General features: G+C 70.4%; 51 protein-coding genes, 1 tRNA gene, 1 pseudogene and 1 riboswitch (1 of these 54 cut by a window edge). Of the genes and pseudogenes, 27 read left to right on the top strand and 26 right to left on the bottom strand.

Annotated elements, in window-relative coordinates:
- Positions 1 to 298, top strand: partial view of a glutathione synthase gene (gene gshB / locus VGD44_RS03555; protein WP_331083927.1) — the 3' end only. It extends 650 nt beyond the left edge of the window; only the last 298 of its 948 coding nucleotides appear in the window; its start codon lies beyond the left edge, outside the window; it ends in the stop codon at positions 296 to 298.
- A gap of 135 nt (positions 299 to 433) precedes the next feature.
- Entirely contained in the window at positions 434 to 1,975 is a 1,542-nt protein-coding gene (locus VGD44_RS03550) for a YifB family Mg chelatase-like AAA ATPase (RefSeq protein WP_331083925.1), read from the top strand.
- Here the strand turns inward: VGD44_RS03550 and VGD44_RS03545 are convergent.
- The 4 genes and pseudogenes from VGD44_RS03545 to VGD44_RS26480 form a co-directional block, all read right to left on the bottom strand.
- Positions 1,921 to 2,334, bottom strand: coding sequence for a hypothetical protein (locus VGD44_RS03545; RefSeq protein WP_331083923.1), 414 nt, complete (start codon positions 2,332 to 2,334; stop codon positions 1,921 to 1,923). The two genes, VGD44_RS03550 and VGD44_RS03545, sit on opposite strands and share 55 nt — an antisense overlap.
- Before the next feature lie 111 nt (positions 2,335 to 2,445).
- Complete coding sequence (locus tag VGD44_RS03540; protein WP_331083921.1) at positions 2,446 to 2,808, bottom strand: hypothetical protein; 363 nt, start codon at positions 2,806 to 2,808, stop codon at positions 2,446 to 2,448.
- Positions 2,809 to 3,029: 221 nt separating this feature from the next.
- On the bottom strand, positions 3,030 to 3,368 hold the full coding sequence (locus tag VGD44_RS03535) for a hypothetical protein (protein ID WP_331083919.1): 339 nt from the start codon (positions 3,366 to 3,368) through the stop codon (positions 3,030 to 3,032).
- Positions 3,369 to 3,492: 124 nt separating this feature from the next.
- A pseudogene (locus tag VGD44_RS26480) lies at positions 3,493 to 3,672 on the bottom strand (LuxR C-terminal-related transcriptional regulator); the annotation flags it as partial.
- Positions 3,673 to 3,843: 171 nt separating this feature from the next.
- On the opposite strand from VGD44_RS26480, the gene VGD44_RS03530 reads away from it, so the two are divergent.
- The gene (locus VGD44_RS03530) at positions 3,844 to 5,376 is read left to right on the top strand and encodes a response regulator (RefSeq protein ID WP_331083917.1); all 1,533 of its coding nucleotides are present in this window, start codon (positions 3,844 to 3,846) and stop codon (positions 5,374 to 5,376) included.
- A 33-nt stretch (positions 5,377 to 5,409) separates the two neighbouring features.
- Positions 5,410 to 6,774 (top strand): AmpG family muropeptide MFS transporter, encoded by a 1,365-nt coding sequence (locus VGD44_RS03525; protein ID WP_331083915.1) that lies wholly within the window; start codon positions 5,410 to 5,412, stop codon positions 6,772 to 6,774.
- On the opposite strand, the gene VGD44_RS03520 is transcribed toward VGD44_RS03525, so the two are convergent.
- From VGD44_RS03520 to rlmN, 3 genes are all read right to left on the bottom strand, one after another.
- A complete protein-coding gene (locus VGD44_RS03520; RefSeq protein ID WP_331083914.1) occupies positions 6,775 to 7,602 on the bottom strand; it encodes a serine protease in 828 nt (275 codons plus the stop codon).
- Between the two features lie 112 nt (positions 7,603 to 7,714).
- Positions 7,715 to 8,134, bottom strand: coding sequence for a DUF350 domain-containing protein (locus VGD44_RS03515; protein ID WP_331083913.1), 420 nt, complete (start codon positions 8,132 to 8,134; stop codon positions 7,715 to 7,717).
- Positions 8,135 to 8,181: 47 nt separating this feature from the next.
- Positions 8,182 to 9,339 carry a 23S rRNA (adenine(2503)-C(2))-methyltransferase RlmN gene (gene rlmN, locus VGD44_RS03510; RefSeq protein WP_331083911.1) on the bottom strand — a complete coding sequence of 386 codons (1,158 nt, stop codon included), beginning with the start codon at positions 9,337 to 9,339 and terminating at the stop codon, positions 8,182 to 8,184.
- A gap of 142 nt (positions 9,340 to 9,481) precedes the next feature.
- On the opposite strand from rlmN, the gene VGD44_RS03505 reads away from it, so the two are divergent.
- A complete protein-coding gene (locus tag VGD44_RS03505) occupies positions 9,482 to 10,480 on the top strand; it encodes an NADPH:quinone oxidoreductase family protein (RefSeq protein ID WP_331083910.1) in 999 nt (332 codons plus the stop codon).
- A gap of 21 nt (positions 10,481 to 10,501) precedes the next feature.
- Here VGD44_RS03505 and VGD44_RS03500 read toward each other — a convergent pair whose 3' ends face one another.
- The gene (locus tag VGD44_RS03500; protein WP_331083908.1) at positions 10,502 to 12,652 is read right to left on the bottom strand and encodes a hybrid sensor histidine kinase/response regulator; all 2,151 of its coding nucleotides are present in this window, start codon (positions 12,650 to 12,652) and stop codon (positions 10,502 to 10,504) included.
- 130 nt (positions 12,653 to 12,782) lie between these two features.
- Between VGD44_RS03500 and VGD44_RS03495 the strand changes: the two genes are divergently transcribed.
- Entirely contained in the window at positions 12,783 to 13,643 is an 861-nt protein-coding gene (locus VGD44_RS03495) for an SDR family oxidoreductase (protein WP_331083906.1), read from the top strand.
- On the top strand, positions 13,640 to 14,560 hold the full coding sequence (locus VGD44_RS03490; RefSeq protein ID WP_331083904.1) for a DMT family transporter: 921 nt from the start codon (positions 13,640 to 13,642) through the stop codon (positions 14,558 to 14,560). Before VGD44_RS03495 ends, VGD44_RS03490 begins: the two co-directional genes overlap by 4 nt.
- 7 nt (positions 14,561 to 14,567) lie before the next feature.
- Here the strand turns inward: VGD44_RS03490 and VGD44_RS03485 are convergent, their stop codons facing one another.
- Positions 14,568 to 14,981: a YkvA family protein gene (locus VGD44_RS03485; protein ID WP_331083902.1), complete on the bottom strand. Its 414-nt coding sequence runs from the start codon at positions 14,979 to 14,981 to the stop codon at positions 14,568 to 14,570.
- 54 nt (positions 14,982 to 15,035) lie between these two features.
- Here VGD44_RS03485 and VGD44_RS03480 point away from each other — a divergent pair, with 54 nt between their 5' ends.
- Entirely contained in the window at positions 15,036 to 15,815 is a 780-nt protein-coding gene (locus VGD44_RS03480; RefSeq protein ID WP_331083901.1) for an SDR family NAD(P)-dependent oxidoreductase, read from the top strand.
- A 134-nt stretch (positions 15,816 to 15,949) separates the two neighbouring features.
- On the opposite strand, the gene VGD44_RS03475 is transcribed toward VGD44_RS03480, so the two are convergent.
- The gene (locus VGD44_RS03475) at positions 15,950 to 17,455 is read right to left on the bottom strand and encodes a helicase HerA-like domain-containing protein (protein WP_331083898.1); all 1,506 of its coding nucleotides are present in this window, start codon (positions 17,453 to 17,455) and stop codon (positions 15,950 to 15,952) included.
- A 310-nt stretch (positions 17,456 to 17,765) separates the two neighbouring features.
- Here VGD44_RS03475 and VGD44_RS03470 point away from each other — a divergent pair, with 310 nt between their 5' ends.
- Together VGD44_RS03470 and VGD44_RS03465 are read left to right on the top strand one after the other, a co-directional pair.
- Complete coding sequence (locus VGD44_RS03470) at positions 17,766 to 18,920, top strand: AI-2E family transporter (RefSeq protein WP_331083896.1); 1,155 nt, start codon at positions 17,766 to 17,768, stop codon at positions 18,918 to 18,920.
- Between the two features lie 196 nt (positions 18,921 to 19,116).
- A complete protein-coding gene (locus VGD44_RS03465; RefSeq protein WP_331083894.1) occupies positions 19,117 to 23,979 on the top strand; it encodes an NAD-glutamate dehydrogenase in 4,863 nt (1,620 codons plus the stop codon).
- Between the two features lie 184 nt (positions 23,980 to 24,163).
- Here the strand turns inward: VGD44_RS03465 and VGD44_RS03460 are convergent, their stop codons facing one another.
- Positions 24,164 to 25,576, bottom strand: coding sequence for a helix-turn-helix domain-containing protein (locus VGD44_RS03460; protein ID WP_331083892.1), 1,413 nt, complete (start codon positions 25,574 to 25,576; stop codon positions 24,164 to 24,166).
- A 198-nt stretch (positions 25,577 to 25,774) separates the two neighbouring features.
- Between VGD44_RS03460 and VGD44_RS03455 the strand changes: the two genes are divergently transcribed.
- Complete coding sequence (locus VGD44_RS03455) at positions 25,775 to 26,179, top strand: MerR family transcriptional regulator (RefSeq protein ID WP_331083890.1); 405 nt, start codon at positions 25,775 to 25,777, stop codon at positions 26,177 to 26,179.
- A gap of 119 nt (positions 26,180 to 26,298) precedes the next feature.
- Here VGD44_RS03455 and purH read toward each other — a convergent pair whose 3' ends face one another.
- The 5 genes from purH to VGD44_RS03430 form a co-directional block, all read right to left on the bottom strand.
- Positions 26,299 to 27,891, bottom strand: a complete 1,593-nt coding sequence (gene purH, locus VGD44_RS03450; protein WP_331083888.1) for a bifunctional phosphoribosylaminoimidazolecarboxamide formyltransferase/IMP cyclohydrolase — start codon at positions 27,889 to 27,891, stop codon at positions 26,299 to 26,301.
- Positions 27,892 to 27,913: 22 nt separating this feature from the next.
- A riboswitch (ZMP/ZTP riboswitch) is annotated at positions 27,914 to 27,998 on the bottom strand.
- Positions 27,999 to 28,004: 6 nt separating this feature from the next.
- Complete coding sequence (locus VGD44_RS03445) at positions 28,005 to 29,690, bottom strand: heparinase II/III family protein (protein ID WP_331083886.1); 1,686 nt, start codon at positions 29,688 to 29,690, stop codon at positions 28,005 to 28,007.
- 8 nt (positions 29,691 to 29,698) lie between these two features.
- Positions 29,699 to 30,358, bottom strand: a complete 660-nt coding sequence (rpe, locus tag VGD44_RS03440) for a ribulose-phosphate 3-epimerase (RefSeq protein WP_331083884.1) — start codon at positions 30,356 to 30,358, stop codon at positions 29,699 to 29,701.
- A gap of 23 nt (positions 30,359 to 30,381) precedes the next feature.
- A complete protein-coding gene (locus VGD44_RS03435) occupies positions 30,382 to 30,684 on the bottom strand; it encodes a hypothetical protein (RefSeq protein ID WP_331083882.1) in 303 nt (100 codons plus the stop codon).
- Positions 30,685 to 31,968, bottom strand: a complete 1,284-nt coding sequence (locus VGD44_RS03430) for an RsmB/NOP family class I SAM-dependent RNA methyltransferase (protein WP_331083880.1) — start codon at positions 31,966 to 31,968, stop codon at positions 30,685 to 30,687. It abuts the gene before it with no gap.
- A gap of 53 nt (positions 31,969 to 32,021) precedes the next feature.
- Here VGD44_RS03430 and VGD44_RS03425 point away from each other — a divergent pair, with 53 nt between their 5' ends.
- Entirely contained in the window at positions 32,022 to 32,216 is a 195-nt protein-coding gene (locus VGD44_RS03425) for a DUF1674 domain-containing protein (protein ID WP_331083878.1), read from the top strand.
- On the opposite strand, the gene VGD44_RS03420 is transcribed toward VGD44_RS03425, so the two are convergent.
- From VGD44_RS03420 to pyrF, 3 genes are all read right to left on the bottom strand, one after another.
- The gene (locus VGD44_RS03420; RefSeq protein ID WP_331083876.1) at positions 32,213 to 32,677 is read right to left on the bottom strand and encodes a hypothetical protein; all 465 of its coding nucleotides are present in this window, start codon (positions 32,675 to 32,677) and stop codon (positions 32,213 to 32,215) included. The genes VGD44_RS03425 and VGD44_RS03420 overlap by 4 nt on opposite strands.
- The gene (locus VGD44_RS03415) at positions 32,677 to 33,741 is read right to left on the bottom strand and encodes a DUF3500 domain-containing protein (protein ID WP_331083874.1); all 1,065 of its coding nucleotides are present in this window, start codon (positions 33,739 to 33,741) and stop codon (positions 32,677 to 32,679) included. Before VGD44_RS03415 ends, VGD44_RS03420 begins: the two co-directional genes overlap by 1 nt.
- Positions 33,742 to 33,803: 62 nt before the next feature.
- The gene (gene pyrF / locus VGD44_RS03410) at positions 33,804 to 34,493 is read right to left on the bottom strand and encodes an orotidine-5'-phosphate decarboxylase (protein ID WP_331083954.1); all 690 of its coding nucleotides are present in this window, start codon (positions 34,491 to 34,493) and stop codon (positions 33,804 to 33,806) included.
- Positions 34,494 to 34,598: 105 nt separating this feature from the next.
- Between pyrF and VGD44_RS03405 the strand changes: the two genes are divergently transcribed.
- The gene (locus VGD44_RS03405) at positions 34,599 to 35,288 is read left to right on the top strand and encodes a MarC family protein (RefSeq protein ID WP_331083872.1); all 690 of its coding nucleotides are present in this window, start codon (positions 34,599 to 34,601) and stop codon (positions 35,286 to 35,288) included.
- A gap of 43 nt (positions 35,289 to 35,331) precedes the next feature.
- Here the strand turns inward: VGD44_RS03405 and VGD44_RS03400 are convergent, their stop codons facing one another.
- Positions 35,332 to 36,132, bottom strand: coding sequence for an SDR family oxidoreductase (locus tag VGD44_RS03400; protein WP_331083870.1), 801 nt, complete (start codon positions 36,130 to 36,132; stop codon positions 35,332 to 35,334).
- A gap of 185 nt (positions 36,133 to 36,317) precedes the next feature.
- On the opposite strand from VGD44_RS03400, the gene VGD44_RS03395 reads away from it, so the two are divergent.
- Both VGD44_RS03395 and VGD44_RS03390 read left to right on the top strand, forming a co-directional pair.
- Positions 36,318 to 38,264 (top strand): potassium transporter Kup, encoded by a 1,947-nt coding sequence (locus VGD44_RS03395; protein ID WP_331083868.1) that lies wholly within the window; start codon positions 36,318 to 36,320, stop codon positions 38,262 to 38,264.
- A gap of 100 nt (positions 38,265 to 38,364) precedes the next feature.
- Positions 38,365 to 39,591, top strand: coding sequence for an argininosuccinate synthase (locus VGD44_RS03390; protein ID WP_331083866.1), 1,227 nt, complete (start codon positions 38,365 to 38,367; stop codon positions 39,589 to 39,591).
- Here VGD44_RS03390 and VGD44_RS03385 read toward each other — a convergent pair.
- Positions 39,588 to 39,794, bottom strand: a complete 207-nt coding sequence (locus VGD44_RS03385) for a KTSC domain-containing protein (RefSeq protein WP_331083864.1) — start codon at positions 39,792 to 39,794, stop codon at positions 39,588 to 39,590. The genes VGD44_RS03390 and VGD44_RS03385 overlap by 4 nt on opposite strands.
- Before the next feature lie 131 nt (positions 39,795 to 39,925).
- Here VGD44_RS03385 and VGD44_RS03380 point away from each other — a divergent pair, with 131 nt between their 5' ends.
- The gene (locus VGD44_RS03380) at positions 39,926 to 40,330 is read left to right on the top strand and encodes an MAPEG family protein (RefSeq protein WP_331083862.1); all 405 of its coding nucleotides are present in this window, start codon (positions 39,926 to 39,928) and stop codon (positions 40,328 to 40,330) included.
- An 87-nt stretch (positions 40,331 to 40,417) separates the two neighbouring features.
- Positions 40,418 to 41,002 (top strand): CC0125/CC1285 family lipoprotein, encoded by a 585-nt coding sequence (locus VGD44_RS03375; RefSeq protein WP_331083860.1) that lies wholly within the window; start codon positions 40,418 to 40,420, stop codon positions 41,000 to 41,002.
- Here VGD44_RS03375 and VGD44_RS03370 read toward each other — a convergent pair.
- A complete protein-coding gene (locus VGD44_RS03370; protein WP_331083858.1) occupies positions 40,999 to 41,769 on the bottom strand; it encodes an NIPSNAP family protein in 771 nt (256 codons plus the stop codon). The genes VGD44_RS03375 and VGD44_RS03370 overlap by 4 nt on opposite strands.
- Positions 41,770 to 41,855: 86 nt before the next feature.
- Here VGD44_RS03370 and VGD44_RS03365 point away from each other — a divergent pair, with 86 nt between their 5' ends.
- The 3 genes from VGD44_RS03365 to VGD44_RS03355 all read left to right on the top strand — a co-directional run bounded on the left by VGD44_RS03365 (position 41,856) and on the right by VGD44_RS03355 (position 46,558).
- Positions 41,856 to 42,857, top strand: coding sequence for a YafY family protein (locus VGD44_RS03365; RefSeq protein WP_331083856.1), 1,002 nt, complete (start codon positions 41,856 to 41,858; stop codon positions 42,855 to 42,857).
- A 167-nt stretch (positions 42,858 to 43,024) separates the two neighbouring features.
- Positions 43,025 to 45,082 carry a caspase family protein gene (locus tag VGD44_RS03360; RefSeq protein WP_331083854.1) on the top strand — a complete coding sequence of 686 codons (2,058 nt, stop codon included), beginning with the start codon at positions 43,025 to 43,027 and terminating at the stop codon, positions 45,080 to 45,082.
- A gap of 24 nt (positions 45,083 to 45,106) precedes the next feature.
- Entirely contained in the window at positions 45,107 to 46,558 is a 1,452-nt protein-coding gene (locus VGD44_RS03355; protein ID WP_331083852.1) for a hypothetical protein, read from the top strand.
- A gap of 293 nt (positions 46,559 to 46,851) precedes the next feature.
- Here VGD44_RS03355 and VGD44_RS03350 read toward each other — a convergent pair.
- Positions 46,852 to 46,926: transfer RNA gene (locus tag VGD44_RS03350), tRNA-Gly, on the bottom strand.
- A gap of 90 nt (positions 46,927 to 47,016) precedes the next feature.
- Positions 47,017 to 47,772 (bottom strand): DUF6065 family protein, encoded by a 756-nt coding sequence (locus VGD44_RS03345; protein WP_331083850.1) that lies wholly within the window; start codon positions 47,770 to 47,772, stop codon positions 47,017 to 47,019.
- 79 nt (positions 47,773 to 47,851) lie between these two features.
- Here VGD44_RS03345 and VGD44_RS03340 point away from each other — a divergent pair, with 79 nt between their 5' ends.
- The 4 genes from VGD44_RS03340 to VGD44_RS03325 all read left to right on the top strand — a co-directional run bounded on the left by VGD44_RS03340 (position 47,852) and on the right by VGD44_RS03325 (position 50,264).
- Positions 47,852 to 48,358 carry a prolyl-tRNA synthetase associated domain-containing protein gene (locus VGD44_RS03340; RefSeq protein WP_331083848.1) on the top strand — a complete coding sequence of 169 codons (507 nt, stop codon included), beginning with the start codon at positions 47,852 to 47,854 and terminating at the stop codon, positions 48,356 to 48,358.
- 85 nt (positions 48,359 to 48,443) lie between these two features.
- Entirely contained in the window at positions 48,444 to 49,361 is a 918-nt protein-coding gene (locus VGD44_RS03335; protein ID WP_331083845.1) for a co-chaperone YbbN, read from the top strand.
- An 18-nt stretch (positions 49,362 to 49,379) separates the two neighbouring features.
- Positions 49,380 to 50,036 carry an LON peptidase substrate-binding domain-containing protein gene (locus tag VGD44_RS03330; RefSeq protein ID WP_331083843.1) on the top strand — a complete coding sequence of 219 codons (657 nt, stop codon included), beginning with the start codon at positions 49,380 to 49,382 and terminating at the stop codon, positions 50,034 to 50,036.
- A gap of 9 nt (positions 50,037 to 50,045) precedes the next feature.
- Positions 50,046 to 50,264, top strand: a complete 219-nt coding sequence (locus tag VGD44_RS03325; RefSeq protein WP_331083841.1) for a Trm112 family protein — start codon at positions 50,046 to 50,048, stop codon at positions 50,262 to 50,264.
- A 140-nt stretch (positions 50,265 to 50,404) separates the two neighbouring features.
- Here the strand turns inward: VGD44_RS03325 and VGD44_RS03320 are convergent, their stop codons facing one another.
- Positions 50,405 to 51,664 (bottom strand): UbiH/UbiF/VisC/COQ6 family ubiquinone biosynthesis hydroxylase, encoded by a 1,260-nt coding sequence (locus VGD44_RS03320; RefSeq protein ID WP_331083952.1) that lies wholly within the window; start codon positions 51,662 to 51,664, stop codon positions 50,405 to 50,407.
- A 151-nt stretch (positions 51,665 to 51,815) separates the two neighbouring features.
- On the opposite strand from VGD44_RS03320, the gene VGD44_RS03315 reads away from it, so the two are divergent.
- From VGD44_RS03315 to VGD44_RS03305, 3 genes are read left to right on the top strand one after another with little or no spacing between them, the layout of a single operon-like run.
- Entirely contained in the window at positions 51,816 to 52,922 is a 1,107-nt protein-coding gene (locus tag VGD44_RS03315) for an HlyD family secretion protein (protein ID WP_331083839.1), read from the top strand.
- Between the two features lie 4 nt (positions 52,923 to 52,926).
- Complete coding sequence (locus VGD44_RS03310; RefSeq protein ID WP_331083837.1) at positions 52,927 to 54,552, top strand: DHA2 family efflux MFS transporter permease subunit; 1,626 nt, start codon at positions 52,927 to 52,929, stop codon at positions 54,550 to 54,552.
- Complete coding sequence (locus tag VGD44_RS03305; protein ID WP_331083835.1) at positions 54,553 to 55,161, top strand: TetR/AcrR family transcriptional regulator; 609 nt, start codon at positions 54,553 to 54,555, stop codon at positions 55,159 to 55,161. It begins immediately after the preceding gene.
- Here VGD44_RS03305 and VGD44_RS03300 read toward each other — a convergent pair.
- On the bottom strand, positions 55,158 to 55,693 hold a 536-nt coding region (locus VGD44_RS03300; RefSeq protein ID WP_331083833.1), incomplete at its 5' end, for an enoyl-ACP reductase FabI. The two genes, VGD44_RS03305 and VGD44_RS03300, sit on opposite strands and share 4 nt — an antisense overlap.

Below are 55,693 nucleotides of genomic sequence, written 5' to 3'. Positions count from 1 at the left end.
ACCGGTGGGCGCGATCAACCGTGTGCCGAAGAAGGGCCAGATCCGCTCGAACCTGGCGGTCGGCGGCAAGGCCGAGCCCATCGAGCTTTCGGCGCGCGACCGCGAGATCTGCGCGGCCATCGGGCCCGAGTTGAAGGCGCGTGGCCTGATCTTCGTCGGCATCGACGTGATCGGCGATTACCTGACCGAGATCAACGTCACCTCGCCGACGGGCGCCGTGGCGCTCAAGCGCTTCACCGGAATCGACGCCACGGACGTGATGTGGGGCCGGATTGAAGCGCTGCGCGCAAAGGCTTAGGTTGTTTCAGAAGAGACGTCCGGAAGTCACGGAAACGTCTCACCTTCTCCCTAAGTTCCGTTTTTGTTCTTGATCTGAACCTGGCCGTATGCTCGGTTGTGGATAACTTTCGGCTGACCACAAGGGGTTGAGGGAATGTCCGCACGGGTGGTGACTCTGGCCTTCAGCGGCGTGCATGCGGTGCGCGTCGACGTGCAGGTCCAGTTCACTCGTGGCGACTCGAAATTCTTCCTCGTCGGCATGGGCGACAAGGCGGTCTCGGAGAGCCGCGAGCGGGTGCGCGGCGCCTTCCAGGGCATGGGCCTGGCCCTGCCGTCGCGACGCATCATCGCCAACCTGGCGCCCGCCGACCTGCCAAAGGAAGGCAGCCACTACGACCTGCCGATCGCGCTCGCGATCATGGCCGGCATGGGGATCATCCCCGCCGATGCGCTGGAAGGCTGGGCGGCGGTGGGGGAGCTTGCGTTGGACGGACGGATCACGCCGGTGGCGGGCGCCTTGCCCGCGGCGGTGGCGGCGGGCGGGCTGGGCCTGGGGCTGATCTGTCCAGAGGCGTGCGGTCCCGAGGCGGCCTGGGCTGGCGGCACGCGGGTCCTGGCGGCGCCGTCGCTGATCGCGCTGGTCAACCACTTCCGCGGGACCCAGGTGCTGTCACCGCCCGGTCCCGGGGCGATGCTGGAAGCCGACCGGGTCCCCGACCTTCGCGACGTGAAGGGCCAGGAGAACGCCAAGCGGGCGCTGGAGATCGCCGCCGCCGGCGGTCACAACCTCTCCTTTATCGGGCCGCCGGGCTCCGGCAAGTCGATGATGGCCGCGCGGCTGCCGGGCCTCTTGCCGCCGCTGACGCCGGCCGAGCTCCTGGAAACCTCGATGGTGCACTCGATCGCGGGCCTGATCGCCAAGGGCCAGCTCAGCCGCGCCCGGCCGTTCCGCAGCCCGCACCACTCGGCCAGCATGGCGGCGCTGACGGGCGGCGGGCTGAAGGCCAAGCCCGGCGAAGTCAGCCTGGCGCACAATGGAGTGCTGTTCCTGGACGAGCTGCCGGAGTTCGGGGCCCAGGCGCTGGACAGCCTGCGCCAGCCGCTCGAGACCGGCGAGGTCGTGGTGGCCCGCGCCAACGCCCACGTGCGCTATCCGGCCCGCTTCCAGCTGGTGGCGGCGATGAATCCCTGCCGCTGCGGGCATGGCGGCCCGGGCCGTGGCGCCTGCGGGCGCGCGCCGAGATGTCAGACGGACTATCAGGGCCGCATCTCCGGCCCGCTGATGGATCGCATCGACCTGCAGGTGGAGGTGCCGCCGGTGACCGCCGCCGACCTCGCGCTGCCCGCGCCCGCCGAGGGCACGGCGGAGGCCGCCGCGCGGGTGGCCGCCGCCCGCGCGCTGATGGCCGACCGGGCCGAGGGCGTCGAGGGCGCGGCGCTGCTGAACGCCCAGGCCGAGGGTGATTACCTGGAGACGATCGCCGACCTCGACCCGCCGGCCCGCGCCCTGCTCGCCAAGGCGGCCGAGGCCGGCGGCCTGTCCGCGCGGGGCTGGACGCGCACGTTGCGGCTCGCCCGCACCATCGCCGACCTGGAGGGCCCAGGCCCCGTGCGCCGTGTCCACGTGGCCGAGGCGCTGATCTACCGCCGCGTGGCGCCCGGGATGTCGGCGGGGACCTCTTCGATCTCGGCATAGCGGCGCGGCGCCGTGATCGCGCCATAGCCGATGGTCAGAAGTGCAAGGTACTGGAACACGAGCGAGGCCGTGAGGTAGGCCCAGCCGGTGATGCGCGGATCCAGCGCCTTGGCCAGCGCCACCGCGACCGCCAACGCCTGCAGCGCCGCCACCATCAGGGGCCAGAACCGCGGGCTGCGGAGCGCGATCCAGATGAAGAGGCCGAGGAGGAGGACGTCGATCGCGAGGACGGCCCACTGGGTCTCCTCGCTGCGGGCCCTGAAGACGACGAGGGTCATCGCCCAGCCCGCCAGGAAACCGGCGGACGCGAGGCGCTCGTCGTCCCGCCCGCGCCAGACCGCCAGCGCGCAGACCGTCATCAGGACGGTGGGCCAAGCCCAGATGGGAAGCTGGTACGACGACAAAAGAAAACGACCCCCAGCGTTCTCCGAGGGTCGCAATCTTACAACTGTGGCGCTGCGTTGAAACCGCTACGAAGCGACGCGCAGCGACCGCATGCGAACGCGCGTGTGCTCGGCGCCCTGCGGCGGCGGCTTCTCCCCGCCGTCCCCGGTCATCGTCACCGCGCCCAGCCCGATCTGGCCCTGGACGACACTGAGCTCCTTGTGGGTCTCGACGATGGCGCGGCGGGCCTCGGCGAGGGCCATGATCGCCTCGCTGGCGCGCTCGACGGCGTCCTGGCCGATGAGGGCCGAGGCGCCCGCCATCTTGCGAAGGCTGGGCATCACGCCCGTGAGCAGGGCGGTCTTGGCGAGCGCCGCGTCGATGGCGGTCTCGGCTTCAAACAGTGCGCTGGCGACTTGCTCGGCCGCCAGGCGGCGTTCTTTGAGCATCAGTTCTCTCCATGCGCGGCGCTTGGTAACGCCGCGTTCACAGTTTCAGATAACAGGGTTACTTGGCCGTTTAGGCTTAGCGTTAATTCGCAGGCCGCTTCAGGCCTTCAGCAGCGTCGACGCCAGGTCGTTGAGAGCGTGGAGCCCCGCCAGCATGCCCCCGAAGGCGAGGGCGGTGGCGATGGCGATCACCACGATCGCACCGAGCCGGGCGACCGGGCTCAGCTCATTCCGGGCGTACCAAGCTCGGGTTCGCCCTTGAAGTTCTCGTCGAGCAGGACCCAGGTCAGGCAGAGGATCTCGCGCAGCACCATCTCGGACGGCTTGAAAGGCGCCAGCTTCCGGGTCGCGGAAACCAGGTGCCTCGCCATATCCGCCTGGGCCGGTGTCGCCGAGAGGTCCACGAGCTGACGCTCCAGCTGGGTCCAGGAAAAGCCCGGAAGGAGCTCTTCCCGCTTCGCCAGCGCCGGCCACCGGGCCTCGAAGTCGTCGATCTCCCGGCGAAGGCGAAGCGCCCTGCCGATAACCGCTCTGTTCTCGAAACTCGGCCACTCGCCCATGGGACCCTCCCTCAGTTGCCGGCGCATCCGGCCAGCTTTCGGGAGATGTGTCTGTCCTGATCGTGTCCTGTCCTGACGCGATCAGGACAGCGCCGATGTCGAGCTCGCGCAGGAGGCGAGCGGCCTGGAACCGGTCGTCGACGCCCAGCTTGCGCCGCGCGCGATCGCAGTAGGTGTCGACGGACGTCTTGGACATCCCCAGTTCGCGGGCGATCTGCTTGGAGCTGAGATGCTGGTCGACCAGCCGCAGGCAATCACGTTCCCGCGGTGTCAAAGCGTCGACAGCGTTCGTGATGTCAGCCAACGCCCACTCCAGTCCTTAAGGCGCAGTAAACGACGGCTTTCGCGCCGCGTCTACTTTGACGCGTGAATTTGCGGCGTACGCGTTGTTTTGTAGCACGAGACTGTGTCGCTTGACTGACCGTTAAGCCCTCATGCCTAAGCCTTGCGCGCCATGCGCAGACCGTCTCGCCCCTTGTCCGAACGTCGGCCGAGCCGCGCCCAGATCAGCGCGGAGCAGCTCGCGTCGCTGAGCCATGAGTTCCGCACCCCGCTGAACGGCGTGCTGGGCATGGCCCGCCTGCTCGAGGGCACCAAGCTCACCGCCGAGCAGAAGGCCTATGTGTCGGCGCTCCACGACAGCGGCCAGCACCTGCTCACCCTCGTCAACGACGTGCTCGATTTCGCCAAGCTGGGCGCCGGCCGCGTCGAGCTGCACCCAGCGCCGATGGAGCTGGAAAGCCTGTTGCGCGGCGTCGCCGAGCTGCTGTCGCCGCGGGCCCGCGAGAAGGGCCTCGAGATCGCCTGGGCTGCGCCCACCTCGCCCTGCCAGATCCACGCCGACGAAGGCCGCCTGCGCCAGATCCTGCTCAACTTCGCCGGCAACGCCGTGAAGTTCACCGAGCGCGGCGGCGTGCTGATCACCGCGACCCTGCCCGAGCCGGGCCGCCTGCGACTGGCCGTCGAGGATACCGGCCCCGGCGTCTCCAACTCCGACCGCGACCGCATCTTCGAGGCCTTCGCGCAGGCCGACGCGGCGCATGCCGACCTGGGCGGCGCGGGCCTGGGGCTGGCCATCGCCCGGCGGCTCGCCCGCGCCATGGGCGGCGAAGTGGGCGTGGACACCGCCCGCGTGCGCGGCAAGGAGGGCGGCGCCTGCTTCTGGTTCGAAGCCGCGCTGGCGGGCCTTCCAGGCCTGGTCACGCCCCAGCCGCTCGAGGGCCGCCTCGTGGGCGTGGCCTCGCCCAATCCCATCGTGCGCGAAGCCGCCCGGCTGCAGATCGAGGCCTGCGGCGGCAAGGCCGCCATCACCGAAACGCTTGCCGAGGCCGTCGCCCGCACCAAGCCCGGCGACGTTGTGCTGGTGGACGCCAGCCTGGCAGCCGACGGCGGCGCGCTGAAGCCGCCGCCGCAGCGGCCGGCCATCGTGCTACTGGCCCCCGACGAGCGCGACCGGATCGCCCGCTACCGCCGCGCGGGGTTCACCGGCTACCTGATCAAGCCACTGCGTCGCGCCTCGGTCGCCGAGCGCGTGCTGATCGCGGCCGGCGCCGCGAGCGCCGCCGGCGAGGCGCCGCGCGAGGACGAACGCATCGCCACGGCCGCCGCCCCGGGGGCGCGGATCCTGCTGGTCGAGGACAACCCCATCAACGCCCTCCTGGCCCGCGCCCTGCTGACCCGCGAGGGCTGCGAGGTCGAGCATACCGTGGGCGGCGAGGAAGCCCTGGCCGCCTGCGAGGTGGGCGCGTTCGACCTGATCCTGATGGACATGCGCATGCCCGGCCTCTCGGGCGAGGAGACCGCCCGGCGGCTGCGCGCGAGCGGGATCACGACGCCGATCGTGGCGCTCACCGCCAACGCGTTCGAGGACGACCGCCACGCCTGCCTGGCGGCCGGCATGGACGACTTCCTGGTCAAGCCACTGTCGCCCGACAGCCTGCGGGCGGCCCTGACCCGCTGGGCTGCGCCCGGCTTTACGCGGCCCGCGGCGCGCGCCAAGGTCGGCTGATCGGGCGCCGGAGGCGCTCCAGCCGGGACGCCCATGGTCGCCCAAGCCGCACCGAAACCGAAAGGCCACTCCTGGCGCGACGTCCTGGCGGCGCTGCGTCAGCCCAGGGTGCTGATCACCCTCCTGCTCGGGTTCTCGTCCGGGCTGCCGTTCATGTTGACCGGAAACACGCTCGGCTACTGGCTGCGCGAGGAGGGCATCGAACTCGCGACCATCGGTTTCCTGTCGTGGGTCGGCATTGCCTATTCCATGAAGTTCCTCTGGGCGCCGGTGATCGACAAGGTGAGCGTGCCGGTCCTGGGGCGGCTGGGCCGCCGCCGCGGATGGATCGTGCTTTCGCAGCTCGTCGTCGGCAGCGGGCTCTTCGCCATGGCGGCGGTCGGCCCGAGCGGCGGCCTCCTGGCGTTCGCGGGCTTTGCGCTTCTCGTGGCGTTCGCCTCCGCGACCCAGGACATCGTCATCGACGCCTGGCGGATCGAACGCGCGGAGAGCGACGAGGACCTAGGCCTGCTCACGGCCGCGTTCCAACTCGGCTACCGGGCCGCCATCCTCGCGACCGACGCTTGGATCCTGCTCGCCGCAGCCAGGATCGGCTGGAACAACTCCTACGTCCTGTGCGCGCTCGCCGTCGGCGTCGGCCTCACCGCCACGCTCTTCGCCAGCGAGCCGTCGCGCATCCATCCGGACGCGGCTAAGGCGCAGGCGGGTCCGTCGTTGTGGACGCCGCGCGGCCTGGTCGACGCCATCGTCGGGCCGTTTATCGCCTTCTTCCGCGACCACGGGTTCGCCGCAGCCCTGCTCATGCTGGCCGCGATCAGCCTCTATCGCCTGCCCGACTTCGTTATGGGGCCGATGGTGGGACCGCTCTACGTTGACGTGGGCCTTGCGAAGGAGGTCGTGGGCAGCATCCGCACCACCGTCGGCCTCGGCGCCACGATTGTTGGGATCGTGCTGGCCGGCCTGAGCGCGGTGCGACTGGGCTTCGTGCCCACGCTGGTGCTGGGCGCGATCCTCGGACCCGCTTCCAACCTCGCCTTCGCCTGGCTGGCCTATGCGGGCGGCAGCGTGCTCAACCTCAGCCTCGTGCTGATCGTCGACAACGTCGCCACCGGCTTCGCGGGCGCGGCCTTGGTGGCCTACATGTCGAGCCTCACGACCCTCGGGTACACTGCGACGCAGTACGCCCTGCTGTCGAGCTTCTACGCCCTGTTGGGCAAGGTGCTGAAGGGCTTCTCGGGCCAAGTCGTGGAAAGCCTGCAGGGCTCGTACGACCTGATGACGGCCTATGCGCTGTTCTTCACCGGGACAGCCGTCGTGGGCGTCCCCGCGCTGGTCTTGTGCCTGTTGCTCGGCGCCCGACATCGCAGGGAACAACGGCTCGCGCAGGCGGCGACCTAGCTATTCCAGGCACAACACCTGGGCCACCTGCAACTCGCGCCGCAGGTCGTCCGAGACGATGAAGTAGTTCTGCGGCGTGATCGCCTCGCCCGTGGCCGAGGCGTCGGCGCGGCGGCCGTTGGCCACCAGGGTCGCGGTCACCACCTCGGGCGCGGTCGTGTAGATGCGCCCGCGCCGCGGGCTCTCGGCGATGGTGACGCCCAGCACCCGGCCCTGCGCGTCCAGCGCCGGGGCGCCGGAGAGGCCGCCCAGGGTGCCGTGCAGGCCTTCGGTGCGGCCCGTCTCGGCCCAGACCAGAACCGGCTCGTTGCGCGCGCCGTGGCCGCGGACGACCAGGGTCTCGCGGCCCAGCAGCCGCGAGCTGGCCTCGCCGGGCTCGCCCTGGGGAAAGCCGGGGTGGAAGGCGCGCTGGCCGCGGCGCAGCGGCTGGGCGAGCGCCAGCGGCAGCGGCGCGGCGCCGCCTTCGGTGTAGAGCAGCGCCGCCTCGCCGCGCGGATCGACCCAGACCCGCACCGCCACGCCGGTGGACGGACCCACCACGATCACCGGCCGCGAGCAGCCGTCGACCACGTGGCGCGCGGTCAGCCACACGCCGGCGCGGCCGATGGAGAAGGCGGTGCCGGCGGCGGGGCCGGTCTTGGTCGGCACGTCCACCACCACCGACGGATCGAACGGCGACGCCGGGCCCACCACCTCGCCCAGCGGCTCGGCGCCCTTGGGCGGCGGCGGCGGCGCGTCGGTGCGCTCGTCGCGGCCCAGGGCGGCGAACAGCACCGCCACCACGATCGCGGCGTAGACCACCCAATCCGGCAGCCGCGGGAAGCGCATGCCTAGACCATTCGTCGCTTAGGTTGGTTCATTCTCGGCACGACGAATGGTCTATCCTCCAAGCAAGAGTTACGAGCATGCGGCAGCCGCATGCTCGGGGCCACTCTCATCCTCAGCTGCGCGCCGCGGCGATGACGATGGCGGTGGCCAGCTTGGCGCCGACCAGCAGCGCCGCGGCCGACACCTCGCCTTCCTGGATCCGCCGCGGCAGTCCGCGCAGGATCATGTCCACCAGGCGGAAGACCAGCAGCTGGACCACCACCGTGACCACGCCCCACAGCCCGATCTCGATGACGTTGGTCGAGGCCTTCAGCGAGGCGGCCAGCGGGATCGCCAGGCCCAGCAGCACCCCGGCCAGCGACAGGGCTGCGGCCGTGTTGCCCTCGCGGATAAGGGTGATCTCCTTGTGCGGCGTCAGCAGGATGTAGAGCGCCGCCGCCGCGAACAGGATGACGACCGTGACGCCCGCGTGGGCGAGGAACACCGGAAACCCGGCGGCAAAGGCCTGGATCTCAGGCGAAGGTATCGGCATGCGTGGGTTCCCGAACTTGCGGGCGAATCCCTAGCACGACGGCCGAGCTATTTCGAAGCCGCCGCCTCGGCCTTCCGCCGCACGCTGGCGCGCTGCTTCTCGCTCTCGCTCTTCAGCTGGCCGCACGCGGCGAGGATGTCGCGGCCGCGGGGCGTGCGGATGGGCGAGGCGTAGCCGCCGCGGTTCAGGATGGCGGCGAACTGCTCGATGGTGGACCACGACGAGCACTCGTACTCCGTGCCCGGCCACGGGTTGAACGGGATCAGGTTGATCTTGGCCGGGATGCCCTTCAGCAGCTGGACCAGGGCCTTTGCCTCTGCCGGGCTGTCGTTGACGCCCTTCAGCATCACGTACTCGAAGGTCACGCGCTTGGCGTTGGACAGGCCCGGATAGGCGCGGATCGCGGCCATCAGCTCCTTCAGCGGATACTTCTTGTTGAGCGGCACCAGCTTCTCGCGCAGCTCGTCGTTGGTGGCGTGCAGCGAGATGGCCAGCATCGCCTGGGTCTTCTCGCCCAGGTCCTGGAGCTGCGGGACCACGCCCGAGGTCGACACCGTGATCCGCCGGCGCGAGATGGCGATGCCCTCGTGGTCGGCGATGATGTCGATGGCCTGGGCGACGTTGTCGAGATTGTAGAGCGGCTCGCCCATGCCCATGAACACGATGTTCGAGAGCCGGCGGTCCTCCTTGGGTGAGGGCCACTCGCCGAGGTCGTCCCGGGCCACCTGCACCTGGGCCACGATCTCGGCGGCGGTCAGGTTGCGAACCAGCGCCTGGGTGCCGGTGTGGCAGAACGTGCAGTTCAGCGTGCAGCCCACCTGGCTGGAGACGCAGAGCGCGCCGGCGCGGCCGACGTCGGGGATGTAGACGGTCTCGACCTCGATGCCGGGGCCCATGCGGATCAGCCACTTGCGGGTGCCGTCCTTCGAGACCTGCCGCTCGACCACCTCGGGGCGGGCGAGGCTGAAGGTCTCGGCCAGGACCGCGCGGGTCTCCTTGGCCACGTCGGTCATCTGGGCGAAGTCAGTGACGCCGTAGTGGTGCAGCCAGCGCCAGAGCTGGCTGGCGCGCATCTTGGCCTTCTCCGCGGGCACCGCGCCGTGCTCGACCAGCGCAGCCGCCAGCTCCTGGCGGGAGAGGCCCGTCAGGTTGGGGGGCGCAGCGGGTTTCGCCGGCGCGCGGCTGAGATCGAGGGTCACGCCCAAGTGCGGAGGTCCTTCCGGAAGGCGGCGAATATAGGTGACACACCCCTTCCTTCCAAATTGCTGCATCGCCGCACCTTCAAACAGCTGTTCGAAACGGCTAGGGTCGCGCGCAATCGATCAGAGACAATTGGGAGAGACGTCCATGAAAGCGCTGCTCAGCAAGGCTGTCGGCGGGCCTGAGACCTTGGTGCTGGAGGACGTTCCTTCTCCCGAAGCCAAACCTGGTTTCGCCGTGGTCGAGGTGAAGGCCGTGGGCGTGAACTTCCCCGACGTGCTGATCATCGAGGACAAGTACCAGTTCAAGCCGGCCCGGCCGTTCGCGCCGGGCGGCGAGATCAGCGGGATCGTCAAGTCCGTCGGCGAAGGCGTCACCAACGTGAAGCCTGGCGACCGCGTGCTGGGCAACACCGGCTGGGGCGGCATGGCCGAGGAGCTGGCGCTCGAGGCCCATCGGCTGGTGAAGATCCCGGACTCCATGCCGTTCGACGACGCGGCCGCCTTCATCATGACCTATGGCACCAGCTGGCACGCGCTGAAGGACCGCGCGAACCTGCAGCCCGGCCAGTCGCTGCTGGTGCTGGGCGCCGCCGGCGGCGTCGGCCTCGCGGCCGTCGAGCTCGGCAAGGCCATGGGCGCCACCGTGATCGCCGCCGCCTCCAGCCAGGAGAAGGTCGACCTGTGCCTCTCGCGCGGCGCCGCCTCGGGCGTCGTCTATCCGAAGGGCCCATTCGACAAGGAGGGCCAGAAGGCGCTGGGCGCGCTCTTCAAGGACGCCACCGGCCCCAACGGCGCCGACGTGATCTACGACGCCATCGGCGACGCCTACGCCGAGCCGGCGCTGCGCTCGATCGCCTGGGAGGGCAAGTACCTGGTGGTGGGCTTCGCCGCCGGCGAGATCCCGAAGATCCCGCTGAACCTGGCGCTGCTGAAGGGCTGCGAGATCGTGGGAGTCTTCTGGGGCTCGTGGGTCGGCCGCAACCCGAAGAAGCACCAGGAGAGCGTCGCCCAGCTGATGCAGATGTACGTGGACGGCAAGATCAAGCCGCACGTCTCCGAGCGCTTCACCCTGGCCGACGCCTCCAAGGCCATCGCCCACCTCGCCAGCCGCAAGGCCATGGGCAAGGTGGTGGTGACGGTCTGAGCGGACGCGACCTGTCCGGGTTCAGGCCGCCTCTTTCCGCGCGGTCCAGCGCGCGATCGCGCCGAGCAGTTCCGCCGCGTCGATCGGCTTGCCGATATGGTCGTTCATGCCGGCCGCGAGGCAAGCCGCCTTGTGGTCGGGCAGGATGTTGGCCGACAGCGCCACGATCGGCGTGCTCCGGTTGAGGTCGCTGTTGGCCCGGATGGCGGTCGTGGCGGCGAGTCCGTCCATGCCCGGCATCTGCAGATCCATGAGGATCAGATCGAAGGGCTGCCGCAACGAGGCCTGAACCGCCGCGGCGCCGCCGTCCGCCTCGACGAGCTCCACGCCGAAGGGCGCGAGCATCGCCCCGACCAGCTCGCGGTTCACCGACACGTCGTCGACCATCAGGATGCGGATCGCGCCCACCTCCGCGCTGGCCAAGGGCGCTGAGGTGGGCGCCGCCGCCGGCGCGGCCGACGTGAGGGGAATGGCGAACCAGAAGGTCGATCCCGCCCCGGGCCGGCTCTCCACGCCGATCTCGCCGCCCATCAGTTCGACGAGCCCCTTGGAGATGGCCAGGCCAAGGCCGGTGCCGCCCTGGCGCCGCGTACTGGAGCCGTCGACCTGTGAGAAGCGCTGGAACAACCGTCCGGCGACGTCGGGCGGGACACCCACGCCGGTGTCGAGAACCGCGATCCTGAGTCGCGTGCCTGCGTCGAGCAGGTGCGCCTGGACGGTGACGCCGCCGGCCTCGGTGAACTTCACGGCGTTGGTGAGGAGGTTGAGCAGCACCTGCCGCAGGCGCGCACCGTCTGCCGCGATGCAGGCCGGCAGGTCTTCGGCCAGCGCGACGGTGACGGCTAACCCCTTGGCCGCGGCCTGGTCGCGGACGAGGTCTGCGACTTCGTCGACGAACGCCCGCGGATCCAGCGGATGCGGGTCGAGATGCACCTGCTCCGCCTCGAGCTTGGAGAAGTCGAGCACATCGTTGACCACCGCAAGCAGCGCCTTACCACTGGTATGGATGCGCGCGGCGTATCGGCTGGCGTCCGGGGGCAGGTCCTCGATCATCTCGAGAAGGCCGGCGAACCCGATCACGCCGGTGAGCGGGGTTCGGATCTCGTGGCTCATGTTGGCCAGGAACTCGCTTTTGGCCACGGCCGCCGCCTCGGCTTCGGCCGTCTTGCGGCGAAGCTCTTCCTCTAGGGCGACCCGCGCGGTCACGTCGCGGAGGGTCGCCATCGCCCCGACGTAGCACCCGTCGTCGTCGGCTATGGGCGTGGTGGCGCCCTCGAGGACGACCGAAGCGCCGCTCGGCGACAGGGTGCGCCAGACGCTGTGTTCCACAGCCGGCAGGGGACGGCCGGCCACCAGGTCCGCGAGGAAGCCGTCGTGGCGCCCCCACTCGCTCGGATCTAGGAACTCGCGGACGCTGCGGCCGACCAGCGCCGAGGGATCGGGCACATAGGCGCGCGCCGCCGGGGAAAGGTATTCCAGCCGACCCTGCACGTCGTAGCGGATGATGATGTCGGGCGAGCGCTCGGCCAACTGGCGGTAGCGCGCCTCGCTCTCGGCGAGCTGTGCGGTGGCGGCGCGCTCCAGCCGGCGGCTCCGGTCGAGGTTGTGGTGGACCGCGCGCAGGGCCGCGTAGACGACGTAGGGACTGGCGAACAGCGTCACCAGTTGCCAGGGCAGGTCGCGCTGCACGAGTAGCGCCGCTGCCGCGCCCTGGACGAGCACAACCCCCGCGATGGGCGCCGCAAGGTTTATCCAGAGACGGCGCGGCGCATCGTAGTCGCGGGCCAGGATCTGGAACATCACGACGCCGAAGAGGGTCACGCCCAGCGTCTGCGCGGCGCCGATGTGGAAGAATGAGAGGTAGAGACCGGCGACCGAGTAGCCGGCCGCGGCCAGCCAGGCGAACGGATTGAAGCCGAGCCCGTCGCCCGCGGTCGTGCGCGCGCGCCAGGCGTGCTCCGCGGCGAGCAGGGCCGCCATCACCGCGAGCCACGCGCCGGGCAACCGCCAGCTTGCGAAAGGGACCGCCGCGGCGAAGACGACCAGCGCCGAGACGGCGCCCAGCGCGGGGCGGGAAGCCGCGGGGTCCGCCACGAGCGCGCGGCCGAGATCGGCGGCGCGCGCGAGCGCGGCGCCGAGAATGGTCCGGTCCTGCGACGCGCCGAAGGCCATGGCCCATGACCTAGCCCGCAAGCCCTGAAGATTTCGTTCGCGCTTCCGAGGGGCGCGGCGCCAAGAAATGGGTGACAGGGCCGCGGGTCGCCGCCTAGTTATCGCCGATAACCAACGAGAGGGGGATGCGATGGCGGGGCGGCTCGAGGGCAAGGTCGCGGTGATCACCGGCGGGGTCTCGGGCATCGGCCTGGGGACCCTGGAGCTGTTCGTCGCCGAGGGCGCCAAGGTGGTGGCCGCCGACATCCAGGACGAGAAGGGGGCGATGCTGGAGCGGCGCTTCCCGGGCAAGGTCCGCTACGCCCACTGCGACGTAACGAAGGAGGCCGAGATCGCCGCGGCGCTCAAGCTCGCGGCGGACGAGTTCGGCGGCCTCGACATCCTCTTCAACAACGCCGGCATCTCGGACGGCATGCGCGAGCTCGTGTCCATCGAGGCCGAGACGTGGAGCTGGATCTACGACGTGCTGGTGCGTGGGCCGGCGTTGGGCATGAAGCACGCCGTGCCGCTGATGCTGGCGCGCGGCGGCGGCGCGATCGTCAACACCGCCTCGATCGCGGGCCTGCAGGCCGGCTGGGGCCCGATCGCCTATTCGTCGGCCAAGGCGGCGGTGATCCACATGACGCGGGTGGCGGCGGCGCAGCTTTCGCCGCAAAAGATCCGGGTGAACGCCATCTGCCCCGGCCTCATCGCCACCTCGATCTTCGGCGCCTCGCTGGGGCTGCCGCGCGCCGTCGCCGACCAGATGGCCGCCCGGGTCGCCGAGCACGCCGCCAAGGTGCAGCCGGTGCCGAAGCCCGGACTGCCCGACGACATCGCCCAGGCGGCGCTCTACCTGGCCTCGGACGCCTCGGCGTTCGTGACCGGCACGCACCTGGTGGTCGACGGCGGCATCACCGTGGGCTCGCGGCACAGCTGGGACCAGAGCGGCCCCTCGCCCTTCGCCGAGCTGTTCGGCGACGCCTTCGCGCCCCAGCCGCAAGAGACGTGACCGAAACGGCCGCCCCGCGCGCGACCGATAACCTGCGGGGCGCGCTTTGGATGCTGGGCTCGGCGCTGGGCTTCACGGCCATGACCGTGCTGATCAAGTTCCTCGGCGACGACTACCCCGCCACCCTGCAGACCTTCTACCGCCAGGCCGCCGGCCTGGTGATCCTGCTGCCGATCATCCTGCGGCGCGGGAAGGCGGCCTACGCCACGACCCGGCCGGGGATCCTGTTCTTCCGCTCGGCGGCGGGCACGCTGGGGATGATCCTGTCGTTCTACGCCTTCCAGGAGATGCCGCTGGCCGACGCCAACGCGCTCTCCTTCACCCGCACGCTCTGGCTGGTTCCGCTGGCGGCCTTCGTGGTCCGCGAAACGGTGGGTCCCCTGCGGATCGGGGCCGCAGTGGTGGGCTTCCTGGGCGTGCTCTTGATGGTGCGGCCGGGCGCAGGCGGCGAGTTCGCCCTGGGCCTGCCGGCGCTGGCCATGCTGACCGCCTCGTTCCTCTTCGCGCTCACCATCACGGGCATGAAGGTGATGACCCGCGACCACTCGCCGACCGTGCTGCTGGTCTGGGCCGCGACGCTGGGCTTCATCTTCGCGATCCCCGGCGCCTTCATCTCCTGGCGCTGGCCCGACCCTGAGGACCTGGCCCTGCTCTGCCTGATGGGCGTGCTCGGGACCATCACCCAGGCCTGCTACATCAAGGGCATGCAGGCCGGCGACGCCGCGGCCATGGCGCCCATCGACTACACCCGCCTGGTGTTCACCGTCGCCGCCGGCTTTCTGATCTTCCACGAGCTCCCGAACGTGTGGACGATGGCCGGCGCCGGCGTCGTGGTCGCCTCGACCCTGTTCATCACCATCCGCGAGCAGCAGTTGGCAAGGTCGGCGAAGCTCAGCGCGACGCCCGACAGCCAGTAGCCCGCCCTCACTCCCCCCGCAGCCGCTCGATATCCCGCTTCGCCGCGAGCTTGTGCTTGGGCTTCAGGTTGCGGCCGATGATGGCCATGAGCGCCGTGAACACCGCCGCGTCGTCGGTGTAGCCGAGGCCGGCGATGAAGTCGGGGATCGCGTCGACCGGCAGGACGAAGTAGGCCAGCGCCGCCAGCATCATCCCCTTGGCCGCGATGGGCGTATCGTCGTCCTTGGCGCAGTACCAGACGCTCAGAGCCTCCTTGGCGAACGGGATCTGCGCGGCGACGCGGCGGATCTTGGGCCAGAAGCCCAGGTCCACGCGCTGCTCGTTCAGCTTCATCACCGACGGCACCAGCGCGCGGCTGGGCTCGATCTCCTTCTCGGGATCGAAGGTGACGTCAGGTGACGCTTTTTCCGGGGCGCTCATGGCGCTAAGCCTTCGCCGATTTTACTTACGCCATCATATGGGAGCTCGGCGTCCATGGAACTCAATTCATCCGTCGCGGCGGTGGTCACGGGCGGCGCCTCGGGCCTCGGCGAAGCGACCGTGCGGGCGCTCGCGGCCAAGGGCGTGAAGGTCGCCATCTTCGACATGAACGAACAGAAGGGCGAAGCGGTCGCCTCCGAAGTGGGCGGCGTCTTCTGCAAATGCAACGTCACCTCGGAGGAAGAAGTCGACGCGGCGTTCGCCAAGGCCCGCGCCGCGCACGGCCAGGAACGGATCCTGGTGAACTGCGCCGGCACCGGCAACGCGATCAAGACCGCCAGCCGCGACAAGCAGACAGGCGAGACCAAGCACTTCCCGCTGGATGCGTTCAACTGGATCATCCAGATCAACCTGGTCGGCACGTTCCGCTGCATCGCCAAGTCGGCGAAGGGCATGCTCGACCTGGAGCCAATCGACGGCGAGCGCGGCACGATCGTGAACACCGCGAGCGTCGCGGCCGAGGACGGCCAGATGGGCCAGGCGGCCTATTCGGCGTCGAAGGGCGGCGTGGTCGGCATGACGCTGCCGATCGCCCGCGACCTGGCCGGCGACGGCATCCGGGTGAACACCATCCTGCCCGGCATCTTCAACACCCCGCTGATGAACGCGGCCCCGCCGCAGGTGAAGGAGGCGCTGGCCGCCTCGGTGCCGTTCCCGAAGCGCCTGGGTAACGCCGAGGACTACGCCTCGCTGGCGCTGGAGATGATCACCAACCCCTACTTCAACGGCGAAGACGTCCGCCTCGACGGCGCCATCCGGATGGCCCCGCGGTAGGACGAACCGCATCGACGAGACTGGCGAGCCTCCGCGCAAGCGGAGGCTCTCTTATCTATGGAACCGCGGAATTCGCGGAATAGCGCGGAAGGCGCAGCTTCGATTCCGCGTCCTTCCGCGTTTTCCGCGGTTCTCTAATAGCGCCTGCGGCGCGTTGGGCGGCTGGCGCCCATGAGGCCGCCGAGGACACCGCGGATGAGCTCGCGGCCGACCTGACTGCCGATGGTGCGCAGCATCGACTTGGCGAAGGCCTCGCCCATGCCCTGGCGGTTGGAGGCGCGCGGCGCGCGGCGGGGCTCTGGCGGCGCGGCGTCGGCCCAGCCGGCGTCGCGGGCCGGCGCCCCAGCCGGCTCAGTGGCCGCCTGCTGGGCGCGGGCGGCCAGCATCTCGTAGGCCGACTCCCGGTCCTTCACCTCGTCGTAGAGGCCGCGCACCGGGCTCGCGCCCATGATGCTGGTCCGCTCGGGCGGAGTGATCGGCCCCAGGCGCGAGACCGGCGGCCGGATCAGCGTCTTCTGCACCACCGTGGGCGCGCCCTTCTCGTCCAGCACCGAGACCAGCGCCTCGCCGACCCCCAGCCCCTGGATCGCCTCGGCGGTGTCGAAGGCCGGATTGGGGCGGAAGCTCTCGCTGGCCGCCTTCAGGCCGCGCTGTTCGGCGGGCGTGTAGGCGCGCAGGGCGTGCTGCACGCGATTGCCGAGCTGGCCCAGCACGGTGTCGGGGATGTCGGCCGGGTTCTGGGTGACGAAGTAGACGCCGACGCCCTTCGAGCGGATCAGCCGCACCACCTGCTCGACCTTCTCCAGCAGCGAGGAGGGCGCGTCGCGGAACAGCAGGTGCGCCTCGTCGAAGAAGAACACCAGCCGCGGTTTCTCGGGGTCGCCCACCTCCGGCAGCTCCTCGAAGAGCTCGCTCATCAGCCAGAGCAGGAAGGTGGCGTAGAGCCGGGGCGTCGAGATCAGCTTGTTGGCCGCCAGCACGCTGACGAAGCCGCGGCCCGAGCCGTCTGTGCGCATCAGGTCCGAGAGCTGCAGCGCCGGCTCGCCGAAGATGTTGGCGCCGCCCTGGTCCTCCAGCACAAGGAGCTTGCGCTGGATGGTGGCGATGGTGGTCGGCGAGATGTTGCCATACTGGGCCGAGAGCGCCTTGGCGTTCTCGACGCCGTAGGCCAGCGCCGCGCGCAGGTCCTTGAGGTCGAGGAGCAGCAGGCCCTCTTCGTCGGCGGCGCGGAAGACGACCGAGAGCACGCCCTCCTGCACGTCGTTCAGCTCGAGGATCCGCGATAGCAGCAGCGGCCCCATCTCGGAGACCGTGGCGCGGATCGGGTGGCCCTGCTCGCCGAACAGGTCCCAGAAGACGGTGGGCGCGGCCATCGGGTTGATCGTCAGGTTCATCGCCTGGGCGCGGGCCAGCATCTTCTCGTTGGGTGTGCCGGCGACGGCGATGCCCGAGAGGTCGCCCTTCACGTCGGCGCAGAACACCGGAACGCCGGCGTCGGACAGCCCCTGGGCGATTACCTGCAGGGTCACCGTCTTGCCGGTGCCGGTCGCGCCGGCCACGAGGCCGTGGCGGTTGGCCCGGTGGAGCAGGAGCTGCTCGGGATGGTCCGAAAACCCGATCAGGACGCCGTTGTCGCTCATGCCCAGCCACTCCGCTTCGCGCCGCAGGCGCTGTCTTTTGAACCACGGAAAACACGGAAAACACAGAAGGGGACTGAGCGCCCGGAGTTCGTCCGGCTCTCTTCCGTGTTCTTCTGTGTTTTCTGTGGTTGAATCAATTTCGGCGCTGACGCACCCCGAGCGTGACGATTTGGCGACGGTTCGTGCTGAAAATCGGCGTCGGCAGGGCAAAGGCGCTCCCAATCCGCAATAAACCCGGGTAGAGCACGCCCGATTTGACGGCGGCGCCGACGCCGCCGACATTGCCGCCGAGCTTCCCCCGAAAGCGCGCATGCCCGCTGGACGACATTCGCTGGCCGCCGACCCGGTCTCGCGCAACGCACTGATCATCCTCGCGACGATCGCGGGCGGGGTGGTGCTCTACGTGCTGGCCGACATCCTGACGCCGCTGGCGCTGGCCATCTTCCTGGCGGTGATGATCGATGGGTTCGCCCGCGTGCTCGAGGCGCGGGTGCCCGTGGTCTCGCGCCGGTTCGCCACGCCGCTCGCCATCGTCCTATCGGTGGCGATGTTCGGCGGGGCGGCCTTCTTCATCGCCGACAACGCCGCCGCGTTCGGCAGCCAGCTCGTCGCCTACACGCCGAAGCTGAACGACCTGATCGCCCGCGTCGCCGGGCTGATCGGTATGGAGGCGCCGCCGTCGCTGACCCAGCTTGTGCGCCAGCTGAACCCGGCCAGCTACCTGGGCCAGATCGCCCGCGGGCTGCAGGACTTCCTCTCCACCGCGGCCTTCGTGCTGGTCTACCTGGGCTTCATCCTGGCCTCGCGGAGGGGCTGGGAACGCAAGGTCATCCACCTGTTCTCCTCCCGCGAGGAGCGCCAGGAGGCGACCGCCGCATTCACGCGCATCCGCAACGGTGTGGAGCAGTACCTGTGGGTGCAGACCGTCACCGGCCTGATGATCGCCGGGGCCTCGTGGATCGTCATGGCCGTGGTCGGCCTCGACAACGCGCTGTTCTGGGCGATCCTGATCTTCTTCGCCTCGTACATCCCGGTGGTGGGCGGCATCGTCGCGGTGGCCGCGCCGCCGATCTTCGCGCTCCTGCAGTTCGACACCCTGTGGCAGGCGATCGCCCTGTTCGTGGTGCTGCAGGCGATCACCACCTTCGTGGGCAACGTGATCCTGCCGCGCATGCAGGGCCAGAGCCTGAACATCGATCCCATCGTGCTCCTGCTGGCGCTGGCCTTCTGGAGCGTGGTCTGGGGCCTGACCGGGGCCTTCCTGTCGACCCCGCTGACCACCGTGATGATGGTGATCCTGGCCCAGTTCCCGGGGTCGCGCTGGATCGCCGTGATCCTCAGCGAGAACGGCGACCCCGGCGAGCTGAAGCGCCAGACCGAGCGCGCCCCGGACGAGGCCGGGGTCGAAGATCAGCCCTCGACCGCCCCCAAACGCCGCTCAAAGAACTTGCGATCCGGGACTTAAATTCCATGCCCGCCTACCTATCTAATGTTGGCTGGACGACAGAGTCGCCTGGCAGGTGCGTCCGTTCCCCAACCCCACGGGCGCAGCGAGCACCCCGCGTTCCGCCGCTCCCCCACGGTGGAACCACACGCCGCCGGACACTCTCCTCCGGCGGCGTACTCGCGTGGAGTTCTTGCGCTGTTTGGGGAGCGGCCAAATGAGCCGCTCTCCCCGCACCGGCGCCGGCCTGGCCAGGACCCTGCAGACCGAACTCAAGAACGATCCTGCCGCCGTGGCCGCCAAGGCGTTCGCCAAGCAGGCGGCCGCCGACGCCCAGCCCGAAGAGCTGCCCGAGCTTGGCAGCGCCGAGCTCGCGCGCACCCTGGCCGACTTCTGGCGCTTCGCCGAGCGGCGACGCGGCCGCGGGCCGCAACTGCGCATCGCGCCGGTCGACGGCGCCGACCTCGACCGGCTGGAGATCGTGCAGGACGACGCGCCCTTCCTGGTGGACAGCGTCATGGGCGAAATCGCCGACCAGGGCCTGTCGGTGCGCGCCATGTTCCATCCCATCGTCGACGTGCAACGCGACCGCGCGGGCTTGCGCGGCGGCACGGGGAGCGCACGGCGCGAGTCGATGATCGAGGTGCTGCTGGAGCCGATCGGCCCCGACCGCGAGAAGGCGCTGATCGAGGGTGTGAAAGCCACGCTGTCCGACGTGCGCCAGGCGGTCGAGGACTTCCCGGCGATGCTGGAGCTTATGGGCAAGACCGTCGCCGAACTGGAGAGCTCGGGCAAGGCGCGCCCCGACGAGGTGGGGTTCCTGAAGTGGTTACGGGCGGAGCACTTCGTGTTCCTGGGCGCCCGGGTCTACGAGTACCCGAAGCTGAAGAGCGGCGAGTATGCGCCGGAGGAGCCGCTCTATCAGGCCAAGGACGGCCTGGGCGTGCTCCGCGATCCCGAGCGCACTGTCCTGCGCCGCGCCAATGAGCCGGCCGTGCTGATGGCGGCCATGAAGGACCGCATCGTGCGCGACCCCGCGCTGACGATCGCCAAGTCGAACGTGCGCAGCCGGGTCCACCGGCGAGGCTACATGGACTATGTCGGCGTCAAGCGGTACGGCGACGACGGCCGGCCCAGCGGCGAGGTCCGCTTCGTGGGCCTGTTCACGGCCGAGGCCTACGACCAGCCGGCTGGCGTGGTGCCCCTGGTGCGCGACAAGGTGGCCCGGGTTCTGGCCCGCGCCGGCGCGGCGCCGGGGAGCTACAACGAGAAGCGCCTCAAGAACATCGTCGAGAACCACCCGCGCGACGAGCTTTTCCAGATCAGCGAGGACGAGCTGCTGGAGATCGCGCTGGGCATCCTGCACCTGGCCGACCGCCCCCGCGTCAAGCTTTTCGAGCGGAAGGACCCGTTCGACCGTTTCGCGTCCGTCCTGCTGTTCGTGCCGCGCGACCGCTACGATTCCGATCTGCGCAAGAAGGCGGGCGAGCTGCTCACCGAGGCCTATGGCGGCCGGCTGTCGGCCTACTACCCAAGCTTCAACGACACGCCGCTGGCGCGCGTGCACTACATCATCGGGTTCACCCCAGGCCACCACAAGGTCCCGGACCTGCGGCGTCTGGAAGCCGAGATCACCGAAGCCGCCCGGACCTGGGAGGATCGATTCGACGCCGCCGTGCGTGGCAGCGGGCGCGAGCCCGACGCCGTGGGCGACGTGGTGGCCCGCTATCGCGACGCCTTCCCGGCCGGCTACCGCGACCGCTTCGACGCCGCCGAGGCTCTGGAGGACGTGGCGGTCATCGACGGCTTCACGGCCGACCAGTCGATCTGCGTGCGCGCCTACCGCACGCGGGCCGACGGCCCGCTCAGCTTCCGCTTCAAGCTCTACCGGCGGGCCGTGCCGGCGGCGCTGGCCGATGTGCTGCCGATCCTGGAGAACATGGGGCTGAAGGCGCTGGCCGAGGCCGGGTTCGCCATCAATCCAACTGACACCCCGAATGGGGGCCGCGACGCGGTCTGGGTGCACGACTTCGAGATCGAGGACCCGCGCGGGGCCGACCTGGTCTTCGCCGAGATCAAGGACGCCTTCGAGGACGCCGTCGTCGCCGTCTGGACGGGCCGCACCGAGAACGACGGCTTCAACCGCCTGGTCATGGAGCTGTCGATCCCGTGGCGCGACGCCGCCCTGGTCCGCGCGCTCGCCCGCTACCGCCAGCAGTCGGGCCTGGACCCGTCGCAGCGGTCGCAGGAACAGGCGCTGTCGAACCACCCGGGCGTCACGCGCCTGATCCTCGACCTCTTCCGCATCAAGTTCGACCCGGCGATCGCCGCCGAGGTGCCCGAGCGCAAGGCCCAGGCCGCAGCGGTCATGGACGAGGTGGTCGAGGCCCTGCAGCTGGTCGAGAGCCTGGACGACGACCGCGTGCTGCGCCGCCTGGCGCTGCTGGTGGGCGCAATCCAGCGGACCAACTTCTACCAGCGGGCCGGCGACGGCTCGGTGAAGCCCTACATCTCGTTCAAGGTGGCGAGCGGCGAGCTGGCCGACCTGCCGGCGCCGAAGCCGTTCCGCGAGATCTTCGTCTGGTCGACCCAGGTCGAGGGCGTGCACCTGCGCTTCGGCCCCGTCGCGCGCGGCGGTCTCCGCTGGTCGGACCGGCGCGACGACTTCCGCACCGAGGTACTGGGGCTGGTGAAGGCCCAGCAGGTGAAGAACGCGGTGATCGTGCCGGTGGGCTCGAAGGGCGGCTTCTATCCCAAGCAGCTGCCGAAGGGCGGCTCGCCCGACGCGGTGCGGACCGAGGCCATCGCGGCCTACAAGGTCTTCCTGTCGGGCCTGCTCGACATCACCGACAACCTCGACGCCAAGGGCAAGGTGATCCCGCCCCAGAGCGTGGTGGCCCACGACGGCGACGACCCCTACCTGGTCGTGGCGGCCGACAAGGGCACGGCCACCTTCTCCGACATCGCCAACGGCGTGGCCGAGTCCTACGGCTTCTGGCTGGGCGACGCGTTCGCCTCTGGCGGCTCGGTGGGCTACGACCACAAGGTCATGGGCATCACCGCCCGCGGCGCCTGGGAAGCCGTGAAGCGCCACTTCCGCGAAATGGGCAAGGACATCCAGTCCGAGCCGTTCACGGTCGTCGGCTGCGGCGACATGTCGGGCGACGTGTTCGGCAACGGCATGCTGCTGTCGCGGTTCATCCGCCTGCAGGCCGCGTTCGACCACCGCGACATCTTCATCGATCCCGATCCGGACCCGGCGAAGAGCTATGCCGAGCGGGAGCGGATGTTCGCCCTGCCGCGGTCCTCCTGGCAGGACTACGACAAGAAGAAGATCAGCAAGGGCGGCGGGGTCTTCTCGCGGTCGCTGAAGTCGATCCCGCTGTCGCCGCAGGTCCGCGCGCTCCTGGGGACCGAAGCCGAGGCCCTGGCGCCCACCGAGGTCATCAACCTGATCCTCAAGACGCCGGCCGAGCTGCTCTACCTGGGCGGCATCGGCACCTACGTGAAGGCCAAGGGGGAGTCCCACCTCGAAGTTGGCGACAAGGCCAACGACGCCGTCCGCGTCAACGGCGAGGACCTGCGGGTGCAGGTCGTGGGCGAGGGCGCGAACCTGGGCCTGACCCAGGCCGGCCGGATCGAGTTCGCGGCGAAGGGGGGCCGGGTCGAGACCGACGCCATCGACAACTCCGCGGGCGTCGACTCATCAGACCACGAGGTGAACATCAAGATCACCACCGGCATCCTGGAGCGCCAGGGCAAGCTCACTCGGGCCCAGCGCAACAAGCTGTTGCCGACCATGACCGACGACGTGGCGCGCCACGTGCTGGTCCACAACTACGACCAGACGCTGGCGCTCTCGCTGCTGGAACTGGACACCGTGGGCGAGCTGGCGCCGCACGCGCGGTTCATGTCCGAGCTGGAGCACGCCGGGCGACTGGACCGCGCGGTGGAAGGCCTGCCCGACGCGCTGGAAATTTCCGAGCGGCTGAAGGCCGGCAAGGGGCTGTACCGGCCCGAGCTGGCGGTGCTGCTGGCCTACGGCAAGCTGGAGCTGAAGCGCGACATCGTCGCCGACCGCGCCACGGAGGACCCATTCTTCGAGGGCCGGCTCGAGGCCTACTTCCCGAAGCCGCTGCGCAAGTACAAGGACGCGATCCTCAGCCACCGGCTGCGGCCCGAGATCATCGCCACGGTCATCGCCAACGACATGATCAACCGCTGCGGGCCGTCGTTCCCGTCGCGGACCATGACATCGGCGGGCTGCGACGTGACGGCGCTCACCGCCGGCTACGAAGCGGCCAAGCTTGTGCTCGACTTCGAGACGCTGTGGAGCCAGGTCGAGGCCCTGGACCTGAAGATCCCCAGCGCCGGCCAGATGGCGCTGTTCCGCCGCCTGGTGTCGGGCGTGCGCGGCGCGACGTTCTGGCTGGCGCGGCGCAGCGGCCGCGAGGGGCTGACGGTGGCCGAGCTCACCGAACGCTACGCGCCCGGCTTCAAGGCGCTGCACAGCCTGCTGCCCGACATCCTGTCGAAAGCCGAGCGGGCGGCGGTGGACGCCCAGGTGACCCGCCTGATCGACGCCGGCGCACCGGTGAAGATGGCCGAGGCCGCCGCGGTGCTGGGCCCGCTGACCAATGCGGTCGACCTGGTGGACATGGCCGAGGCGTCGAGCTGGAGCCTGCCCAACGTGGCGCGGCTCTACTACGCCACCGGCGCGGTGTTCGCGTTCGATCGCCTCCGGGCGGCGGCCGGCGAATTCCGGGCCGGCGACATCTTCGAGCGGACGGCGCTGCGCCGGCTGATCGAGGACCTGCTGTCGGAGCAGACCCAGCTGACGCGGGCGATCATGGCCTTCGCCGGCGGCTCGCAGGCCGGCGACGACGCGGTCTCGGCGAAGAGCGCGGTCTCCGCCTGGGCGGCGCTGCGGCCCGATCTCAGCCGCGCCGCCACCCGCACGGTCGAGGAGATCGAGACCGGCGGCGGCGGCTGGACCTTCGCCAAGCTCACCATCGCCAACGCCGCCCTGCGCGAACTGGCGGCGGAAGCGGCAAGCGGACGGAAACGGCGGGCGGGGTAGTCACCAGCGCCCACCCAACGGTTGTCATCCCGGTTTTGGCCGCCAGGCCAAAGACCGGACCCATTGGACTCTGCGGTCGTGGAAGGCCTCGGCGGCAACGCTGCACGCAACTATCAGGCGCCGAGCTCAATGGGTCCGGTCTTCCGCTGCGCGGAAACCAGGATGACAGGCTTTGTTGTGGGTTTCAGCTCCCCAGCCGGAACGGCACCGTCCTGCGTTCGTGCTCGGGCACGCTGAGCCGCCGGTCCACCGGCGGGAAGGCGCGTTGGGCGCAGTTGTCGCGTTCGCAGATGCGACAGCTCGTGCCGATGGGCGCGGCCGGGCCTTTGAGGTCGAGGCCCTCGGAATAGACCAGCTCGTGGGCGTGCTCGATCTCGCAGCCGAACCCCAGGACGTAACGGCGGTCGGGCGTCAGGTAGCTTTCCGACCGCTTCACCACCGCCCGCGCCACGCAGAGGTAGCGTACGCCGTCGGGCATGGCCGCCACCTGCACCAGGAAGCGGTCGGGCGAGGCCACTGCGTCGTGCACGTTCCAGAGGGGGCAGGCGCCGCCGAAGCGGGCGAAGCGGAAGCGCGTGGCGCTGTGGCGCTTGGTGATGTTGCCTGCGTAGTCGAGCCGCACGAAGTACATCGGCACCCCGCGGTGGCCGGGCCGCTGCAGGGTCGATAGCCGGTGGCAGACCTGCTCCAGGCTGGCCCCGAAGTGTGAGGCCAGCTGCTCGACGTCGTGGCGCAGTTCGCGGGCCGAGGCGGCGAAGCGGCGGTAGGGCGTCAGCAGGGCGCCGGCGGCGTAGTTGCCCAGGCCGACGCGGCAGACATCTACCGCCTCGCGGCTCTTGAAGCGCGCCTGACTGAGCTCGGCCTCGATCACGTCCGACAGGTTCGCCACCGCCACGTGGAAGGCCATCTGGAAGGCGCGCGTGGCGGCGGGTTGGCTCGCGTTGAGCCACAGCTCGTGGGACGACGGGTCGTAGCGGCGCATCACGTCGCCCAGGGGCGCGTAGCGCACGCGCACGCCCAGCCGCTCACGTAGGTACATCTCCATCAGCATGTCGGCCGAGCCCGGGCGGTCGAGACCGATCTCCTGCGCCAGGTCCTCGGCGGCGTGGTCCAGGGCGTCGACGTAGTTGTCCTTGAAATGGAAGAAGTCGCGGACCTCCTCGTAGGGGAGCAGCGAGCTGGCCGCCGTCGCCTCGTCGAGCGACACGGCTTCCTCGGTCAGCTTCAGCCGCTCGGCCAGCCGGTGATTGCTGCGGTGCAGGTCCAGGAAGCGGCGCGCGACGGCCGGCGCCTGCAGGGCGAGCTGGCGCAGCTCGCTGAGCGGGATCGGGTCCTCCCCCGGCCCGGCGTCGGCCACGGCCTCGCGCAGGTCGGCGATCAGGCGCTGGTCGTCATCGACTTCGAAGGTGGAGGCCGGCACGTCGAACGTCTGGATCAGCCCCATCAGGACGCGGTCGGTGACCGGCCGCTGGTTGGCCTCGATCTGGGAGAGATAGCTCACCGAGATGCCCAGTTCGCGGGCGCAATGCTCGAGCCGCCAGCCGCGTCGGGCGCGGAGGTTGCGCACCTTGGGACCGACGAAAAGCTTGTAGCGCATTTTGCAATTTCACAAACAGTGGTCTGCGAGAGGCCAATTCTTTGCACGCTTTTCCTTGTCGGACGAAGGAAAAGCAGGCTCCTTGCCGCTCGCGCCTCACCGAGCGTGAGCCGCACAAGCTCCACAACGCAATTTTGCGGAGCTGTGCGGAAGGGTTCGAGAGGCGCGCGAGGAAGCCCCATCCCCGGACAGGACCCCATGACTGTCGAGAACATCCATCATCTGCCCCGCCTCGGCATGGCCGGCGCCATGCGCCTCTTCGGCCTGACTGCCCGCGCCCTGCGCTTCTATGAGGAGAAAGGGTTGGTCGAGGCGCGCCGCGACCGCCTGAACGCCCGCTTCTACGACCCGGCCGCGCGCCGGCGGCTGGAGTGGATTTCGCGCCTTCGCAAGGCCGGCGTGTCGCTGCCGGACATCGAGGAAGTGCTGCACGCCGAGGACGATGGCGCCTCGGGCCGCGATTGTGCAGTGCGCAAACTGGAGGCCCGCCGCGAGGCGCTCGCCGCCGAGCTGGGCCGCCTGGAAACCGCGCTCACCGAATTCAAGACCGCGCCCGCCGCGCCCGCCGCGCCCCGCCGCCTGGGCGTCACCGCTCAAGCCTAGGGCGCGTCAGCGCCCTCAAAGTCAAACCGCGGAAAGCGCGGAAGGACGCGGAAGGTATCTGATCCTCTTCCGCGATTTTCCGCGCCATTCCGCCGTTCTCCATCTCTTGCCTGCGGCGCTTAGTGGCGGAACACGCGGACGCCGGTGAAGACCATGGCGAGGCCGCGTTCGTCGGCCGCCGCGATCACCGCCTCGTCGCCGATGGAGCCGCCCGGCTGGATCACCGCCGTGCAGCCCGCGTCGGCCGCCTGGATCAGGCCGTCGGGGAACGGGAAGAAGGCCTCCGACGCGCAGGCCGACCCCTTCAGGTCCAGGCCGAAGTCGGCCGCCCGTAGCGCCGCGATCCGCGCCGAGTCCTTGCGGTTCATCTGGCCCGCGCCGACACCCAGCGTCTGGCCGGCTCTCGCATAGACGATGGCGTTCGACTTCACGTGCTTGGCGATCGTGAAGGCGAAGAGCATGTCGCGAATCTCGGCCTCGGTCGGCGCGCGCTTAGTCACCACCTTGAGGTCGGCCGCGGTCAGCCGCGCGGTGTCGCGGCTCTGGACAAGGAAGCCGCCGGACACCGACTTGAACGTCTTGCCGGGCGCCATCGGATCGGGCAGCCCGCCGGTGACAAGCAGGCGCACGTTCTTCTTCTTGCGGAAAAGCGCGACCGCGTCCTCGTCGGCCTCGGGGGCGATCACCACCTCGGTGAAGATTTCCAGCGCCTTGGCGGCCGTAGCCGCGTCCAGGCGGCTGTTCAGCGCCACGATGCCGCCGAACGCGCTCGTCGGGTCGCAGGCCAGGGCGCGCTCATAGGCCTCCAGCAGCGTGCCGCCGGTGGCCACGCCGCACGGGTTGGCGTGCTTGATGATCGCGCAGGCCGGGCCGGCGGCAGGATCGAACTCGGCGACCAGCTCGAACGCGGCGTCGGTGTCGTTGATATTGTTGTAGCTGAGCTCCTTGCCCTGCAGCTGCTTCGCCGTCGCCACGCCCACCGGCGGGTTGGGGAAGCGGTAGAAGGCGGCCGCCTGGTGCGGGTTCTCGCCGTAGCGCATCGTCTGGGCGAGCTGGCCGCCGATCGAGAAGCGCGCCGGCGCGAACTCGCCCAGTTCGTGGGCGAACCAGGAGGCGATGGAGGAGTCGTACGTCGCCGTGCGCCCATACGCGCGGGCCGCAAGGCGCTTGCGCAGCGCCAGCGAGGTGGCGCCGCCGTCGGCCAACTCGGCGAGCACTTCGGCCATGTCGGACGGCTCGGTGCAAACGGCCACGTAGCCGTGGTTCTTGGCCGCCGAGCGGATCATCGCCGGGCCGCCGATGTCGATGTTCTCGACGCAGGTCTCGTAGTCGCCGCCGGCCGCGACCGTGGCCTCGAACGGGTAGAGGTTCACATAGACGAGGTCGATGGCGCCGATGCCGTGCTCGTCCATCGCCGCCTTGTGGGCCGGGGCGTCGCGCACGCCCAGCAGGCCGCCGTGCACCACCGGGTGCAGCGTCTTCACCCGGCCGTCCATCATCTCCGGGAAGCCGGTGAGGTCGGAGATGTCCTTCACCGGCAGGCCGGCGTCGGCGATGGCCTTGCGGGTGCCGCCGGTGGAGACGAGCTCGACGCCCAGGGCGGCGAGCTGCTTTGCGGCCTCGACCAGGCCGGTCTTGTCGGACACCGACAGCAGGGCGCGGCGGACGGTGACCTTGTCGGGTGCGGGCGGGAAATCGGGCGCAGCAGGCACGGCATTCTCCTTGGAGGTTCGAAGGAAATGCCCAGGCGCGCGGCGAGCTATGGTCCTCGCGCTCCCCGGTGGTCGCCCACCTTTAGTCGCCAGTCACGCGGGATGGGCGCGCCTTAAGCCGCGGTGAGCGGAGCGTCAACCGGTTGGCGGGCGGGCGCGAGCTTCCACCGCACCCGCGCGCCGGAATCGGCGCGGCGCTGGCCGCGAAGCACAAGCTGTGACGCGGGCCGGCGGCCGCGCATCAAGGGCTCGATGGCGATGTCGAGCACGTCGTTGCGCAGGATCCAGCCCTCGCTGGCCCCCTCGACGCGCAGCAGCACGCTCTTCCGGTCCTGCGAGACCAGCGCGCGGACGCCGGCCGCCAGGGGGAAACGCAGGGCGTAGGGGACGAAGTGGCGGCCGTCGGGGCCCTGCGCGCGAGCCGTGGGCGTCAGCCGGTCCTCGCCGCGCAGCTCGCCGGCCAGCAGGTCGAGGTAGAGGCGGCGCTGGTGCATCAGGCCGTAGCGGCGCATCCAGCCGTGGTGCGCCAGGTCGAGCCAGAGCGCGCCCGGCGCCTCATGGCGCTGGACCTCGACGACGACGTCGGCGTCGATCAGGCGCGGCCCCAGCACGCGCTCGGCAAAGCCTGAGAGCAGACGGCCCAGGCCGGCCTCGCCCACCTCGACGGTGGCTCCCTCGGCGATGCTGCGGCCCGCGCCGCAGATCAGCCGGTTGTCGCCGGCCAGCACCTCGATCCCCAGCGGCTGGGCGGTGGCGGCCAGCGACCAGGCGCCCGCGGCCGGCGGCGCGACGTCGGCCATGACCTGGACGTTGCGGGCGTCCATCCGCTGGCGGCCGCCGAGCTCGCTGGGCGTGGGGCGGTCGCCGGTCTCGTCCTGGGCGCGGGCGGCGGCGACATAGGACGCGGTGCGCGCCCGGCCGCCCTGGAAGGTCGACAGCGCTCCGTCGGCGAGCGTGGCGAAGCGAACGCCGGCCGCCAGGTGGTCGATGGCGCGCTGCACGGCCTCGGGCGCGGCCTGGCCCTTCTGGATCAGGGCCTCGTCCAGGGTCTGCAGGTCGAAGAGAAGCTCCAGCGCCAGGTCCGCCCGGCGCGAAGCGTGGCCGCCGTCGGGGGCCACGGTCGCGTCCAGTGCGCGGGACAGCCGCGCCAGCGCCCGGGCCAGCAGCTTGCGCCCCGCCGGCCCACGCAGCGACACCGCGGCCACGGCGGCGCACGCGCAGCGCTCGGCCGCGCCCTCGGGCCCGCCGGGCGTCAGGAGGTCGCGGGCCTGGCGGGCAAGGTCGGCGGCGAGCTGCGCCGTCTCGGCCTCGGACGCACGGGCGGCCAGCAGCGGGCCGGCACAGGCCAGGTTGTAGACCCGACGCGCCATCACCTCCTGCGCCCAGGCGAAGCTGTTCCAGCGGCCGAACTGCCGGCGCCACTCCAGCACCAGCCGCAGCGCCTCGGCCGCGCCTTCCGGCCCGGCGGCGATCAGGTGCGGCAGCCAGTCGAAGCGGTGCAGCGCCTCGGCGAAGCTGCGGCTCGGGCTGGGCCGGTCCCAGGGGTCGCCGCGCACGCCCACCACCAGGGTCTGGCCGCCCAGCACGAAGGCGCCAGCCAGGATCGCCTCGCCCTGGCCGCGGTCGGGCGGCCGGAAGTCGCGCGGCTGCACCCCGAAGCCGTCGGGGCGCGGGCCGGCGGTCAGCCAGCGGTGCGGCTCGGACGCCCGCCACTCCTCCATCAGCGCCCGGCCGGTCGCAACGGCCACCGCCAGGGCCAGATGGCGTCCAGGGAGGCGCGGCGGCGTGAGCCCGGCCATCGCCGCGATCAGCCGCGCAGGGCTGCGATGTTGGCGGCGTAACGCTCCGCCCCGCCGCGGAAGACGGCGGTTCCGGCCACCAGCGCGGTGGCGCCGGCGGCGATGCACAGGGGCGCGGTCTCGGGCGTGACCCCGCCATCCACCTCGAGGGGAATGTCGCGCCCCTCGGCGTCGATCATCTTGCGCAGCGCCTCGATCTTCCGGAGCTGCGAATGCATGAAGGTCTGGCCGCCGAAGCCTGGGTTGATCGACATCACGAGGATCAGGTCGACCTCGTCCATCATCCACTGGATCACCGACGGGTCGGTCGACGGGTTGAACACCACGCCCGCCTTGGCCCCCAGCTTGCGGATCTGCTTCAGCGTGCGGTTGAGGTGCGGCCCGGCCTCCGGGTGGACGCTGACATAGTCGGCGCCGGCGGCGACGAACGCCTCGATGTACGGGTCGGCCGGGGCGATCATCAGGTGGCAGTCGAACGGAATCTTGGCGTGGGGGCGGAGCGCCTTCACGACGTCAGGGCCGATGGTGATGTTGGGCACGAAGTGGCCGTCCATCACGTCGACGTGGACCCAGTCGGCGCCGGCCGCCTCGATGGCGCGAACCTCTTCCCCGAGGCGCGCGAAGTCCGACGCGAGGATCGATGGGGCGATGATGACAGGCTTGGCCATGCGCCTTGGTTAGCGCGATGCGCCTACGGTAGCCAATCTCGCGTTTCGTCCAGGGCCTTCAGAATGCCCGGCGCCTTGGCGTAGCGACGGCGAAGGCGGCGGTCTTCTCGCGCCACAGTGCTGCAGCGAAGTTCGCGGAGGGCTTCGTTGATCTGCCGGCCACGCGGGCCGTCGTAGGCGTACTCGCCCCACCAGTGATTGCAGTAGGCGCGCCGCTCGATGAGGGTGCGGACGCCGAGCGGCATGGCCCGCATCTCGGGCGTGGCCTGAGGGAAGTCCTCGAACCCGCCCCACGTCACGGCGGCCGCCATCAGCAGCGCCAGCACCTAGGTCCTCCGCAACCGCGCCACGTAGAAGCCGTCGGTCCCACCCACGCGATGGTGCGGCAGGATGCGCAGCGTGCCGTCCTCACGTAGCGAGGCCTCGGGCGCGCCGCCTTCGCCGGGGGCGATGGGATCCAGCGCGAATCCTGGCGTGCGCGCCAGGAAGGCCGCCACCTGGCCCTCGCCCTCCTCGGGCTCCAGGGAGCAGACGCAGTAGACGAGGCGGCCGCCGGGCTTCACGCGGCGCGCGGCGCTGTCGAGCAGTTTCGCCTGCACCTGGGCGAGCTTGGGGATGTCGGCCGGGCTCGCGACCCAGAGCACGTCGGGGTGGCGGCGAAAGGTGCCGGTGGCGGAGCAGGGCGCGTCCAGCAGCACGCCGTCGAAGGTGCGGCTGTCGCGCCACTCGGCGGCGTCGGCCACGATCACTTCGGCCCCGAGACCGGTGCGGGCGAGGTTCTCCGAGACGCGCTTGATGCGGCCCGCCGAGCGGTCGACGGCGACCACCTTGCCCCCGGCGGCGGCGAGCTGCAGCGTCTTGCCGCCCGGCGCGGCGCAGAGATCGACCGCGGTCTCGCCGCGCTGGATGTTCAGCAGGCGGGCCGGGACCGCGGCGGAGGCGTCCTGCACCCACCAGCGGCCCGCGTCGAACCCGGGCCACGCCGAGACCTCGCCCTTCAAGCCCACGCGCAGGCTGCCCGCCGGCAACACCTCCGCCTCGAGCTCGGGCGCGAGCTCGGCGGCGTCGGCGGGGTCCTGCAGGGTCAGGTCGGTGGCCGGCTCGGCGGCGATCAGGGCGGCGACCGCGCGCGCCTCGTCAGCGCCGAACGCGGCGGCCCAGCGGGCGGCGAGCCACTGCGGGGCAAACAGCGCCGGATCGTCCAGCGCCACGGGCTCGCGGGTGAAGCCGCGCAGCACGGCGTTGACCAAGCCCTTGAACGCCTGGCCGCCCTTCTGGGCCGCGGCGAGGTCGACGGTGGCGCCCACGGCGGCGTGCGGCGGCGTCTTCAGCACCAGCAGCTGGGCCGCGCCCAGGCGCAGCACGTTCACGATCCGCTCAGGCGGCGGCTTCCGGATCTTCGCCTGCAGGGCCGCGTCGATGGGGCCGAGGTGGCGCAGCGTCGCCATGACCAGCGCGCGGGCGAACGCGCGGTCGCGGGGGGCCAGCGCCGCCATGGCCGGGTGGTTCAGGCCCTCGTCGAGGCCTGCGCGGCGGGAGAGGGCGGTCCCCAGGAGATCGAGGGCGGCGGCGCGGGCGGGAAGCCCGGGAATGTCTTCGTTATCGTTCACGCGGCGCGGCGTGCCCGCTGGCGCGTCGCGGCGCAAGGGCTTAGATCGAAGCCATGGACGATCCGCCGCCCAACGCCGCCCCCGGCAAGGACCTCAGCCCCGCCGCTCGGCGTGCGCTGGAAGAGGCCGCCCAGCGCCATGCTGCCGAGGCGGAAGCCGCCCGCGAGCCCGAACAGGGGGGCCCCAAGGGCCCCGAGCCCACTCGCTTCGGCGACTGGGAACGCAAGGGCCTGGCGGTGGACTTCTAAGACAGCTTCAGCTCCGTGGCCGGGGACTGCAGCCGGCCGAGCGGCACGAGCTGTTCGCCGATGCGGCGATAGACCAGCACATAGTGGCTCGCGACCCGGTGGTTCACCGCGTCGTAGCGCAGCGTCGCAGCTTTTGTGGCGGCGCCGACCGGCGGCTTGAACAGCAGTTCGACGACGACGCCGGGATGCTCGCGGGCAGAGGACGCCGCCACCGGCCCGACCTCCGCGGTCCAGGTCCGGCCGTCGGCTCCGAAAATATCTGCGTGTTCGCCAACGTAGCGGTCAGCCGGCCGCCCGCGCTCCAGCACAGCCCCCAGTTCGGACGTGGGAATTCTGGCGACCAGACGGACCGCGCCCTGCAGCAACTCCACGACCAGCGTCGAGTTCGGCATGGCGTGCGCCCAAGCCTGGGCGAAGGGGACGCAGATGATCGCGCCGGCCAGGAACCCGCGCCGCCGCATCAGTGCGCGAACGCGCCGCCGTAGTCCGCCAGCTTGTCGCGCCAGATGGTGTGGTAGTGAACCTTGGCGGGGTCGGCGACGGCCGGCTGGACGATGAACTCGATCCAGATCCGCGGGCCGTCGATGCGGACGTACGAGCCGGGCTTGGCCAGGTCCGGGCTACCCGCCACGCCCACGTAGGTCTCCGCCATGGCCGCCGCCGTGGCGTACTCGGCCATTAGCGGCCTAGAGATCGCGCCGTTCGGCAGGTCCACCCACCGCGTCATCGCCGCGCGCACCAGCGCCTGCTGGGCTGGCGTCAACGCCGCATAGCTGACGCCGCGGCCCGCCTTGCCGGTCGGATAGCTGATTGGGAAATTGGTGTCGCCGTCCGGGGTCGAGCCGCGCGTGACATCCCTGAATTCGCCCTCCAGCTTGGCGGCCGGCGACCCCGCGACGGCCGTCGCGAGCGCACGCATCGCCCCAGCCTGCGGCGCAAGGGGCTCGTAGGTCCGGTCGCCCACCTTGAACTCCACCGGCTCGACGCCGTCGAACAGGGGCGTGGCGCTCACGCGCGCGGCGTTGAAGGTGATGTTGTAGGCGACGTGGTGACCGTCGACCTTGAGGCTCCACGGCTTGTCGGCCGAAGGCTCGCCGATGAAGGTGATGAAGTAGTTGGCGGGATCCCAGCCGATGCCGCGATTGTCCAGCGGCTTCAGCATGCCGTCGGCCGCGCGGATGCCGTCGAGCAGTTCGATCCCGCAATGGCTGAGCGCCGTGGCCAGGAGGGCGTTCACCGCCGTCGTCTGGGCGGGCGTGAGATCGCCCAGGCGGACGCCGACCCGCGGCGCCAGCACGATCGGAAGGTTCGACCACCGCGTGGCGGCGGGCTTGCTGTAGCTCCGGACCGTGACGGTCCGCTGGAGCGGACCGAGGCTCTCGAGGAACGTCTTCGCCGCGCCGGCGGCCGGCCCCGCGCCGCCCGGCGCGCTGCTGCAGGGCTGTGGATCCTCCGCGCGAGCCCCCGTCGCGAGGGCCAGACCGGTGGCGACAGCCAGCGCCGCCGGCAGCCAGGTCTTCGTCATGATTGTCCCCCGCCCACGCCCAGCAACGTAGCGGGTTCGGCGAACGTCGCAATTGGGAGGCGTTAGGCCCCGCTCATCTCGCCCGCCACGCGCCGCGCCGCCGCGTGGGGATCATTCGCCGCGGTGATGGGGCGGCCGCAGACGATGTGGCTGGCGCCGGCGCGCAGCGCCTCCAGCGGGGTGGCGGCGCGGGCCTGGTCGTTCTTGGCCGACCAGTCGGGCCGCACGCCCGGGGTCACCACCAGGAAGTCCTTGCCGCCGAGCGCGCGGGCGAGCGCCGCCTCGTGCGGGCTGGAGATCACCCCGTCGCAGCCGGCGGCGATCGCCTGGTGGATGCGCCGCTCGACGAGGGCGCGGGCGGTCTCGTGGTAGCCGACCTCGGCCAGGTCCTCGTCCGACAGGCTGGTGAGCACGGTCACCGCCAGGATCTTCAGGTTCGAGCCGCCCTTGCCGCGCACCGCCGAGGCCATCACCTGCGGTTCGCCGTGCACGGTGAGGAAGTCGCAGCCGGATTGGGCCAGCACAGACGCCGCCCGCTGCACCGTCGTGCCGATGTCGTGCAGCTTCCAGTCCAGGAACACCTGCTTGCCCGCGGCCTTCAGCTCGCGCGCCAGAGCCATGCCGTCGGAGGCGAAGAGCTCGAGGCCCACCTTGTAGAAGCTGACCGCGTCACCCAGCATCTCGGCCATGGCCCGGGCCTCGTCGACGCTGGGCAGGTCCAGCGGCACGATCAGGCGGGGATCGGCCTTCACGGGGGATTGCGCGAGCGTGGCGGCGGCGGCCATGGCGTGGCTCCGTGAGCAGGCGGACCCCGGCCGGGGTGTTCCGCAGTTGGCGATTTGGGCTAAGACCCCCTGATGAGCCAGGCCGAGTTCGCGGTCAACTTCTTCGTCGCGCTGTTCGCCCTGATCGATCCGATTGGGAATGTGCCGCTCTTCGCCGCCGCGACCGCGGGCGCCAAGTCGCGCGACCGGGCCTGGATCGCGCTCTACATCTCGCTGTTCGTCCTGGGCTTCCTGACCTTCTTCTACTTCTCGGGCCTCAGCCTGCTGGAGTTCTTCGGCATCTCGCTGCCCGCGTTCCGGATCGCAGGCGGCGTCATCCTGTTCCTGCTGGGCCTGGAAATGGCCCGCGACGACTTCACCGCCACCTATACCGAGGCCGCCGACGCCCCGGTGGGCTCCGGCCGCGCCTTCGCCCGCAAACGATTCGAGCGGATGATCGTGCCATTCGCCATGCCGCTCCTGATCGGGCCTGGCGCGATCTCGACGGTGGTCATCTACGCCAGCCAGGCGCGGGTCTACGGCCTCCAGGGCGCGGCCGTCGGCGTGGGCGTGATCGGCGCGGTGGCCGTCGCCACCCTGCTGTCGTTCCTGGCCACGCCGATCCTCAGCCGCATCCTGGGCCGCATCGGCCTCACGATCGTGGTGCGGGTGCTGGGCCTGATCCTCTGCGCCCTGGCGATCCAGTTCATCCTGGCGGGGTTCGCGGAGAGCACGACCGGCTTCATCCGACCTGGCGTGGCGAACCCGTACGGCGGACACTGACTGACCTCCTCTCCCCCCGCGAAGCGGAGAGGGAGAGGAGGCGTCAGAGTTTCCGGAACCGCGCGCCCTGGCTGGCCATGAGCGCGAGCGCCCAGTCCTCGGGGATCGCCTTGGCCAGGGCCGCGATGGCCTTGCTGGGCGCGCCGGGGACGCAGACGGGGCGGTTGGCCTCCATGGCCTCGTAACCGGCGGCCGCCACCTCGTCAGCGCCCAGCCACAGCCAGGCGGGCGTCGAGGACGCGGTCAGCTCGCGCGTACCGTTGACGTCGTGGAATTCGGTGTAGGTGAACCCGGGGCAGAGCGCGGTGACGTGGACGCCCTCGCCGGCCAGTTCCAGGTGCAGGCTCTGGGAGAAGCGGACCAGGAAGGCCTTCGAGGCCGCGTACAGTGTGTGCCCCGCCGCCGCCGGCAGCAGGCCGGCCAGCGAGGCGACGTTGACGATGCGGCCGAACCGCCGCTGCCGCATCCCGCCCAGCACCCGGTGCGCGAGTTCGCAGGGCGCGGTCACCATCACCTGCACGAACGCGGCCTGCTCCTGCCAGAGCGTCTCGCCATAGGTCCCGGGCAGGCCGTAGCCGGCGTTGTTGATCAGGCAGTCGACGGTGCGCCCGTGGGCGGTGAGGTGGTCGAGGACGTGGCCGGGCGCTTCCGGGTCGGCCAGGTCGGCGGCGACGGTGAGGGTTTCCACGCCGTAGCGGAGGCGCACCTCCTCGGCCAGTGCGTCCAGCCGCTCGATGCGCCGCGCGGTGAGCGCCAGGTCGTAGCCGTGGCTCGCCAGGATACGCGCGAAGGCGGCGCCGATCCCGGCCGAAGCGCCCGTCACCAGCGCCAGCTTGCGGTCCATTCTTCTCCCCTGACGCGCGAGCGCCGAAACTACGGCGCGGGCTGAACCGTTCAAGGCTGCGCTTGCACGTCGCACGTCACGCCGAGCCGTGCGATTGAATGGTGTCCGGATTGGGTGTATTCGCGCCCGCCGCGACGGCATAGGGCCGCCTTGGGAGCCCCTCTCGGGTTTCCCGGAGATTTTGGATGGCTGACCAGGCCGTCGACGCTCAAAAGGCGTCCGAAGACACGTCGCACCCTGTGAACGGGCACGCGCCCGAGGGACACGGGAAGGAGGGCTTCTGGGCTCTCGCGCTCGGTTCCGTGGGTGTCGTCTTCGGCGACATCGGGACCAGCCCGCTCTACGCGATGCGCGAGGCGCTGGCGCACAGTCGCGGCGGCGGAGGCGGCGAGATGGCCGTGCTCGGCGTCGTCTCGCTGGTGACCTGGGCGCTGATCCTGATCGTCACGGTCAAGTACGTGATCTTCCTCATGCGGGCCGACAACAAGGGCGAGGGCGGCACGCTCGCGCTCATGGCGCTCGCGCAGCGGGTCAGCCCCGGCGGGCGGTCGCTGGTCATCTTCCTGCTCGGCATGTTCGGTGCGGCGCTGTTCTACGCCGACGGCATCATCACCCCGGCGGTGTCGGTGCTGGGCTCGATGGAGGGCATGAAGGAAATTCCCGGGATAGGCCCGCGGCTCGCTAGGTTCGTCCTGCCCGCGTCGATGGCCATCCTGGTGGCTCTGTTCCTGATCCAGGCGCGCGGCACGGCCAGCGTGGCGCGCCTCTTCGGCCCGATCACGGCCATCTGGTTCGTGACCCTGGGTGTCCTCGGCCTGATCCATATCGGCGACGACCTGTCCGTCTTCCGGGCCCTTTCGCCGCACTACGGCGTCGTCTTCCTGATCCAGAACGGCTTCCTGGGCTTCATCATCCTGGGCAGCGTCTTCCTGGCGGTGACCGGGGCTGAGGCGCTCTACGCCGACATGGGCCACTTCGGGAAGAAGCCGATCCAGGCCGCCTGGGTGGCGCTGGTGCTGCCTTCGCTGGTGCTGAACTACCTGGGCCAGGGCGCCCTGGTGCTGTCCCACCCCGACGCGCGGGCCAATCCGTTCTTCCTGATGATCCCCGAGGTCGCCTACTGGCCCGTCTGGCTGCTCTCGATCGCCGCCACGGTGATCGCCAGCCAGGCGGTGATCACGGGCGCCTTCTCGATGACCCAGCAGGCCGTGCAGCTGGGTCTCTTCCCGCGCATCGACATCCGCCGGACGTCCGAGACCCAGGCCGGGCAAATCTATGTGCCGCTGGTCAACAACGTGCTCCTGATCGGCGTCCTGGTCCTCCTGGTGATGTTCCGGACCTCGTCGAACCTGGCCGCCGCCTACGGCATCGCGGTGACCGGGGCGATGTTCGTCGACACGCTGCTGTTCTTCTACATCGTCCGCTACATGTGGAAGCGGCCCGTCTGGCAGGCGTTCTGCGCCTCGGCGGCGTTCGCCTCGCTGGACGTTGTGTTCATCTCCTCGAACCTCCTGAAGATCCCGCAGGGCGCGTGGCTGCCGCTGGTGCTGGGCGGGGCGCTGGTGGTGATCATGTGGACCTGGAACCGAGGTGCGGCGATCCTCACCGAGAAGACCCGCCGCGACTCGGTCTCGCTGGCCGAGCTGGCCGACATCCTCAAGGCGCGGGCGCCGCACCGGGCGCCCGGCACGGCGATCTTCCTGACCTCCGACCCCGACACGGCGCCGGTCGCGCTGATGCACAACCTCAAGCACAACAAGGTGCTGCACGAGAAGAACATCATCCTGACCATCCACACCGCCGAGACGCCGCGAGTGCGCGACGACGACCGGGTGCGGATCGAGCCAGTGAACGACGACTTCAAGAAGGTGATCATCGGCTACGGCTTCATGGAGAGCCCGAACCTGCCGAAGGCGCTGGGCCTTTGCCGCAAGCAGGGGCTGAAGTTCGATATCATGGCGACGTCGTTCTTCCTCGGCCGACGAAGCGTCGTGCCCTCGGCCCAGTCCGGCATGCCGCTCTGGCAGGACAAGCTCTTCATCTTCCTGATGAAGAACGCCGCCAACCCGACGGACTTCTACAAGATCCCGCCGGGCCGCGTGGTCGAGATGGGCACCCAGGTCACGGTCTAGTCCCTCCCTTAATGGGGAGGGAAGGTCTTGAACCCGTCGCCCTTTGCCCCTTAAAGGCGCGCGACTTCCCTCACCCACTCCTCGAAAGCCTTCCCCCGCCATGGCCGAAAAGCCCGTCAAGCGCGTCGTCCTCGCCTACTCCGGCGGCCTGGACTCCTCCACCATCGTCAAGTGGCTGCAGACCGAGCTGGGCGCCGAGGTGGCGACCTTCACGGCCGACCTGGGTCAGGGCGAGGAGGTGGAGCCCGCGCGCCACAAGGCGATCACCCTGGGCGTGAAGCCCGAGCACGCCTTCGTCGAGGACGTGCGCGAGGAGTTCGTGCGCGACTACGTCTTCCCGATGTTCCGCGCCAACACGGTCTACGAGGGCCAGTACCTGCTGGGCACCTCGATCGCACGGCCGCTGATCGCCAAGAAGCAGATCGAGATCGCCCGGAAGATCGGCGCCGACGCCGTCGCCCACGGCGCGACCGGCAAGGGCAACGACCAGGTGCGCTTCGAGGTGGCCTACTACGCGCTCGAGCCCGACATCCGCGTCGTGGCCCCCTGGCGCGAGTGGGACTTCAAGAGCCGCGAAGCGCTGCTCGACTTCGCCGAGAAGCACCAGATCCCGATCACCAAGGACAAGCGCGGCGAGGCGCCGTTCAGCGTCGACGCCAACCTCCTGCACTCGTCGTCCGAAGGTAAGGTGCTGGAAGACCCGGCCGTCGAGGCGCCCGAGTTCGTGCACATGCGCACGATCGCGCCCGAGGCCGCGCCCGACACCCCCACCGTCTTCACCATGGACTTCGAAAACGGCGACCCCGTCGCCATCGACGGCCAGAAGCTGTCTCCGGCCGCCCTGCTGACCAAGCTGAACCAGCTCGGGCACGACAACGGCGTGGGCCGCCTCGACCTCGTGGAGAACCGCTACGTCGGCATGAAGTCGCGCGGCGTCTATGAGACGCCCGGCGGCACGATCCTGCTGCACGCCCACCGCGGCATCGAGAGCATCACGCTGGACCGCGGCGCCATGCACCTGAAGGACGAGCTGATGCCGAAGTACGCGTCGCTCATCTACAACGGCTTCTGGTTCTCGCCCGAGCGCGAGATGCTGCAGGCGGCCATCGACCTCTCCCAGAAGAACGTCACCGGCCAGGTGCGGGTGAAGCTCTACAAGGGAGGCGTCACCGTCATCGGCCGCACCTCGCCCTACTCCCTGTACGACCAGGAGCTGGTCACCTTCGAGGAAGGCAAGGTCGCCTACGACCACCGCGACGCGGCGGGCTTCATCAAGCTCAACGCCCTGCGCCTGCGCGTGGCGGCAAAGCGGGACAAGCGGGGCTAGCTGTCCAGCCGGTTGTACGGGTACTGGTCGCGGATCTCGGCGTGGAAGAAGTGGCCTTTCGAGTCCGCGTCCAGGAACGAGCGGCACACCTCGGCGGGCACGCCCACATAGACGTAGCGCTCGCCGCTGACGAAGCGGACGAACAGCTTTGCACGCTCGTTGTCGTAGTCGATCGTCTGGATGGCTGCGGAGTCCACGTCCATGGCGCTCGCTCCCAACGGGTCTGACCCGCCAAGAGCGCGCCGCGCGCACGGCGGTTCCCCTCGCCCCCGGATGGCGCCAAGGTCCCCCCAACACAAGGCGAAGCTCGTTCGCCGCCTTCGGGGAAGATCCAATGCAGTCGCACGCCTACGTCGCCATCGTCACGCTGCTGGCGCTGCTGACCTACTTCTGGATGGGACTGATGGTGGGCCGGGCGCGGGCCAAGTGCGGGATCGCCGCGCCGTGCATGACCGGCGACCCGGTGCTCGAGCGCACCATCCGGGCGCACTACAACACCTTGGAGTGGCTGCCGCTGTTCCTGGTCCCGCTTTGGCTGTTCGCGATCTACTGGAGCGACCTGGTCGCCGCGATCGTGGGCCTGATCTGGATCGTGGGGCGGATCCTCTACCAGCTGGGCTACGTCGCCGACCCGAAGAAGCGCGAGACCGGCTTCATGATCCAGGCGCTGGCCGTGGGCGTACTTCTCTTCGGGTCCCTGGGGCGCGTCATCTATGTGCTCGCGGTCACCGGAGCCTGATCTGCAACGCAGCAACCACAATTGCGGCGAAGTGTTGTGAAACATACGTTTCCCTATCAGGGGGACGTCCGAGTTCGAGATCGTGACATGTCCAGGAAAACCATTGCATTCGCCGTTGCGGTCGCCCTCTCCGCAGGTCTTGCGGCGTGCGCGACACCGACGCCTTACCAGCCCGTTGTCCGAAGCGGCGCGACCCAGGGCGGCTATTCCGAGCTCCGCTTGGAGCCCAACCGCTTCCGCGTGAACTTCGCCGGCAATTCGCTCACCAGCCGCGAGACGGTGGAGGGCTACCTGCTCTTCCGCGCCGCCGAGCTCACCGTGCAGAACGGCTACGACTGGTTCGCCGTGGTCGACCGCGACACCGACAAGAAGGTGCGCAGCTACGTCGAACCCGACCCGTTCTACCGGCCCTGGTACGGGTCGTACGGGTTCTGGCGGCCCTCCTGGCGCTACTACGGGCGCGGCTTCGGCTGGCACACCTGGGATCCCTTCTGGGGCGATCCTTTCTGGGCCGACCGCGTCGACATCCGCACCGTCGAGCGGTTCGAGGCCTCGGCCGAGATCGTCATGGAGCGCGGCAGGAAGCCCGAGGGCGATCCCAAGGCCTTCGACGCCCGCGCGGTGATCGACAACCTGCGGCCCCGGGTGCAGTACCCGCAGCCGAAGACCTAGCGCAGGGCCGAGCGGGGCGTCGGCGCGAGCCGGCGCACGAGCGGCGGGCTTTCGAGGCGGTCGGCCAGCAGGAGCGCGACCCGGGCTTTCCAGTTCGGTCGCGCTTCGAGGCGCTTCACCGCCGCCGCGTAGGCCTCGGCGCTGTCGGCGCGAGTGAACCAGACGAACAGCTTCTCGCCCTCGCGGACGGGCAGCCGCGGGAAGCTGTTTGGCTCGCGCACCGGCAGGAAGGCGGCGATGACCGGCAGGCCGGCGGCCTCCAGTTCGGGCTTCACGGTCGTCTCGAAGAAGGCGGCGAACTCCGTGTCGGGCTCGGCCCAGAGCCGCCAGAGGTTGGCGATCACCACGCCGGGCCTCGGCGGCGCACCCGGAGCGGCCCGTGGCGGTGGCGCCTTGAACCCCTGGCCGAGGCCCGCCGGCCTCAGAAGCAGCACGTTGTCGCTATCGAGGATGAAGCCGTTGGCCTCCTCGCGCTTCGCCTTCCACAACGGTCCCGAATAGAAGGCCGTCAGCGCCTGTTCGCGCGCCGCCATGTCGGGGAAGGCGCGGATCCAGGTGAAGCGGTTCGGGTCGTCCAGGTCGCGGAACTGGCCCAGCAGCGCAATCCCCGCGGCCTCCTGAGTCTCCACGAACTCGCGCTCGAAGAGGGCGACGAAGCCGTCGCGGCCGCCCGGCGTGATCCGATACTGCCGCACCTCCAGCACCTCGGCGCCGGCCTGGCCCGCGCCCAGCGCCAGAACACCCATCGCGATCCCTAGAGCCTTCAACGGCGCCTCCTGTTGCATGCGGCGCCCGTTCTGCGCCACGATAGGTGACATCCGATGTCAGCTTTCCTGGCGCATGGTCCGAAAAGATGCTGGCCAGCCGCCTCCTCTCGATCCTGCTCACCCTTCAGGCCCGCGGCCAGGCGACGGCGCGCGAGCTGGCCGAGGTGTTCGAGGTCTCGGTGCGGACCATCTACCGCGACGTGGACGAGCTCTCGGCGGCGGGCGTGCCGATCTACGCCGAGAAGGGGCGCAATGGCGGCTTCCGGCTGCTGGACGGCTACCGCACGCGACTGACCGGTCTGGACCGCGGCGAGGCCGAGGTGCTGTTCCTGGCGGGTCTGCCGGGCGCGGCCGCACAGCTGGGCCTCGGCGAGGCGCTGCAGCGGATGCGCCTGAAGCTGCTGGCCGCCCTCCCCGACCAGACCCGCGGTGACGCCGAGCGGGTCGGCGCCCGCTTCCACCTCGACCCCGTGTCCTGGTTCAAGGGCGCCGACGAACAGGCCCTGCTCCCCGAGCTGGCGGTGGCGGTCTGGAGCGGCCGGCGCGTGCGGCTGCGCTACGACAGCTGGGCGCGGGTGGTGGACCGCGAGGTCGAGCCGCTGGGCGTCGTGCTGAAGGCCGGCGTCTGGTACCTGGTGGCCGGCGTCGATGGCCAGCCGCGGACCTACCGGGTGGCCAGCATCCTGTCGCTCGAGGTGCTGGAGGACGCGGCCCAGCCGCCGCCGGAGTTCGACCTCGCGGCCTACTGGACCAGGTTCTGCGACGAGTACGAGGCGCGCATGCAGGCCGGCGAGGCGCGGCTCAAGGCAACCGACAGCGCGCTCCGGCGCCTGGGCCGCGAGAGCCAGGCCATCGCGCTCGCCGTGCGGGACGCCGGCCCGCCGGACGCCGCCGGACGCCGCGAGGTGACCATCCCCATCGAGACCGGCTCGGAGGCCGTAGCCACCCTCCTGCGGCTCGGCGACGAGGTCGAAGTGCTGGACCCGACCGAGCTGCGCGCCGCGATGGCCGAGGCCGCGCGGAAGCTGGCGGATATCTACCTTCCCCCCACATTTTCGCAGGACCTACCCCCCCGAACGGGGGGTTAATGCGTGGAACAGGCAAGAGAATTTTCTGTCGAGGCGACGCACTCGGCCACTTTTGCGTGAAGTCTCGGCCGCGGCGCGTCCAAGCGGTCGCCGATCTCGAATAGCAATGTGTCCGAGGTCGGCTTGATCCGACCTCTGCGGTTGTGTTTGGCTTTTTGGAGTATGATGTGAGCGCTGGGCTGGAGGGTGTGCTCATGCGGGCCGATAGGCCGCGCCGTTTTCGCAGGGGCTGGACCGCCATCGTGGTGGCGGTCGCGGTCAATGTGTCGCTCGCCGGCGGCGCGTGGGCGGCGCAGCGCGTCGCCCTGATTGTCGGCGTCTCGAAGTACGAGAAAGTGCCGGCGCTCACCAACCCGGCCAAGGACGCCAAGCTGGTGCAGGCGACGCTGCAGAAGCTGGGATTCCAAGTGACGGTGCTCACCGATCCCACCCGGATTCAGCTGATCGAAGGCCTGGGCCAGTTCGAGCAGGCCGCCAAGGGGTCCGAGGCCGCGGTGATCTACTACGCCGGCCACGGCGCCATGATCGACGGCGTGAACTACCTGCTGCCCAAGGACGCCATCTCCACAAGCAAGACCGCCCTGACCGCCAGCTCGCTTGAATCCGCCAGCCTGGGCCAGTCCCTGGCGGGCGCGAAGTCGGTGCGGCTGATCATCCTCGACGCCTGCCGCAACAACCCCACCGCCACCCGCAGTCTGGGCGGCAACACCCGCGGGCTGGCGCGCGAAGCCGGTCCCAACAGCGCCGCCGTCGTGACCCTGATGGCCGCGGCCCCCGGCCAGGTGGCCCAGGACGGCGTTTCCGGGTCGGCCAACAGCCCGTTCGCCATCGCGCTCACCCAGGGCATGACGCGGCCTGGAATCACCGTGGGCGAGCTGCCCAGCTACGTGCAGGCCGAGGTCGAGCGGATGACCGAGGGCGACCAGACGCCCGACCTTCAAGGCATCTGGCCCAACGTCCACTGGAGCTTCGACCCGAACGGGCCGGCCCGGCAGGCCGCCGCGCCCGCCGCCGACCTCACGAAGATCAAGTGGGAGAAGGACCAGGTCTTCTGGCAGTCGATCAAGGACTCCGACGACCCGGCCGACTTCAAGGCCTACATGGACGCCCAGGACCGCGGCGAGATCACCGGCTCGTTCCGCAAGCTGGCGTTCAACCGCATCAAGGCGATCGAGAAGCTGCCGGCGGGCTCGTTCCAGGTGGCTTCGCGCTCGGCGGCCCCCGGCCAGGAGCTGGTGGTGGCGGCCCGCGAGGCGTTCGCCCGCGGCGACTACCGCTCGGCGCTGCGCGACTGGACCGCCGCGGCCAACCAGGGCAACGGCGCGGCCATGTACAACCTGGGCGTCATGTCGCTGACCGGCCGGGGCGCGGCCAAGGACGTGAACGCCGCCGCCCGCTGGTTCAAGGCCTCGGCCGAGGCCGGCCATTCCGGCGGCATGGTCAACTGGGGTCTTTGCCGCCTCAATGGCTTCGGGACCGAGAAGGACGAGGCGGCCGGCTTCAGGTGGCTGCAGCAGGCGGCCAACAAAGGCTCGGCCTCGGCCATGGGCATGCTGGCCGAAGCCTACCTGCGCGGCCGCGGCGCGCCGACCGATCCGCGTCAGGCGGCCGGCTGGCTGCAGAAGGCGGTGGACGCCGGCGACGGCCCGTCGATCGCCCAGCTGGCCGACCTCTACGAACAGGGCCGGGGCGTGCCGCGCGATGCGCGCCGCGCGTTCGGCCTCTACCAGCGCGCCGCCACGGCGGGCGACACCGACGCCATGGTGCGCCTGGGCTACGCCTACGAGGACGGCGAGGCGGTGGCCAAGGACGAGGTCCAGGCTGCGACCTGGTACCAGCGCGCCGCCGAGCTCGGGAACAGCGAGGGCATGTCCAGCCTGGCCGTGATGCTGGAGACCGGCGCCGGCCTGCCGCAGGACTACGCCCGCGCCGCGGAATACTACCGGGCGGCCGCCAACGCCGGCGACGCGCGCGGCTATCTCGGCCTGGGCAGCATGACGGCGCGCGGCGCCGGCGTGCGCGCCAATCCGGCCGAGGCGGTGCGCCTGTTCCAGGCCGCCGCCGACCGCGGGAGCGTGCTCGCCATGCGCAACCTGGCCATCATGTACGAGACCGGCCAGGGCGTGCGCGCCGACCGCCGGAAAGCGATCGACTGGTACCGCAAGGCCGCCGAGGGCGGCGACGACGCATCGCGCGGCGAGCTCGAGAGGCTCGGCGTGCGGTAAGGATAGGATGGGATGGGGGTTACGATGTTCAATTCGCGACGCTTCCGGGTGACCGTCAGTGCGATCGCCCTGCTCAGCCTGAACGTTCAGCCCGCCTGGGCGCAGAAGGGCGGCAAGGACGCCATCCTCAACGCCTGCGAGGCCCAGCGCGCGCCGCTGGTGAAGCTCGACAAGGAATACGACGACCTCAAGAAGTCGAAGATGAGCGCCGCCATCGGCGAGGGCCTGAAGACCGGCGCCATGGTGCTGGCCAAGGGCGCGATGAGCGGCGGGCTCGGCGGCCGTGGCGGCGGCTTCGGCGGCGGGTTCGGCGGCGCCAGCGGCCTGATCGGCGGCGTCGCCAACATGGCCATGCAGAACGCGGCCCAACAGCAGGCGGCCCAGGGCGGCGCCCCGGCGGGTGCGAGCCCGGCGGGCCTGATGTTCGGCCAGGACATGCTGAGCGGCGCCATGGGCCTGAACGTGCCGGGCGTCAGCGGCATCGGCTTCTCGGGCGGCGGCGACAACATGAAGGCCTATGCGGCCCTGGCCGTGCTGGTGGCCATCGTGGCGACGGCCGACGCCTATGCGAAGCTGAAGGAGCAGGAAGCCGGCGGCGACCTGCGGCGCGCCTCGTTCAACATCGACCAGGACGCCGGCCGTCAGCTGTCGGTCAGCCGGCAGATCGCCGATAGCGGCCAGGCGCTGGTGGAATGCCGCGCCGCCCAGCTCGGCGACATCAACACCCGCCTGGCCAGCGCCTCGACCGACAAGGACCGCAAGGCGATCCGCCGCGAGCGCACCGACCTGCTGGGCGCGCTGAAGAAGGACATCGACGTCACCGGCGGCGTCGTCGACCAGCACACCGGCATGGCCAAGACCTTCACCCAGGGCCGCGCCATGACCGATGGGGCGTCCGAAGCCGACGTGCTGGGCGGCCAGGCGCCGGCCTACGCGACGTCCGCCTCGGTCACCAAGCTGGCGATGCCCAAGGGCAGCGGCCAGCAGGCGCAGGTTCAGCAGGTCAGTAACACCGGGCCCGCCGCCGCGCCGCCGCCGCAGGGCCTCGTCACCCTGCGCGCCACGGTCGTGCGCTCGGCGCCGGTGGCCTCCTCGGACTCGGTGATGAACCTGCCGGCGGGGCGCGCCCTGTCGCCCAAGTCGGGCCCCGACGGCGGCTGGTACGAGATCGACGTGGCCGGTACGCCCGGCTATGTCCGCGCCGCCGACCTCGGCGCTGCTGGGGCAGGGCCGCCTGCGGCCGCCACCCCGCCCGGCAAGGGGGGACGCGGCAAGGGTCCGCCGGCCAAGGCCGGTCCGCCCGCGGCGACGCCCGCCGTGCAGGGCCCGACCAACATCCGCGCCTACAACCAGTCGGTGATCGCCGCCCGAGACAACGGCAAGGGCCGCCTCTCGGCCCTGATGACCGACATCCAGACCACCCAACGCCAGGAAAGCGTCTTCTACGCAATGCTGGAACGGATGGGTCTGGGCTAGGCGGCCGGCGTCGAGGCGCGTCAGCGCCGCCAAGGATTGCGCCCTTTAGGGTGAGCCGGCCCATCAGCAGCAGGGCGAGGGCCGCCGGCGAAGCGGTAGAAGCGCCGCTGACCGTCGGGATGCGCCGCCTTCACCGACGCCTCGGTGGCCAGCGGCCACGCCATCCTCGCGCGCCAGCGCATGACCGGCGGCGGTCGATTCCTCGACCATGGCGGCGGCGCTGGATCACCTGGCCTTCTTGCGCGCGGAAGCGGTCCCTGAAGGACCGTCCAACGCTTCCGAATTCTGGAAAATGGAGCGGGCGAGGCGATTCGAACGCCCGACCCCAACCTTGGCAAGGTTGTGCTCTACCCCTGAGCTACGCCCGCGCTCCGTGGGGGCTTTTGGCGGGCCCCCGTGCGAGAGGCGGCCTTATGGCAGACCGTTTTCCGGTTTGCAAGCGGCCTCCCGTCGCAGTCTCAGCGGCCGATGCGCGGGGTCTTCAGGCGGCGCTTGTTGACGTGGCCCTCAGGCGCGGGGGCGGCGACTTCCTCGGGGTACTCGCCCTTGAAGTAGTAGCGCTGCCAGGCCTCCTTCGTGGCCTCCGGGTCGCCGCGGAAGATCTTCTTGTTGAACTCCGAGCGGTGCTTTTCCCAGACGTCGTACTGGTGTCGCAGCTCGGGGTTGGAATCGAGCTGCCGGATCACCGGCTGGATCTCATGCAGCGTGTGGTCCTGGATGAGCGTGATGAAGCAGAAGGGCTCACCCTTCTCGAACCGCACCTTGCCCGGCCGCGTGAAAAGCCAGTTCATCGTGAACGGGAAGGGCAGCCAGTCGGTCTCGACCACACCGGCCAGCGGCTGGATGCCGTCCTTCACGTGGTTGGGCGCGCCCATCGCCATCATCGACCAGCCGGGCGGCGTGCGGAACAGATAGCCCGCGTGGAAGGTCACCACGCCGTGGCTGAAGTGGCTCGAGACGTAGTGGTGGAAATGCGGGTGCGGCCGGTCGGGCGTGAGTTTGATGTCCTCCTGCATCAGCCCGCCGTTCCACTCGGCCGTGAACGCGACGGGGCAGAGGATCTCCCAGCCGCTCGTGTTCGCCATGGTCAGCGGCAGGCAGCGGTAGGGGTGGCGCGCCAGGAACTTGTCCATCCACGCGCGTTGCGGCCGGCCCGGCACGATCTCGGGCGGCGTCACGTCGCGGCTGACGGTGGGATAGCACTCAAGTTCCATGGAAACCTCGGCGGCAGCTCGGCCCGCGACCCATAATGCCCCCCTCGCCTTCGCGTCCAGTTCGGCTATCAGGGCGGCGATGAAGACGAAAGACGATCTCCTCGCGTTCCTGGCCGCCCACGGCGTCTCCCAGACCACCTACGACCACCCCGCCGTGTTCACGGTGGGCGAGAGCGGGGCGATCAAGGAGGACATCCCGGGCGCCCACACCAAGAACCTGTTCCTCAAGGACGCCAAGGGCCAGCTCTGGCTGGTCTCGGCCGAGGGGCACGCGCAGATCGACCTGAAGCGGCTGCACCTGGTGATCGGCTCGGCGCGCCTGTCGTTCGGCAATGCCGAGCTGATGGCCGAGACCCTGGGCGTGGCGCCCGGCTCGGTCACGGCGTTCGGCCTGGTCAACGACACGAGCCGCCGCGTGCGCTTCGTGCTGGACCGCACCTTGGCCGAGGCCGACCTCGTGAACTTCCACCCGCTCACCAACACCGCCACCACCACCGTGACCCGCGACGGCTTCCGCGCCTTCCTGGCCGCGCTGGGCATCGAGCCGCTGGTGGTGGACTTCGCCGCCATGGCCGTGGTGGCTTGAACCGCATCACGCGTTGAAGCCGGCCACAGTTGCGACCATCTTGGGCGCAAGACGTTCAACGACTTTCGACAAGGATCTTTCGGGCATGACCCTCATCGGGGATACCCACGGCCAACCGGCCGCCAGCGGCGCCGTTCCGGCCGACCTCATCAAGGATGCGACCGACGCGTCGTTCATGGCCGACGTCGTCGAGGCGTCGAAGACGGTTCCGGTGATCGTGGACTTCTGGGCCACCTGGTGCGGCCCCTGCCGCCAGCTGGGGCCGGCGCTCGAGAAGGCGGTGACCGCCGCCAAGGGCGCGGTGAAGCTGGTGAAGATCGATATCGACCGCAACCCCGCCTACGCGGGCCAGCTGCGGGTGCAGTCGATCCCGGCGGTGTTCGCCTTCGTGGACGGCCGGCCGGTCGACGGCTTCATGGGCGCGCTGCCCGACAGCCAGGTGAAGCAGTTCGTCGACCGCCTGGCCAAGACCGGCGCCGGCGTCTCGCCCGTTGACGAGCTGCTCGAGATGGCCAAGGAATCGCTGGGCCTCGGCGACCAGGGCGGCGCGGCGCAGGCCTACGCCCAGGCGCTGCAGATGGACCCGGGCAACGCCAAGGCCATCGGCGGCATGGCGCGGCTCTACCAGCAGGCAGGAGACCTGGAGCGGGCGGCCGAGGTGCTGGAGATGGCCCCGCCCGACGCCAAGGACCCCGACATCGACGCCGTGCGCGCCGCCCTGGCCCTGGCCGCCGAGGCGCCCTCCGAGACCGCCGAGTTCGAGAAGCGCCTGGCCGCCGATCCCGACGACCATGAGGCGCGGCTGGAGCTCGCCAAGGCGCTGGCCGCCTCGGGCAAGATGATGGAGGCGGTCGACGAGCTCATCGAGAGCATCGGCCGCGACCGCGAGTGGAACGACCAGGCCGCGCGCAAGCAGCTGCTGACGGTCTTCGAGGCGGCCGGTCCGATGTCGGACGTCGCCAAGCAGGGACGCCGCAAGCTGTCGTCGATTCTGTTCAGTTAGCCGTTAGAAAGGGCCCGCATGGCGCCCTACAAGACCCTCGCCGAACTGCCGCAACTGATCCCGGTGTTCCCGCTGGACGGCGCGCTTTTGCTGCCCGGCGGCGAGCTCCCGCTGCAGATCTTCGAGCCGCGCTACCTCAACATGGTGGACGACGCGATGGCCGGCGACCGGGTGATCGGCATGGTCCAGACCCGCGGCGGCAGCCGCGCGCGGCCGAAGCTGGCCGAGGTGGGCTGCCTGGGCCGGATCACCAGCTACGCCGAGACCTCGGACGGGCGCTACCTGATCACGCTCACCGGCCTCTGCCGGTTCGAGACCGGCGAGGAGCTGGACCTGCGCATGCCCTACCGCCAGGTGCGGGCCAAGTACGACCGGTTCAGCGGCGACCTGGGCCGCGACGAGGACGCCGAAGCCGGTGAGGCGGCCCGCGCCCGCTTCGCCACCGCCCTGAAGCGCTATCTCAACCGCCGCGAGCTCGACATCGACTGGGAGACGGCCAACGACGCCCCGCTGGAGGCGCTGGTCAACAGCCTCTGCATGGGCCTGCCCTTCGAGCCGGCGGAGAAGCAGGCGTTCCTGGAGGCCCCCGACCTGGCCGGCCGCTTCGAGGTGCTGACCACCCTGCTCGAGATCGACGCCTCCGATCCGGATGACGAGCACCATTCGCTGCAGTAGAGGGACGCCATGAGCGAAGCCGCACCTCCGCTGGGCCCGTCCGTCTTGGGCGATGTCGATCCCCGCCTGCTCGAGATCCTCGTCTGCCCGGTGACCCACGGGCCGCTGACCTACGACCGCGACAAGGGCGAGCTCGTCAGCAAGGGCGCCCGGCTGGCCTATCCCATCCGCGACGGCGTGCCGATCATGCTGCCGGAGGAGGCCCGGGAGCTGGGGGAAGGGGAGTGACCTCCCTCCCTTAATGGGGAGGGACAGACCGCGAAGCGGTCAGGGTGGGAAGTCTCGATCGTCACCCACGCCTGCGTCTGGCCCACGCATCCCCACCCTGCTCGCCTCCGGCGAGCCTTCCCTCCCTATGAAGGGAGGGACTACAGCGCCTCGCCCTTCAACAGCCTCGGCAAATCCCCCACCGCGCCGCCGGCCTCGTGCATGAAGAAGCGCCGGGCCGGGCCGACGCGGTTGACCGCCGCCATGCCGACGCCACGCACCGCCCGGAGCAGCGGGTTGTTGTTCGAGAACAGCCGCACGAAGAGGTCCATGCCGGCCGACAGCGTCACCGTGTCGAAGCGGCGCCAGGCGGCGTAGCGCTCCAGCACCACCTCCGAGCCGATGTCCTCGCCAAGCCGGGCCGCATCGACCAGCACCTCGGCCAGGGCCGCCGCGCCCTTCAGGCCCAGGTTCAGCCCCTGGCCGGCGATCGGGTGGACGCCATGCGCCGCGTCGCCCAGCAGGGCCGCCCGGGGGGCGACGAAGCGCTCGGCGAGCTGCAGGCTGAGCGGATAGGTGAACACCGGCCCCTCGACCTTGATCTCGCCCAGGAAGTCGCCGAAGCGGCGCTCCAGGTGCGCCTGGAAGACCTGCGGCCGCGCCGTCTTCAGCGCCGCGCCGCGCGCGGGGCTCTCCGTCCAGACCAGGCTCGCGCGGTTGTCGGTGAGCGGCAGGATGGCGAACGGGCCGCCGGGCAGGAAGAACTCGTAGGCGACGCCGGCGTGCGGCCGGTCCAGCCGCACGGTCGCCACGACGCCGGTCTGCGGATAGTCCCAGCCGATGGCCCCGATGCCCGCCGCATGGCGAATCACCGAGCCGCGACCCTCGGCCCCGACCGCGAGCGGCGCGCGCAGGATCCGCCCGTCGTCGAGGGTGACTTCGGCCGCGCGCGGACCGAACGCCGCCTTGGCCACGCGCGCCGGCGCCAGCACCTGGATGCCCGCCTCCTGGATGGCCGCCGCCAGCGCCGCGCGCACGTGGCGGTTCTCCAGCAGGTAGCCCAGCGGCTCGCCCTCGGACCGGTCGGCGATCTCCTCGGAATCGAAGCGCAGGAAGAACGGCGTGGGCCCGCCGGCCGCCGCGCCAGGTGTGGTGTCGTCGGTGACCAGGATCTGCTCGATCCGCTGGGCTTGCGGATCCAGCGCCTCGGCCAGCCCCAGCGCTTTCCACTGGCGGTAGGCGGCATAAGCGATCGCCCAGGCCCGGCCGTCGAAGGTGGGCGCCAGCTGGGCGTCGAACGGCAAGGGGTCGATCAGCACGGGCGTCAGGCCAGCCCGGGCCAGCGACAGCGCCAGGGTGGCGCCCGCCACTCCGGCTCCCGCGATGATGACGTCGGCGTCGTGCTGGCCATTGGGGCTCATGCCGCGGATAGGCCACGAACCCGCCGCGACGTCCAGCCGCGGCAAAAACTGGACGGTGGCGTCCAATCTTCACTTGCGGCTAACCCGGCGCGGACATATTTCGGTAGGCTGGACGCCAGCGTCCATTTTTCGTGTCCGGAGCGGAGTCTCCATGGCCGGCATCAAGAAGGGCCGACTGGTTCCCATCCTCGCGGGCGGCGTCGCCGCCGTGGCCGTCGCCGTGGGCGGCGGGCTGTGGTGGATCGACAAGCAGAAGTACGAGAAGACCGACAACGCCTTCGTCGCCGCCGACAAGGTGACCATCGCCCCCCTGGTGGACGGCTACGTGGCCGAGGTGCTGGTGGACGACAACCAGGCCGTCCGGCCGGGCCAGGTGCTGGTCCGCATCGATCCCGCGACGCTCAAGGCCCGCCTGGCGCAGGCCGAGGCCAACGCCCAGGCGCTGGAGGCGGCGGTGTCCGCCGTCGACGACAAGGCCCGCCTCGAGCAGGCGATGATCGCCCAGAAGGCCGCGGCCGTGGAAAGCGCCCACGCCCAGGCGAGCTGGGCCGACTCGGAGCTCAAGCGCTACGGCGCGCTGGCCCGTGAGGGCTGGGTCTCCCCGCAACGCGCCCAGACCGCCCGCAACGCCCAGGAACAGGCCATCGCCGGCGTCTCCCAGGCCAAGGCCGCGCTGGAGGCCGAGCGCCGCGTCGCCCAGTCGCTGGGCTCGGCGAAGGACCAGAGCCTGGCCCAGGCCGCCGCCGCCCGCGCCGCGGCCGAGCAGACCCGCATCGACCTGTCCCGCACCGAGATCCGCGCGCCGGTCGCCGGCGTCGTCGGCGCCAGGGGCGTCCGCGTCGGCCAGTACGTGCGGCCCGGCGGCGCCCTGATGAGCCTCGTGCCGCTGGCCGACGCCTATGTGGTCGCCAACTTCAAGGAGACACAGGTCGCGCGCCTGCGCATCGGCCAGCCGGTGACGATCCACGCCGACGCCTTCGGCGACGAAGCCATCAAGGGCCGCATCGAGAGCTTCGCCCCGGCCACCGGCGCCGAGTTCGCCCTGATCCCGGTGGAGAACGCCGTCGGCAACTTCACCAAGATCACCCAGCGCCTGCCGGTGCGGATCGCCATCGACCCGAACCAGAAGCTGGCTGGCGGCCTGCGGCCCGGCCTGTCGCTGGAGGTGAAGGTGGACGTGACCCGCGACACCGGCCCCTCGTTCGCCGAGTCCGGCGGCCGACCTACCCGGTTCGCGCGCCAAGGCGCCACCCAGTAGTCCAGTGACCGACGCGGTCCTCCATCCGGATTCCGTGCGGGCCCGTAAGGCGGACGTCCCCGTCGTGCTGGGCGCCGACGGCGCGCCCGTCGATTGGGTGAAGGTGTTCCTGGGTTTCGGCGGGATGGTCGTGGGCCAGTTCATGGCCATGCTCGACATCCAGATCGTGGCCAGCTCGCTAACGCAGATCCAGTCGGGCATCGGGGCGACGGCCGACGAGATCAGCTGGGTGCAGACCATCTACCTGCTGGCCGAGGTCGTGGTGATGCCGCTCACGGCGTACCTGACCAAGATGTGGGGCACGCGGAACTTCTACGTGGTCGCGGTGATCGGCTTCATCATCACATCGGTGGCGGTGGGCCTCTCCTCGTCCGTCGCCATGATGATCGTCTTCCGCGCGCTGCAGGGCCTGTTCGCGGGCGCGATGATCCCGCCGGTGTTCGCCACCGCGATGACCGTCTTCCCGCCCGAGCGGCGCATCACCGCCAATGTCATCGTCGGACTGATCGTGACGCTGTCGTCCACCATCGGCCCGACGCTGGGCGGCCACCTCACCGACCTGCTGAGCTGGCGCTGGCTGTTCTTCATCAACATCCCGGTAGGGCTCCTCGTGATCTTCCTGGTCGGCCGCTACGCCAACTTCGACAAGGGCGACCCCAGCCTGTCGAAGGGCGTGGACTGGTGGGGCCTGGGCCTGATGACGGCGTTCCTGCTCTCGATGCAGTTCGTGCTGGAGGAAGGGAACGACGAGGGCTGGTTCGACGACGGCATGATCCTCTGGCTCACCGTCACCGCCGTGCTGACGGGGATCGCCTTCATCTGGCGCCAGCTCGTCTACTGGCAGCCGATCGTCTCGCTGGCGCCGTTCCGCGACCGCAATTTCTCGCTGGGCATCGTCATGACGTTCGTGACGGGACTCAGTCTGTTCGGCGGCACGTTCCTGATGCCGATCTTCCTGGGCCAGGTGCGCGGCTTCTCGTCGGCCGAAGTGGGCAACACCATGCTGGTGTCGGGGCTGACCATGTTCCTCTCCGCGCCGATCGCGGGCCGCATCGTGCGGATGATGGACCTGCGCATCTCCATGATCCTGGGCTTCGCGCTCGCCGCTTGGGCGATCCAGCTGGGCGCGCGGGTCACGGACGAGTGGGGCTTCTGGGAGTTCTTCACGCTGCAGGTCGCCCGCGGCCTGGGCACCATGGTCGCCATGATCGCGGCCCAGCAGATGAGCGTGGCGTCGCTGCCGGTGACGATGATGAAGGACGCCTCGGGGCTGATAAACCTGATCCGCAACGTGGGCGGCGCCATCGGCCTGGCCCTGCTGACCACGATCCTGAGCCACCAGACCGCCGTCCACTACATGGACATCGCCACCGCGGCCTCGACGGCCAACGCCGCCAGCACCGGCCTGATGGACGGCCTGACCCAGGTGATGGGCGCCCGCGGCGCGGCCGATCCCGAAGGGATGGCGGCCAAGGCCATGAGCGCCATGATCCGCCGTGAGGCTTCGGTGCTGAGCTTCGGCGACGCTTTTGCGGCGCTCGCCCTGGGCTGCTGGGTGGCGATGGCGCTGGCCTTCTTCACGCGGCCCGTGAAGGTCGACACCGGCCGGCCGCAGGGCGGGGGTCACTAGATGCCGCGCCTCGCCGGCCAGATCGACGTCTCGAAGAACGAGGCCATCCTCGACGCCGCAGTCGAGGTGTTCGCCGAGCGCGGCATCGCCGCCTCGGTGGAGGAGATCGCGCGCCGGGCCTGCGTGTCGAAACAGACCGTCTACAACCACTACGGCGCCAAGGCCGACCTGGTGCGGGCGGTCATGGACCGAAGGGTGCACGAGATCACCGCCTCGCTCGATACGCCCACCGCTGTCGAGCACCCGGAGGAGGCGTTGGCCGAGTTCGGCCGCGTGCTGCTGCAGGCGGTGATGCGGCCGCAGGGACCGGCCTTCATGCGGATGGCGATCCTGGGCGTGGGCGAGATGCCGGAGGTGGCCGCGGCGATCTACGAGGCGGGCGCCCGGGCCAGCCGCAGACGTCTTGCCGCCTTCCTCGAGCTGGAGACGAAGGCCGGCCGGCTCTCGTGCCCGGATCCCCTGCAGGCGGCGGAGTTTTTCGCCGGCATGGTGCTGGGCTCCCACCAGACCGCGACCCTGCTGGGCGTCGATCCGAAACTGGACGAGGCCCGCATCGACGGCATCGCCGTGGAAGCGGCGGCGCGGTTCCTGCGGGCCTACACGCCCTAGCCGGCCGCGGACTCCTCGTCGTCCGAGAAGCCCATGATGTGGAAGCCGGCGTCGACGTGTACGCACTCTCCGGTGGTCGAGCGGCCGAGGTCGGACAGCAGCCATAGGGCCGCGCCGGCGACACCCTCCATCGAGGTGTCTTCCTTCATCGCCGACAGCGAGCGGCCCTTGGACAGCATGCCGCGGCCGCCGGAGATGCCAGCCAGCGAAAGGGTCTTCATCGCCCCGGGCGACAGCGCGTTCACCCGGACGCCCTTCGGTCCCAGGTCGCGCGCCGCATAGCGCACGGCCGCCTCCAGCGCGGCCTTGGCCACGCCCATGGTGTTGTAGTTCGGGATCGCCCGCTCCGAGCCCATGTAGGTGAGCGTCAGGATCGAACCGCCGGTCTCGGGCATCAGGGCCGAGGCGCGCCGGGCGCAGTCGACGAAGCTGAACGCCGAGATGTTCATCGCCCGCAGGAAGCCCTCGCGGGTGGTGTTGTCCACGAAGCTGCCCTTCAGCTCGTCCTTGTTGGCGAAGGCGATGGCGTGGA

The sequence above is a fragment of the Phenylobacterium sp. genome (assembly GCF_036402295.1).
Lineage (GTDB): Bacteria > Pseudomonadota > Alphaproteobacteria > Caulobacterales > Caulobacteraceae > Phenylobacterium.
Note: the sequence above shows the minus strand (reverse complement) of the source record. Positions and strands in the feature narration are given on the sequence as shown.

Coding starts and splice junctions, on each gene's coding strand:
- VGD44_RS03550 (WP_331083925.1), top strand. CDS start 434: ATGTCCGCACGGGTGGTGACTCTGGCCTTCAGCGGCGTGCATGCGGTG.
- VGD44_RS03545 (WP_331083923.1), bottom strand. CDS start 2,334: ATGACGGTCTGCGCGCTGGCGGTCTGGCGCGGGCGGGACGACGAGCGC.
- VGD44_RS03540 (WP_331083921.1), bottom strand. CDS start 2,808: ATGCTCAAAGAACGCCGCCTGGCGGCCGAGCAAGTCGCCAGCGCACTG.
- VGD44_RS03535 (WP_331083919.1), bottom strand. CDS start 3,368: ATGGGCGAGTGGCCGAGTTTCGAGAACAGAGCGGTTATCGGCAGGGCG.
- VGD44_RS03525 (WP_331083915.1), top strand. CDS start 5,410: ATGGTCGCCCAAGCCGCACCGAAACCGAAAGGCCACTCCTGGCGCGAC.
- VGD44_RS03520 (WP_331083914.1), bottom strand. CDS start 7,602: ATGCGCTTCCCGCGGCTGCCGGATTGGGTGGTCTACGCCGCGATCGTG.
- VGD44_RS03515 (WP_331083913.1), bottom strand. CDS start 8,134: ATGCCGATACCTTCGCCTGAGATCCAGGCCTTTGCCGCCGGGTTTCCG.
- VGD44_RS03505 (WP_331083910.1), top strand. CDS start 9,482: ATGAAAGCGCTGCTCAGCAAGGCTGTCGGCGGGCCTGAGACCTTGGTG.
- VGD44_RS03500 (WP_331083908.1), bottom strand. CDS start 12,652: ATGGCCTTCGGCGCGTCGCAGGACCGGACCATTCTCGGCGCCGCGCTC.
- VGD44_RS03495 (WP_331083906.1), top strand. CDS start 12,783: ATGGCGGGGCGGCTCGAGGGCAAGGTCGCGGTGATCACCGGCGGGGTC.
- VGD44_RS03485 (WP_331083902.1), bottom strand. CDS start 14,981: ATGAGCGCCCCGGAAAAAGCGTCACCTGACGTCACCTTCGATCCCGAG.
- VGD44_RS03480 (WP_331083901.1), top strand. CDS start 15,036: ATGGAACTCAATTCATCCGTCGCGGCGGTGGTCACGGGCGGCGCCTCG.
- VGD44_RS03475 (WP_331083898.1), bottom strand. CDS start 17,455: ATGAGCGACAACGGCGTCCTGATCGGGTTTTCGGACCATCCCGAGCAG.
- VGD44_RS03470 (WP_331083896.1), top strand. CDS start 17,766: ATGCCCGCTGGACGACATTCGCTGGCCGCCGACCCGGTCTCGCGCAAC.
- VGD44_RS03465 (WP_331083894.1), top strand. CDS start 19,117: ATGAGCCGCTCTCCCCGCACCGGCGCCGGCCTGGCCAGGACCCTGCAG.
- VGD44_RS03460 (WP_331083892.1), bottom strand. CDS start 25,576: ATGCGCTACAAGCTTTTCGTCGGTCCCAAGGTGCGCAACCTCCGCGCC.
- VGD44_RS03455 (WP_331083890.1), top strand. CDS start 25,775: ATGACTGTCGAGAACATCCATCATCTGCCCCGCCTCGGCATGGCCGGC.
- VGD44_RS03445 (WP_331083886.1), bottom strand. CDS start 29,690: ATGGCCGGGCTCACGCCGCCGCGCCTCCCTGGACGCCATCTGGCCCTG.
- rpe (WP_331083884.1), bottom strand. CDS start 30,358: ATGGCCAAGCCTGTCATCATCGCCCCATCGATCCTCGCGTCGGACTTC.
- VGD44_RS03425 (WP_331083878.1), top strand. CDS start 32,022: ATGGACGATCCGCCGCCCAACGCCGCCCCCGGCAAGGACCTCAGCCCC.
- VGD44_RS03420 (WP_331083876.1), bottom strand. CDS start 32,677: ATGCGGCGGCGCGGGTTCCTGGCCGGCGCGATCATCTGCGTCCCCTTC.
- VGD44_RS03415 (WP_331083874.1), bottom strand. CDS start 33,741: ATGACGAAGACCTGGCTGCCGGCGGCGCTGGCTGTCGCCACCGGTCTG.
- VGD44_RS03405 (WP_331083872.1), top strand. CDS start 34,599: ATGAGCCAGGCCGAGTTCGCGGTCAACTTCTTCGTCGCGCTGTTCGCC.
- VGD44_RS03400 (WP_331083870.1), bottom strand. CDS start 36,132: ATGGACCGCAAGCTGGCGCTGGTGACGGGCGCTTCGGCCGGGATCGGC.
- VGD44_RS03395 (WP_331083868.1), top strand. CDS start 36,318: ATGGCTGACCAGGCCGTCGACGCTCAAAAGGCGTCCGAAGACACGTCG.
- VGD44_RS03390 (WP_331083866.1), top strand. CDS start 38,365: ATGGCCGAAAAGCCCGTCAAGCGCGTCGTCCTCGCCTACTCCGGCGGC.
- VGD44_RS03385 (WP_331083864.1), bottom strand. CDS start 39,794: ATGGACGTGGACTCCGCAGCCATCCAGACGATCGACTACGACAACGAG.
- VGD44_RS03380 (WP_331083862.1), top strand. CDS start 39,926: ATGCAGTCGCACGCCTACGTCGCCATCGTCACGCTGCTGGCGCTGCTG.
- VGD44_RS03375 (WP_331083860.1), top strand. CDS start 40,418: ATGTCCAGGAAAACCATTGCATTCGCCGTTGCGGTCGCCCTCTCCGCA.
- VGD44_RS03365 (WP_331083856.1), top strand. CDS start 41,856: ATGCTGGCCAGCCGCCTCCTCTCGATCCTGCTCACCCTTCAGGCCCGC.
- VGD44_RS03355 (WP_331083852.1), top strand. CDS start 45,107: ATGTTCAATTCGCGACGCTTCCGGGTGACCGTCAGTGCGATCGCCCTG.
- VGD44_RS03345 (WP_331083850.1), bottom strand. CDS start 47,772: ATGGAACTTGAGTGCTATCCCACCGTCAGCCGCGACGTGACGCCGCCC.
- VGD44_RS03340 (WP_331083848.1), top strand. CDS start 47,852: ATGAAGACGAAAGACGATCTCCTCGCGTTCCTGGCCGCCCACGGCGTC.
- VGD44_RS03335 (WP_331083845.1), top strand. CDS start 48,444: ATGACCCTCATCGGGGATACCCACGGCCAACCGGCCGCCAGCGGCGCC.
- VGD44_RS03330 (WP_331083843.1), top strand. CDS start 49,380: ATGGCGCCCTACAAGACCCTCGCCGAACTGCCGCAACTGATCCCGGTG.
- VGD44_RS03325 (WP_331083841.1), top strand. CDS start 50,046: ATGAGCGAAGCCGCACCTCCGCTGGGCCCGTCCGTCTTGGGCGATGTC.
- VGD44_RS03320 (WP_331083952.1), bottom strand. CDS start 51,664: ATGAGCCCCAATGGCCAGCACGACGCCGACGTCATCATCGCGGGAGCC.
- VGD44_RS03315 (WP_331083839.1), top strand. CDS start 51,816: ATGGCCGGCATCAAGAAGGGCCGACTGGTTCCCATCCTCGCGGGCGGC.
- VGD44_RS03305 (WP_331083835.1), top strand. CDS start 54,553: ATGCCGCGCCTCGCCGGCCAGATCGACGTCTCGAAGAACGAGGCCATC.